Consider the following 57,671-nt stretch of genomic DNA (forward strand, 5'->3'; position numbering starts at 1 on the left):
CTTTTCGTTTAGTCTGATCGGCGTGTATTTGGCCGGCCAGGTCGATAGCTGGTTTGCCGTGCTGGCGCGGGTTGCGCTGGCGACGCTGGTCTTTCTCCCGTTTCTGCGCTGGCGTGGGGTGCGCCCGCGTCAGGCGCTGGCCTATATGCTGGTGGGCGCTTTTCAACTGGGGCTGATGTACCTGTTCTACTATCCCGCGTTTCTGTATCTGACGGTGCCAGAGGTGCTGCTGTTTACCATTCTGACGCCGCTGTATGTCACGCTGATTTACGATCTGCTACAGGGGCGACGCCTGCGCCCAGGCTATTTGGGCAGCGCGCTGCTGGCTGTGCTGGGCGCGCTGATCATCCGCTATAACCCGCTCAGCTCACAGTTTTTACTGGGTTTTGCCCTGATCCAGGGGGCCAATCTCTGCTTTGCGCTGGGGCAGGTGGGATACAAACGTCTGATGGAGGTGATGCCGCTGCCGCAGCATCGCGCCTTCTCCTGGTTTTATCTGGGGGCGCTGATGGTTGCGCTTCCGGCCTGGTGGCTGTATGGCAATCCGCATAGGCTGCCGGCTACGCCGCTACAGTGGGGAATTTTGCTGTGGCTGGGCATCGGTGCCTCTGGCCTGGGGTACTTCATGTGGAACTATGGCGCTACGCAGGTGGATGCCGGTACGCTGGCCATCATGAATAATGCGCTGATCCCGGCGGGGCTGCTGGTGAATCTGGCTATCTGGCAACAGCATCCTGACTGGATCAGGCTGACGCTGGGTGGGACAGTGATCGCCCTGTCGCTTTGGGTACACCGGCGCTGGATCGTACCACATCACGGACAAACGGCAGGCCGTCGCAGGCGTGGCGGCGCGCCAGCTGAATAAAGCCATCCATCACCGACTGGCGCTGCTCTCCCGTGCGCAGCGCCGCATACAGCCGACGCCATAGCCCCTCACCCAGCGGTCGGGTGGTCAGCGCCCCCTGGCGCTCGGCGCTTTCCGCGACCCAGTGCGGCAGCGCGGCGATGCCCATCCCCGCGGCCGCCATCTGCAGCAGCAGCAGCGTATTGTCGACTTGTTTTAGCCGGGGGGCGATGCCGGCGGGCTGGAGAAAGTGGTTCCAGACATCCAGACGCTGCCGGGCCACCGGATAAATTAACAGCGTCTCCTGTGCCAGATCCTGTGGCCGAACCGTGCCTCTGCGGGCCAGCGGGTGCCCGGGGGCCATCACCAAACGCACTTCATAATCGAACAGCGGCGCATAGTACAGCGTGCCGCGCGGCAAAATATCCGAGGTCAGCACCAGATCCAGCTCCCCCTGCTGCAGCGCGGGCTGGGGATCGAAGGTGACGCCGGAGCGAAAATCGAGCGTCACCTGGGGAAACTGGGCTTGAAACTGCGCCAGGGCCGGCGTCAGCCACTGAATACAGCTGTGACACTCAATGGCCAGACGCAGCGTCTGCTGCGGCGGTACCTGACATGCCTGTAGGGCCTGCTGTACCTGGGGCAGCACCTGCTCCGCCAGCGCCAGCAGGATCTCGCCCTGGGGGGTAAAGCGCAGGGGCTGGCTCTTACGGACAAACAGTCGGTATCCCAGGCGCTGTTCCAGTTCACTGAACTGATGAGAGAGGGCCGACTGGGTTTGGTGTAGCCGGGCGGCGGCGGCGGCCAGTGAACTGCCGGCGCGCAGAGCCTGCAGCGTTCTTAGGTGCTTCAGCTCGATCATGAGAAACCCTCAGTTAACAGATGAACAGATTGCGCTTGAGTCCTCTACATTACCCGCTGATTATGGATGTGTAAACATCTGGACATCTAAACATCCATAATCGGCATTGCGAGGTAAAAGAGGATGCAGGTAATCAGTCATACCCTGGGGTTTCCACGTATAGGGTTACAGCGTGAGTTGAAGAAGGCACTGGAGGCCTACTGGTCGGGCAGCGCGCCCCAGAACGCGCTACTGGCCTGCGGCGCCGAGCTGCGCGCCCGCCATTGGCGTCAGCAGCATCAGGCGGGAATCGATCTGCTGCCGGTGGGCGATTTTGCCTGGTATGACCATGTGTTGGCGACCAGTCTGATGCTGGGGAATGTCCCGGCACGCCACCGGCGCGCCGACGGCGTCATCGATCTGGATACGCTGTTTGGGATTGCGCGCGGCCAGGCGCCCGGAGGAAAGCCCGCGGCGGCGGCGGAGATGACAAAATGGTTTAACACCAACTATCACTATATCGTGCCCGAGTTTACCCGCGGGCAGCGCTTTTCCCTTGGCTGGCGCCAGCTGCTGGACGAGGTAGATGAGGCGCTGGCGCAGGGATATCGGGTGAAACCGGTACTGCTGGGGCCGCTGACCTACCTATGGCTCGGCAAGGTAAAAGGGGCGCCTTTCGATCGTCTAAGCCTACTGGAGGAGGTACTGGCGGTATACCGTCAGGTGCTGGCCGCGCTGGCCGAACGCGGGGTCGAATGGGTGCAGGTGGATGAGCCGGCGCTGGTGCTGACGCTGCCGCCGGCGTGGCGCGATGCCTATCAGCATGCGTATCAGGCGCTACAGGGGCCGGTGAAGCTGCTGCTGACCACCTACTTTGGCGACATCGGCCACCACCTGCCGACGATCTGTGCTCTGCCGGTGCAGGGGCTGCACGTCGATCTGGTTCAGGGCGCGGTCGATGCGCTGGCGCTCCACCGTCAGCTGCCCGCCGACTGGGTGCTATCGCTGGGCGCGATCAGCGGTCGTAACGTCTGGCGCGCCGATCTGGCCGATTGGCAGACGCGTCTGCAGCCGCTGGTCGGTCAGCGGCCGATCTGGCTGGGCAGTTCCTGCTCCCTGCTGCATACGCCTATTGATCTGAGTGCGGAAACCCAGCTGGATGAGGAGGTGAAAAGCTGGTTTGCCTTTGCCCTGCAGAAGTGTGACGAGCTGGCGCTGCTGACCCAGGCCCTGAACGATCCTGCGCCGCGGCGGGAGGCGTTGCTGAGCTACAGTGCGCCGCTATACCTGCGTCACCGCTCCGAGCGGGTTCATAACCCGGCGGTAGCCGAGCGTCTGGCCGCGCTGACCGATGCGGATACGCAGCGCCCCAGCGGATACCCCCAGCGCGCTCGGCGTCAGCGCCAGCGCTTTGCACTGCCGCGCTGGCCGACGACGACCATCGGCTCATTCCCGCAGACGCCGGCTATCCGCACCCTGCGCCTCGACTTTCGCCGTGGGCAGCTGACCCCGCCGCACTATCGTCGGGGAATAGCCGATCACATCCGCCAGGCGATTAGCGAGCAGGAGCTACTGGGGCTGGACGTACTGGTGCACGGTGAGGCCGAACGTAATGATATGGTGGAGTATTTCGGTGAGCAGCTGGAGGGGTTTGTGTTTACCCGTAACGGCTGGGTACAGAGCTATGGCTCACGCTGTGTAAAGCCGCCGGTGATCGTCGGGGATATCAGCCGCCCCGCGCCGCTGACCGTCGAATGGACCACCTTTGCCCAGGCTCAGACCTCCCGGCCGGTGAAGGGCATGCTGACCGGTCCGATAACGATGCTGTGTTGGTCGTTTGCCCGTGAAGATGTGCCGCGAGAGGTTATCGCCCGTCAGCTGGCGCTGGCGCTGCGCGACGAGGTAGACGACCTGCAGCGCGCGGGGATCGGCATCATTCAAATCGACGAGCCCGCGCTGCGCGAGGGCCTGCCGCTGCGTCAGGATGAGTGGCAGGCGTACCTGGCGTGGGCCGTGGCGGCGTTTCGTCTGACGGCGGCGGTGGCGTACGATGATACCCAGATCCATACTCATATGTGCTACTGCGAGTTCAATGACATCATGGCGGCGATTGCGGCGTTGGATGCGGACGTGATCACCATTGAGACGGCGCGATCGGATATGGAGCTGTTGGAGGCCTTTTCTCGCTTCGACTATCCCAATGAGATCGGGCCCGGGGTGTACGATATCCACTCACCGAACGTGCCGACGCAGGCGGCGATGGTCGAGCTGCTGCGCCGGGCGGCACAGCATATTCCCGCCGAGAGGCTGTGGGTGAATCCGGACTGCGGTTTAAAGACGCGTGGCTGGGAGGAGACCCGACGTGCGCTGAGCAACATGGTGGCGGCGGCGCGCTTGCTGCGCGCGCAGACGCAGGCATAAAAAAACGGGCGGGAGCGACTGCTCCCGCCCGCAATACCGCGATGATACTTAGTCCTGCAGCAGACGGCGTGCGGCATCGACGACGATTTTTACCGCGTGCGATTCGGTCTGCTTCATGGTCTCCGCGTTGGGGATCTCTTGCTGGGTGCGGTTGACGATGACCCCGGCCACCATCCCGGCGCGCAGCCCCTGGCTGGAGCACATGGTCAGCAGCGTGGCGGACTCCATCTCGAAGTTCATCACGCCCATCTCTTGCCACTCTTTCATCGAGCCGCGGAAGCGGCGGGTTACACGGCCTGAGAAGGTATCATAGCGCTCCTGACCCGGGTAGAAGGTGTCGGAGGAGGCGGTGATCCCGACGTGGGTCGCAGCGCCGACGGCGCGGGCGGCATCGACCAGCGCGGTGGTGCAGGTGAAGTCGGCAACGGCCGGGAACTCCATCGGCGCGAAGTGCAGGCTGGCGCCGTCAAGGCGTACGGAGGCGGTGGTGACCAGCACGTCGCCGACGTTGATGTGCGGCTGAATGGCACCGGTGGTCCCGACGCGCAGGAAGGTACGGATACCCAGCTGTGCCAGCTCTTCCACGGCGATGGAGGTCGACGGACCGCCGATACCGGTGGAGCAGACGATGACAGCCTTACCGTCCAGCTCGGCGCGCCAGCTGGTGAATTCACGATGGGAGGCCAGCTTGACCGGGTTCTCCATCAGTTTGGCAATTTTTTCCACGCGCTCCGGGTCGCCGGGCACGATGGCCAGCGTAGCACCGTGCAGATCGCTTTTGGCCAGTCCGAGGTGGAATACTTCAGGTTTAGACATCGCTGCTGACTCCTGTGTCATCGTTATCCTCCGCTGAGGAACAAGGGATCACTCTACTGAAATTCGTCGGATAAATGCGTGACTCAAGTCACTTGATATGAAGAAACGGTATCATTATCGACAAAAAATTGTGATTATATTCACAATATATGGCGATAACGTCGGAATTTTAGACAGATTCCTGTGATGAGGATGACAGATCTTTCGCTCCTGCGCCGCCCCACGCGCCGCCCTCCCGCGGCTGCCGCTCGGGGGCGTTTTTCGACCGTTTAATTCGCCCGGTTACCGCTGGGCGATCCGCGATGACGCTGGCGGCGCCAAAGTGGTTAGGGTGATCCCTGAAAAATCCTCAGGGGAGATAATAACCATGCAACATGCGATTACCTTCGTGTTGGCAACGCTGTGTATTCTTGCTATTTGCTACCGTCTGTACGGCCTGTTTTTCGTGAGAAAGGTGCTGCGTGCCGACGATAGTGAAGTCACACCCTCACATACCTATGAAGACGGTAAAGACTATGTGCCGACCAAGAAATGGGTCAACTTCGGCAGCCATTTTGCCGCCATTGCTGCCGCGGGGCCGCTGGTCGGGCCGGTACTGGCCGCGCAGTTTGGCTATCTGCCGGGCTTCCTGTGGCTGCTGATCGGCTGCGTCATCGGCGGGGCGGTACACGATACGGTGGTGCTGTTCGCGTCGATGAAGCATCAGGGAAAGTCACTGTCCGAGGTGGCTAAATCGGAGCTGGGCCCCATTGCCGGCTGGTGTACCGGTCTGGCGATGCTGTTCATCATTACCATTACCATGGCCGGGCTGTCCATGGTGGTGGTTCATGCCCTAGAGCGTAACCCGTGGGGAACCTTCGCCGTCTTTATGACCATCCCGATCGCCATCTGCGTCGGGCTGTGGGAGCGCATCACCGGCAGTATGAAAGGGGCGACCTACGCCGGGATTGCCGCGATTATTCTGTGCGTTTTTGCCGGGCCCTACATTCAGCACACGACCTTCGGGGAGTGGCTGACCTGGAAGTCTTCAACCGTAAGCCTGCTGCTGCCGGCCTATGCCTTCTTTGCCACGGCGCTGCCGGTCTGGATGCTGCTGACGCCGCGCGGCTACCTGTCTAGCTTTATGAAGATTGGGGTCTTCGGCGCGCTGGTGGTCGGGGTGGTCTTTATCAACCCCGAAATTCAGTTTCCGGCGATCACCCAATTTATTCACGGCGGTGGTCCGGTACTGTCTGGGCCGGTATGGCCGTTTATCTCCATTACCATCGCCTGTGGCGCTATCTCCGGTTTTCACGCCTTTATCGGCTCTGGCACCACGCCGAAGCAGATCGACAAGTGGAGCGACATTCTGCCGGTGGGCTTTGGCGCTATGCTGGCGGAGTGCGTCGTTGGGGTCATGGCGCTGATCGCTGCCACCTCGCTGCACCCGGCGGATTACTTTGCCATTAACTCCAGCGCTCAGGCCTGGGCCGGGCTGGGGATGGAGGTCGTCCACCTGCCGCAGCTGAGTCAGGAGATCGGTCTGGATCTGTACGGGCGGACCGGCGGGGCGGTGACCCTGGCGGTTGGGATGACGGATATCTTTATCCGGGTGCCGTGGTTTAGTAGCCTGGCCTCCTACTTCTTCCAGTTTGTCATCATGTTCGAAGCGGTCTTTATTCTGACGGCCGTCGATTCCGGCACCCGCGTGGCGCGCTACCTGCTGCAGGACTTCTTGGGGGATCTGTGGGCGCCGCTGAAGCGCACAGACTGGCTGCCCGGTTCGATTTTCTGCTCTATCGTTGCCTGCCTACTGTGGGGGTATCTGCTCAACTCTGGCGACATCAACTCGGTATGGGCACTGTTCGGTGTATCTAACCAGCTGATGGCTTCCGTGGGTCTGATCATCGGTGCCACCATCATTCTGCGTCTGGCGACCAAACGTATTTACATGCTGACCTGTATTATTCCGCTGGTCTATCTGTTTATTACGGTGAACTACGCCGGTTACTGGATGGTGAAGCACGTTTACTTTAATCCGCAGGCGGCGGGCTATAACCTGTTCAACGGGACGATCTCCATCATCATGCTGGTGCTGGGCCTGGTGATCCTGCTATCGGCCCTGCGCAAATGGCGTGAGCTGTGGATGAAGCGCGGCGGTGAGCTGGCCGCCGCGCAGGCGGAGGCAACGGCCTGATCCCGCGTTGCCATACGCTTTCCGATAACAATCGACGGCCGATTTAACGGCCGTTGGTTTTTTATCGGGGTGACTACGGGTAAGCTGGACGCTTGACCGTCGTATGAGGAGTAAGGGCGTGCTAGACAGCCTTATTCAAGGCACCATCGAGTTTGTCCGCCTGCATCAGGGCTGGGCGGTGCCGCTGGTATTTTTCCTGGCCTTTGGTGAATCGCTGGCCTTTATCTCCCTTTTACTGCCGGCGACGGTGATCCTCTTTGCGCTGAGCGCCCTGCTGGGTGAGGGCGGCGTTCCGTTTGTCCCTGTCTGGCTGGCGGCGGCGGTCGGCGCCTTTTTGGGCGACTGGCTTTCCTATTGGCTTGGCTACCATTATCAGCATCAGATCAGCCATATGTGGCCGCTGTCGCGTAGCCCGCAGATACTGCAGCGTGGACACCGTTACTTTGCGCGCTGGGGGTTTTGGGGGGTCTTCTTTGGTCGTTTCCTGGGGCCCCTGCGGGCCGCCGTGCCGCTGGTCGCCGGGATTTGCGCCATGCGGCAGCGCTATTTTCAGTTGGCCAACCTGCTGTCTGCGCTGATCTGGGGTGCGGGGATTCTGGCACCGGGCATGCTGGGCATCCGCTGGCTGGGCCAGTGGATCGGGTAACATTTTGCTGTGCGCCGTTTCGCATTCTGAACGGGTAATCTCTGGACATCCATACAGCTGCTGATTACCGTGTCGGGCAGGGATCTCACGGGGAGAGGCAGGGTGGAGAACGTAACGCTTTGGATACTGGCGGCATCGCTGGCCGGGATGGTTATCGGTTGGTTGGCGGCGGCCCTGCGGGCGCAGCAGGCGCGGGTTGCCCATGAGCAGGCGCTGGGCGCGCTGGATAGCCAGCTCGCCGCCGCCCAGGAGCGGATAGCCCAGCAGCGGCTGTGGCACGAAGAATGTGAGCGTCTAAACCAGGAACTACGCGCTCAGCGTGACGTCAATAGCGCCCAGGAGGCTGAGCTGCGCGAGGTGACGATCCGGCTGGAGGAGACGCGCATGGGCGCAGAAGAGAAGCAGCGTCTGCTGCTGAACGCGGAGCAGCGCCTGAATGTCCAGTTTGAGAATCTGGCTAACCGTATTTTTGAGCACAGCGGTCGGCGGGTCGAGGCGCAAAATCGGCAGAGTCTCGATGCCCTGCTGACGCCGCTGCGCGAACAGCTCGATGGCTTTCGCCGCCAGATCAACGAGAGCTTTGGCCAGGAGGCCCGCGAGCGTCACACCTTGACCCATGAGATTCGCAGCCTGCAGCAGATGAACGCCCAGATGGCGCGCGAGGCGCTTAACCTGACGCGTGCGCTGAAGGGGGACAACAAGATGCAGGGCAACTGGGGCGAGGTGGTGCTGAGCCGGGTGCTGGAGTCCTCCGGCCTGCGTGAGGGGCATGAATATCGCACTCAGGTCAGCGTGCAAACGGAGGAGAGCGGGCGCATGCAGCCGGATGTGGTGGTACACCTACCCCAGGGAAAAGATGTGGTGGTGGATGCCAAAATGTCGCTGGTGGCCTATGAGCGCTTTTTCAACGCGGAGGATGAGCACGAGCGTGAGCTGGCGCTGCAGCAGCATATTCTGTCGCTGCGGGCTCATATTCGCCAGCTGGGGCGTAAGGATTATCAGCGGCTACCCGGTCTGCGCACCCTGGACTATGTGCTGATGTTTATCCCCCTCGAGCCGGCCTTTCTGGCAGCGATCGAGCGCGATCCCGAGCTGATCAGTGAGGCGCTGCGTCACAATATTATGTTGGTAAGCCCGACTACATTGCTGGTGGCTTTGCGCACCATCAATAATTTATGGCGCTACGAGTACCAAAGTCAAAATGCACAAAAAATCGCTGATCGTGCCGCCAAGCTATACGATAAAGTGCGCTTGTTCGTCGATGATATGTCTACACTGGGGCAAAGTCTGGAGCGGGCCCAGTCAAGTTATCGCCAGGCGATGAACAAACTGAGCCACGGGCGTGGTAACCTGATAGGCCAAGTGGAAAGTTTTCGCGGGCTGGGCGTGGAGGTTAAACGTCCGATCAGCCCGGCGCTGGCACAAGAAGCCTGCCAGCCGCCACAGGACGGAGAGCCCGCAGCGGTATCCGGCGAGATGGTGGCGCATCATGGGACTCCCTCTGTGCAGTAAGGGCCCGTGCCGTCCGCGCTCCACCCTATCGTTGACACTGTGTTGCCCGCAGAGGGCGACGTTGAGGCTTCCGCGCCGCATGCGGAGGCCATGCGACCACCAATTTTAGGCTAAGGAAAGAAATGGTAGATCAAACGCCGGAAACCACTCACTTTGGTTACAAGACCGTCGCCGCCGCCGATAAGGCGGGGAAAGTAGCGCAGGTGTTTCACTCCGTGGCGGGCAAGTACGACCTGATGAATGACCTGATGTCATTCGGTATTCACCGCCTGTGGAAACGCTTTACCATTGACTGCAGCGGCGTACGACAGGGGCAGCGCGTTCTCGATCTGGCCGGGGGTACCGGCGATTTGGCCGCCAAGTTCTCGCGTATGGTCGGCGAGCAGGGGGAAGTGGTACTGGCCGATATCAATGATTCGATGCTGAAGATCGGGCGGGAAAAGCTGCGCAACATGGGGATCGCCGGCAACCTGAACTACGTGCAGGCCAACGCGGAGGCGCTGCCGTTCCCTGAGAACTATTTCGACTGCATTACCATCGCCTTTGGCCTACGTAACGTGACGGACAAAGACAAGGCGCTGCGCTCCATGTTCCGGGTGCTGAAGCCGGGGGGACGTCTGCTGGTGCTGGAGTTTTCCAAGCCCCAGCTCGCCGCGTTGAGCAAGGCCTATGACGCCTACTCTTTCCATATTCTGCCGCGTATCGGTGAGATGGTGGCGAACGATGGCGACAGCTACCGCTATCTGGCGGAGTCCATCCGTATGCATCCGGATCAGGAGACCCTGAAGGGAATGATGGCGTCGGCCGGATTTGAAAATACCACCTACGATAACCTGACCGGCGGTATCGTGGCTCTGCACCGTGGCTACAAATTTTAATCTGAAGGAATCGGCATGCTGACCCCTTTGTGCACGGCGCTGCTGGAAACGGCGCTGAATGCTGCGCTGTATCGGGATCGCGCGCTTCAGTCTGCCCGCCAGCGTCTGGCTGGCCGGGTGCTGCAGATTTCGCTGGCGGAGCTGGAGGATCCTTTTTTCCTGATCTTTAGCCAGCGCCAGGTCGATGTGCTGGCCCTCTGGGAGGGCGCCGTCGATTGTCAGGTGACGACGCGGCTGTCCGTGCTGTCCCAGCTGCGCGACCGCCGCCAGCTGGCGGCGCTGATGCAGCGCGGTGAGCTGCGCGTCGATGGCGATATTCAGGTCGTGCAGCAGCTGGTTACTCTGCTGGATTTGGCCGAGTGGGCGCCGGCTGAGCTGCTGGCACCCTATACCGGTGATATTGTGGCACAGGGGCTGTGCTCCGCCGCTCAGCGGGGCGGGCGTGCCCTGCAGGGATCCCTGCGGCGTCAGCGCCACTACGCGCGCGATGCGCTGATTGAGGAGTGGCGTTTAGCGCCCGGTACGCTGGAGTTTACCTGGTTTCAGGAGGAGGTCGCTGCCCTGCAACGCCAGGCGTCGGCGTTTGAACAGCGTCTTGCCCGACTGGAGAAATGTGTATGACGCCCAGCGAACTGCGCCGACTTTGCCTGATTATTCGGGTTTTTCTCGCCTATGGCCTGGATGAACTGATCCCCCCAATGCGGATTACCCTGCCGCTGCGTATCGGGCGTCGCTGCCTATTCTGGATGCGTAACCGTCACAGGGACAAGCCGCTGGGAGAGCGGTTGCGCCTAGCGTTGCAGACACTGGGACCCGTGTGGATCAAGTTTGGCCAGATGTTGTCGACCCGGCGCGATCTGTTTGCGCCGGCCATCGCCGATCAGCTCGCGCTGCTGCAGGATCGAGTTGCTCCGTTTGACGGTGCGCTGGCGCGGCGGCAGATTGAGGCCGCGCTGGGAGGGCCTCTGGAACAGTGGTTTGACGACTTTGACAGCCAGGCGCTGGCGTCGGCCTCCATTGCGCAGGTGCATACCGCGACGCTGCGTGAGAATGGCCGAGAGGTGGTGCTTAAGGTGATCCGCCCCGACATTCAGCCGATTATCCGGGCGGATGTGCGCCTGATGTACCGGCTGGCGGGATGGGTGCCTAAGCTGCTGCCTGACGGGCGCCGACTGCGGCCGCGCGAGGTCGTTCGCGAGTACGAAAAGACCCTGCTGGATGAGCTGAATCTGCTGCGCGAGGCGGCGAATGCGATCCAGCTGCGGCGTAACTTCGATGCCAGTCCGATGCTGTATGTGCCGGAGGTGTTTTCCGACTACTGCCGTGAGTCGGTACTGGTGATGGAGCGGATTTACGGGGTGCCGGTATCCGATATCGCGGCGCTACACGCGCAGAACACCAATATGAAGCTGTTGGCTGAGCGTGGGGTGCAGGTCTTTTTTACCCAGGTGTTTCGCGACAGCTTCTTCCATGCCGATATGCATCCGGGCAATATCTTTGTCAGCTATGAACACCCGCAGGATCCGCAGTATATCGGGATTGACTGCGGCATTGTCGGCAGCCTGAACAAGGCGGACAAGCGCTATTTGGCTGAAAACTTTATTGCCTTCTTCAACCGGGATTACCGTAAGGTTGCAGAGCTGCACGTCGACTCGGGCTGGGTACCGCCGGATACCAATGTTGAAGAGTTCGAGTTTGCTATCCGCACCGTATGTGAGCCGATCTTTGAGAAGCCGCTGGATCAGATTTCGTTTGGCCACGTGCTGCTCAACCTGTTCAATACCGCACGGCGTTTTAATATGGAGGTTCAGCCTCAGCTGGTGCTCCTGCAGAAAACGCTGCTGTACGTCGAGGGGCTGGGGCGTCAGCTGTATCCGCAGCTGGATCTGTGGACCACGGCCAAACCCTTCTTGGAGAACTGGCTGCACGATCAGGTCGGACTGCCGGCGCTGATGCGGGCGCTGAAGGCTAAGGCGCCCTACTGGAGCGAGAAGCTGCCGGAGCTGCCGGAGCTGCTGTATGACAGCCTGCAGCAGCAGCGTCGCCTACAGCACAGCATGGATAGCATGACGCACCGCCTGGGACAGCAGGGCAACAGACAGGGACGCGCGCGCTATCTGTTCGGTATTGGCGCAACCCTGTTGCTCAGTGGTACCATCCTGACCATGGCGAATATTGCGCTCTGGCCGATAGGGCTGTATGTTGCTGGAGTCGTGATCTGGCTCGCAGGCTGGCGTTATACCCGGTGATCCATACCCCGAATTAGGGAGATGTCGAAGGCCGAAAGGCGTTCAAAATGACGATGTGTACCGTATAATGCGGCGTCACGAATATAACCCCTTGCGATAGAGGTGAGTAAAAATGGGCGGTATCAGCATTTGGCAGTTGTTGATTATTGCAGTGATCGTGGTGTTGCTGTTTGGCACCAATAAGCTGCGTACTCTGGGTTCGGATCTGGGCGCATCGATCAAAGGCTTTAAGAAAGCCATTGGCGATGAAGAAAAAACGCCTCCCTCCACCAATGCAAACAGCAGTGCGGCACCTCAGGATGCAGATTTCAAATCGATCGTTGAGCAGCAGCCTGAAGTGAAGAAAGAAGAGTCCAAGAGTCAGAATAAAGAGCAGGTGTAAACCGTGTTTGACATCGGATTTAGTGAACTGCTGCTGGTAATGGTCATCGGCCTGGTGGTGCTTGGGCCGGAACGGTTGCCGGTAGCGGTGCGTACGGTGGCGGGATGGATCAGGGCGCTGCGCTCGTTGGCAACGTCGGTTCAGAACGAACTGTCGCAAGAATTGAAGCTGCAGGAGTTGCAGGACAGTCTCAAGAAGGCCGAATCGGCCGGCTTGCAGAATTTGACGCCGGAGCTGAAGGCCTCCATGGATGAACTGAAGCAGGCGGCCGAATCAATGAAACGCAGTTATCATTCAGAGATCACTGGATCCGATACGGAAAAGGAGCCTTCGGCGGCGGAAACGATCCCTCATGCGGATATGCCCAAGCCGGAGGCTGACGCAGCGCTCGCGCCGCGTCAGAGCGCGGTGCAGGAAGCACCGGCTGCGCAGGCCGCCCCCTCCACCCACGCCGATGCCGTGACTGCCAGCGCGCAGCCCGCATCTTCTCCTTCCACCTCTCACGATAGTGCGCAGCATGGCCGTTGAAGATACCCAGCCGTTGATTAGTCATTTGATCGAGCTGCGTAAGCGGCTGTTGAATGCAATTATTTGTATCCTGGTGGTATTCCTGGCATTGGTCTACTTTGCCAACGATATCTACCATCTGGTTTCTGCCCCGTTGATCAATCAGCTGCCGCACGGTGCCAGCATGATCGCGACCGACGTGGCGTCCCCCTTCTTTACGCCGATTAAGCTGACCATGATTGTGTCAGTTTTTGTCTCCGCGCCGTTTATCCTGTATCAGGTCTGGGCCTTTGTGGCGCCGGCGCTGTACAAGCATGAGCGCCGGATGCTGACGCCGCTGCTGGTCTCCAGTACGCTGCTGTTCTATATCGGCATGGCGTTTGCTTATTTTGTGGTCTTTCCGCTGGCGTTTGGCTTTTTTGCCAAAACCGCGCCAGCCGGGGTGACGATTGCTACCGATATCAATAACTACCTCGACTTTGTCATGGCGCTGTTTATGGCGTTTGGCGTCTCGTTTGAGGTGCCGGTTGCTATCATTCTGCTGTGCTGGACCGGCGTGACCACCCCGGCAGAGCTGAAGAAAAAGCGGCCCTACGTTATCGTCGGCGCCTTCGTCGTTGGTATGCTGCTGACGCCACCGGACGTATTTTCGCAGACGCTGCTGGCGATCCCGATGTGTCTGCTGTTTGAAGTCGGCGTCTTCTTCGCTCGCTTCTATGTCGGCAAGCGCCGTCGCGATCCGGAAGAAGAGGACGAAGACGAAGCGTCACACGATGAAGAGCAGCCCAAAGCGAGCTGATTCTCCCTTCACTTCACAGGCCGCCCTTGGGGCGGCCTGTGTGTTTTGGCGGGGACGCAGGCGATGGCTCTTGTTGTCTCGGTGCCGATGTGCAGCTACGCTGCTGGAATGAGCCGTCGTGGATGCCACCTCCGTGGCGGAGTGGCGCTCTTAGCATTAGGAGGAGTAGACCGATGCTGGATATCGGTGTCAATCTGACCAACGGCCAGTTTAGTGGCGATGTGCCGCAGGTGGTTGCCCGGGCGCGTCAGGCGGGATTAAATGGTATGATAATTACCGGTACTAGCCTGACGGAAAGCGCGCAGGCCCTGCGTCTGGCACAGGCATATCCTGACTTTTGCTGGGCGACGGCCGGCGTGCATCCCCACGATGCCCATTGCTGGAGCGAAAACAGCGCCGCCGATCTTGAGCCGCTGCTGAGTTCGTCGGCGGTCGTTGCCGTCGGCGAGTGCGGGTTGGATTTTGCCCGTAACTTCTCGACGCCGGCGCAGCAGGAGGTGGCCTTTGAGGCGCAGTTAGCGCTGGCAGCCCGGATCGGGAAACCCGTATTCCTGCACTGCCGGGAGGCCCACGCGCGGTTTATCGCGCTATTGCGTCCCTGGCTGAGTCGTCTTCCCGGTGCCGTACTGCACTGTTTTACCGGTACCCGTGACGAGCTGGATGCATGCCTGTCGCTGGGGCTGTATATTGGCATTACCGGCTGGATCTGCGATGAACGGCGAGGCATGCCCCTGCGGGCGCTGCTGCCGCATATTCCCACTGATCGATTGCTGCTGGAGACGGATGCCCCTTATTTATTGCCGCGCGATATACAACCCAAACCGAAGTCGCGGCGTAATGAACCCTGCTTTTTGCCCCACATCGCGGAGCAGGCGGCCCGCTGGCGTCAACAGGATGCCCGCTGGCTGAAGCAGGTGACTGAAAACAATGCCCGCCAACTGTTTAGGCTGGCATAAGTAGAGGAGATTACCGTGAGCTATGCATTTCCAGGCGCCTTTCCGGGGCGCCGCCTGCGCCGTCTGCGCCGGCATGATTTTAGTCGCCGTCTGTGTGCCGAAAACGTGCTGACGGTTGACGATCTGATCTATCCGGTGTTTGTGATGGAGGGGAATAACCATCAGGAGGCGGTATCCTCCATGCCGGGAGTTCAGCGCATGACCATCGATGTCCTGGTTCGTGAGGCCGAGGCCGTCGCTAAGCTGGGCGTGCCGGTGCTGTCGCTGTTCCCGGTGGTCGGTACGGATAAAAAATCCCTGTATGCCGAAGAGGCGTACAGCAGCGATGGTTTGGTGCAGCGCGCGGTGCGGGCCCTGAAGGATGCGGTGCCTGAGCTTGGCATCTTAACCGACGTCGCACTGGATCCGTATACGACCCACGGTCAGGATGGCGTGATCGATGAGGACGGCTACGTCGTCAACGATATCACTAAAGAGATCCTGGTGCGTCAGGCCTTGTCCCATGCCGAGGCCGGCGCCGATATCGTGGCGCCGAGCGATATGATGGATGGCCGCATTGGCGCTATCCGCAGCATGCTGGAGAGCCAAAAGCTGGTCAACACCCAGATCATGGCTTACTCCGCGAAGTATGCCTCCTGCTACTACGGCCCATTCCGTGATGCACTGGGCTCCTCAGGGAACCTGAAGGGCGGCAACAAGAAGACCTATCAGATGGACCCGGCCAACGGTGATGAGGCGCTGCAGGAGGTGGCTCAGGATCTGCAGGAGGGGGCCGATATGGTGATGGTTAAACCGGGTATGCCGTATCTGGACGTATTACGCCGGGTGAAAGATACCTTTGGCGTGCCGACCTTTGCCTATCAGGTCTCCGGTGAGTATGCCATGCATATGGCTGCGATCCAGAACGGTTGGCTGCAGGAGAAGCCGGCGATCATGGAGTCCCTGATCTGCTTCAAGCGTGCGGGCGCCGATGGCGTGCTGACCTATTTTGCCAAGCGTGTGGCGCAGTGGCTGCATGATGCGGAGATGACTCGCTGAGTCTTTCTGACGGCGATAAAGTAAAAAGCCCGCGGATGCGGGCTTTTTGTTGCCGATATATTCGGTCGACTCAAAGGATCTTTTCAAACGCGCTGTTACTCAGCGTATGGCTCACCTCTTGATTCAGCAGATTAAGCAGTAAAATGGCGCGCTTTTCCCCGTCGCTTTCGCGGTAAATCGCTTCCATGCCGCTGAAGGCTCCCTGGGTAATTCGCACCCTATCGCCGGGGATCGGCGTTTGCGGCGCGATCGCCATCGGCGCAGGTGCCATCATCAGCTGCTTAACGATACTAAAGGGCACGGTGGCGGGCAGCTTACCGAAGCGGACAAAGTGGCTAACGCCGCGGGTCGACTGTACCGTAGTGGTATGGATCCGCTCAGGATCCAGCTCAATAAACATGTAGTTGGGGAACATGGGTTCCTGCACCTGCGTGCGTTTGCCCCGTACGACCTTTTCCAGGGTGATCATGGGGATAACACAGGGGATCTCCTGACGCATCAGGTGCTCACGCGCCCGCGTTAACTGGCCCCGTTTGCAATACAACAAATACCAGGATTCCATACGTTCATACTCCTCTCATACCGCGCAGCCTAGCATATTCACGGCTGCCCGCAGAAGCGACGTGCGTCGGCATGTGCACATTTGCTCACCAACTGCGCGTTGTGACCTGCTTTTTTCCCCAGGGCCGGCATAAGATCACATCAATGAGCCGGATGTTTAGTTATAAAGGCCGGGAAAAATGACCGCGTATCGCCGGCGGGCACCATCGGGTGACGTTCGACGGCGGCTACGCACTACCTCGGGGGAGATCATGGAGTTATTTTTACTGAGTAATGGCAAAGTATCCGGTGAGTCTGAGCTGCTGGGCTATGCCAAAGGAATGATCCAGTCGATGCTGCTGGAGAAGAAGATCCGCCGGGCTCTGCTTATCCCATATGCCCTGATCCGCAGCAGCTATGATGCCCGTGCCGCTGAGCTGGAGCATTCGCTGGGAATTACCGTGGAGAGCATTCATCACCACGCCGATCCGGTCAAGGCGCTGGAAGAGGCGGAGTGTATCCTGATCAGCGGCGGTAATACCTGGGTGCTGAACCAGATGCTGCATGAGAATGGGCTGATCGTGCCGATCCAGCGTGCGGTACGTGAGCGCGGTATTCCCTATATTGGCTGGAGCGCCGGCTGTAACGTGGCTACGCCAAGCATCCGTACTACGAATGATATGCCGGTGCGTAACAGCGTGGTATTGCCATCGCTGGGGCTGTTTCCGGTGCAGATTAACCCGCACTATATCGATGCCCATCTCAGCGGACATATGGGGGAAACGCGCGATGAGCGTATCGCCGAATTCTGCGCCGTGAACCCCAGCGAGTCCGTAATCGCCCTGCGCGAAGGCAGCCTGCTGCACGTCAGCGGTGAAACCCTGCAGTATTACAGCGCCAAAGCGCAGGGCTACAAGGTCTTTCGCCACGGCGAGGAGACACGCGAGTACCATGATACGCAGGCTTTAGCTGCGCTGGTGCCGTTCCACTGCCGTTAAACGGGCGCTGCGAGCGACGCATTTCTTGCCGTATGAGTTACTCGATTGTAACAAAAGTACAGCAAGTCGGGTGAAGAACGCTTATAATGGGTTCTTCACCCGAATCGATAAGAATGCTATGAAATACCGTGACTTGCGTGAGTTCATTGCCTTGCTTGAACAGCGGGGTGAATTAAAGCGTATCCAACAGTCCATCGATCCCTATCTGGAAATGACCGAGATTGCCGATCGCACCCTGCGCGCCGGTGGCCCGGCGCTGCTGTTCGAAAATCCCAAAGGCTACGATATTCCCGTGCTGTGTAACCTATTCGGTACGCCACAGCGGGTGGCTCTGGGCATGGGGCAGGAGGAGGTTGGTGCGCTGCGTGATGTCGGTAAGCTGCTGGCTTTTCTGAAGGAACCGGATCCGCCGAAAGGGTTTCGCGACCTGGTGGAGAAGCTGCCGCAGTTTAAGCAGATCTTAAATATGCCGACCAAGCGTCTGTCCAAGGCGCCCTGTCAGGAGCGGGTACTCCAAGGCGACGATGTCGACCTGGCCACGCTGCCGGTGATGCACTGTTGGCCGCAGGATGTTGCCCCGCTGGTCTCCTGGGGGTTAACGGTGACCCGAGGCCCCTGTAAGTCGCGTCAAAACCTGGGGATCTATCGCCAGCAGGTACTGGGTAAAAATAAGCTCATCATGCGTTGGTTGTCCCATCGCGGCGGCGCGCTCGATTTTCAGGAGTGGTGCCAGGCGCATCCCGGTGAGCGCTTTCCTGTGGCGGTGGCGCTCGGCGCCGATCCGGCCACGCTGCTCGCGGCGGTTACGCCGGTGCCGGACTCGCTGTCGGAATACGCTTTCGCCGGGCTGCTGCGTGGTCATAAAAGCGAGGTCGTCAAATGCCTGTCCTGCGATTTAGAGGTTCCGGCCAGCGCCGAGATCGTCTTGGAAGGCTACATTGAACCGGGGGAGACGGCGCCAGAGGGCCCCTATGGCGACCATACCGGATACTATAATGAGGTGGAGCGCTTCCCGGTATTCACCGTGACTCACCTGACGCAGCGCGATCGGCCGATTTATCATTCGACCTATACCGGCCGCCCTCCCGATGAGCCAGCGGTGCTGGGGCTGGCGCTGAATGAGGTGTTCGTCCCTCTGCTGCAGAAGCAGTTTCCGGAGATCGTGGACTTTTATCTGCCGCCTGAGGGGTGCTCCTACCGTATGGCGGTGGTGACGATGAAGAAGCAGTATCCGGGACACGCCAAGCGGGTGATGATGGGGGTGTGGTCATTTCTGCGTCAATTTATGTACACCAAGTTTGTGATTGTCTGTGACGATGATATCAATGCCCGTGATTGGCAGGATGTGATCTGGGCGCTGACGACGCGAATGGACCCCGCGCGTGATACGCTGTTGATCGAGAATACCCCGATAGACTATCTGGACTTTGCCTCGCCGGTGTCTGGCCTGGGCTCGAAGATGGGGCTGGATGCGACGAACAAGTGGCCGGGAGAAACCCAGCGGGAGTGGGGGCATCCCATCGTGATGGATGAAGCCGTACGCGCGCGGGTAGATACCCTGTGGAATGAATTGGACATTTTTGCTAACGACAAGGATGCGCAGTGAGCCTGAGCGCTGCGCTAATGACCCAATAGAGTAATCACATGACAACGTTGAGCTGTAAAGTTACTTCAGTAGATGCCATCACGGATACCGTGTACCGCGTACGTTTGGTGCCGGAGCGTGCCGTCGATTTTCGCGCCGGTCAATACCTGATGGTCGTGATGGATGAGCGGGATAAGCGCCCGTTCTCTATGGCATCCACGCCGCTGCAGAGCGATTGTATTGAACTGCACATCGGCGCTTCGGAGCTTAATCTCTACGCCATGGCCGTCATGGATCGCATTCTGCAGGATCGCACGCTGTGCGTCGATATGCCTCATGGCGATGCCTGGCTGCGCGAAGACAGCCTGCGCCCGCTGGTACTGATCGCCGGCGGCACCGGTTTCTCCTATACCCGCTCGATTCTGCTGATGGCGCTGTCTCAGCAGCCGCAGCGGGAGATCTCTCTCTATTGGGGCGGACGCGAGCTGAAGCATCTGTATGATCTCAATGAGCTGTATGCGCTGAGTGCGCGCTATCCCCAACTGAAGATAATCCCGACCGTAGAGCAACCGGATGCCGATTGGCAAGGGCGGAGCGGCACGGTGATCAGCGCCGTGATGCAGGACTTTGGCTCATTGGCCCAGCACGATATCTATATCGCCGGACGTTTCGAGATGGCTAAGATTGCTCGGGAGCGCTTTTGTGCCGAGCGTGAGGCCAATCCAGAGCATATTTACGGCGATGCCTTTGCCTTTATCTGATGCGTGAGGCGCGGCGTCGTATCGTATGCATGGGGACGGCGCCGCGGCACTTAGCCCCCTGACCGCCTTACCGCCAAGGGGGAGTTTTGTGCAATACCCTGTGCTAAGATGACGCCAATCGACGTCTGTAAAGGGTAATGACATGGACACTCTGGCCTCACTCTATACGAAGCACCTCGCTACGCTGCAGCAGCGCGCGCGTACCATTCTGGAACGCCATCAGCTGGATGGGCTGCTGATTCACTCCGGTGAACCCATCGCGCGTTTCTTGGACGATCAGGATTACCCTTTCAAGATCAACCCGCATTTTAAAGCCTGGGTGCCGGTGACCCAGGTACCGAACTGCTGGCTGTGGATCGATGGCGTCAATAAGCCCAAGCTGTGGTTTTACTCTCCCCTGGATTATTGGCACAGCGTTTCGCCGTTGCCGCAGGCATTTTGGACCGAGCAGGTAGAGATGACGGCGCTGCGTCATGCCGATGATATCGCTGCCCTGCTGCCCGCCGCGCGCGGCAACGTCGCCTATATCGGGCCGAACGCTGAGCGGGCGCGCAGCCTTGGCATCGACGAGGCGCATCAGAACCCGCAGGCAGTGCTGAATTTCCTGCACTATCATCGCGCGTACAAGAGCGAGTATGAGCAGGCCTGTATGCGCGAGGCGCAGAAAATCGCCGTGGATGGCCACCAGGCCGCGTTGGAGGCCTTCCGCGCAGGAATGAGCGAGTTTGATATCAACCTCGCCTATCTGAGCGCGACCGGGCAGGGAGAGAATGACGTACCGTACGACAATATCATCGCCCTGAACCGGCATGCCGCGGTGCTGCACTATACGCACTTAGAGCGGCGTGCACCGTCTGAGATGCACAGTTTTCTGATCGATGCGGGAGCGGAGTTTCATGGCTATGCAGCCGACTTAACGCGTACCTATGCGGCAAACGGACAGAGCGACTTCGCCGCGCTGGTAGCAGAGGTGAACCAGGCTCAGCAGGCGTTAATTGCCACGCTGCAGACCGGCGTGCGTTATACCGACTACAATTTACAGTTCCATCAGCGTTTGGCTGCGATCCTGCGTCATCATCATATTCTGACCGGCATTAGCGATGAGGCGGCCGTCACCCAGGGGCTGACCACGCCGTTCCTGCCGCATGGGCTGGGGCACCCGCTTGGTCTGCAGGTGCATGATGTAGCAGGTTTTATGCAGGACGAGCTGGGGACGCAGATGGCGGCGCCGGATCGGTATCCCTATTTGCGCTGTACCCGAATCATGGAGCCGGGCATGGTAATGACCATTGAACCAGGCCTCTATTTTATCGATACGCTGCTCGCGCCTTGGCTCGAGGGTGAGTTTGGCCAGCACTTTAACCGTGGCCGTATTGACGCCCTGCGCCCCTATGGCGGCATTCGCATTGAGGATAATGTGATCTTCCATGCGCACGGCGTAGAAAATATGACGCGCGATCTGCATCTCGCCTGATGCCGCATCCGTACCCCGTTCCCGCGCAGCCCGTCAGCGTCTGTGAGGAGATCAAGAAAAGCCGCTTCATTACGCTGCTGGCTCACACGCCGGGGGTTGACGCGGCGAAGGCGTTCGTTCAGGAGACCCGACGGGCACACCCTGATGCACGCCATCACTGCTGGGCCTTCGTGGCCGGTGCGCCGGAGGATACCCAACGGCTGGGTTTTTCAGATGACGGTGAACCCTCCGGCACGGCGGGGAAACCCATGCTGGCTCAGCTGATGGGCAGCGGCGTAGGCGAGGTGTGTGCGGTCGTCGTGCGTTACTACGGCGGGATCAAGTTGGGCACCGGCGGATTGGTCAGGGCCTACGGCAGCGGAGTTCAGCAGGCGTTGCAGGCGCTGGTCCGTCGGCAAAAGGTGCCGATGGCAGCGTATACGCTGTGCTGTGACTATGCCCAACTGACGCTGGTGGAGGGGATTGTGGCGCAGGCGGGCGGTAGCGTGCTTGACAGCGCGTTTTCTGCTCAGGTGATGCTGCGGCTGAGCCTGCCACTTGGCCGTCAGGACGATGTGGATGAAAAATTGCGCAACGCCAGTCGTGGAACATTGCAATTACAGGCGACTTCGTAATAATCCGCGCTCTCCCGTTATTTAGTGCTTATTGAGCAAGGAATGTGTCCGGATGCATTTTCGCGCCATCATTCGAATCGTCGGCCTGCTGGTCATCCTGTTTTCCGGCACCATGTTTGTCCCCGGACTGGTGGCGCTGATCTACCGCGATGGCGCCGGGCGTGCGTTTGTCGAAACGTTTTTTGTCGCCCTCGGCATCGGTATGCTGCTGTGGTGGCCCCAGCGTAAACAGAAGCATGAGCTGAAGCCGCGCGAGGGGTTTCTGATCGTCGTGCTGTTTTGGACCGTGTTGGGCAGCGTCGGTGCGCTGCCGTTTCTGTTTTCAGAACGCCCGAATCTTAGCGTCACCGATGCGTTCTTCGAGTCGTTTTCCGGCTTGACCACGACCGGCGCCACAACGCTGGTCGGGCTAGACGCGCTGCCTAAGGCGATACTGTTCTATCGGCAGATGCTACAGTGGCTCGGCGGTATGGGGATCATTGTGCTGGCGGTGGCCATTCTGCCCATTCTTGGCGTCGGTGGCCTGCAGCTATACCGGGCCGAGATGCCGGGCCCCCTTAAAGATAACAAGATGCGCCCGCGTATTGCCGAAACGGCCAAAACGCTGTGGCTTATCTATGTCATGTTGACCATCGCCTGTGCTATCGCCCTGTGGGGGGCGGGAATGGATGTGTTTGACGCGATTTCGCACAGCTTTTCGACGATTGCCATCGGCGGGTTTTCAACCCATGACGCCAGCATCGGCTATTTCAACAGTCCGACCATTAATACCATCATCGCCGTTTTTCTGCTGATTTCCGGGTGTAACTTCAGCCTGCACTTTGCCTTTCTCAGTGGGCGCAGTCCCCGGGTGTATTGGCGCGATCCGGAGTTCAGGATGTTCATCGCCGTGCAGCTGACGCTGGTCAGCGTCTGTACGCTGGTCCTGTGGCTGCATAATGTATACGCCAGCGGATGGCAAACGCTCAATCAGGCCTTTTTCCAGGTGGTCTCGATGGCGACTACCGCCGGTTTCACCACCGACAGCATTGCCAAATGGCCGCTGTTTTTACCCGTGCTGCTGCTGTGCTCTGCGTTTATCGGGGGCTGCGCTGGCTCTACCGGCGGTGGGCTTAAGGTGATCCGTATTCTGCTGCTGTTCCTACAGGGGTCACGTGAGCTCAAGCGGCTGGTGCACCCCAATGCGGTATATACCATCAAGCTGGGAAATCGCGCCCTGCCGGAGCGGATTCTGGAGGCCGTCTGGGGATTCTTTTCAGCCTATGCGCTAGTGTTTATCATCAGCATGCTGGCGATCATTGCGACCGGAGTCGACGATTTCTCTGCCTTTGCGGCGGTGGTCGCAACCTTAAATAACCTTGGCCCCGGGCTGGGGGTCGTGGCGGATAACTTCACCTCAATGAATGATGTCGCTAAATGGATCTTGGTGGTGACCATGCTATTTGGCCGTCTGGAGGTGTTTACATTATTGGTGCTGTTTACGCCAACTTTTTGGCGCAACTGACGGAATAGGGATCAACGATGAAAACGTTAGTGCTGTATTCGAGCCACGATGGACAAACTAAAGCGATCGCTACCGCGATTGCGACGGCGATGTCTGAGACGTTGGACTGTGAGCTGCGGGATTTAGAACAGGCAGGCGATATTGACCTGAACGCCTACCAGGCGGTGGCGATTGGCGCCGCGGTACGCTATGGCCACTTTCCTCGCGCGCTGTACCGCTTTGCCAGTGACCATACCCCGCGGCTGAATACGATGCCGAGCGCATTTTTTGCCATTAACCTGACGGCGCGCAAGCCAGAGAAGCGAACCCCGCAGACGAACGGCTATACGCGTAAGTTTTTGCTGTCGACGCCCTGGAAACCCGCCCAGTGCGTGGTATTTGCCGGTGCGCTGCGCTATCCGCGCTATGGCTGGCTGGATCGCACCATGATTAAGATGATTATGAAGATGACCGGCGGTGAGACCGATACGACAAAAGAGGTCGAGTACACGGACTGGCAACAGGTCGATCGTTTTGCCCGTGATTTTGCTCGCTTCGTGAGCACGTTAGCTAAAAAAACTGCATAAAACCTGGGTTTTGTTGAAAAAAAAACCGAACGATATAAATTTTAAAATTAAGACTTGTCTCGTCGCGAGAAGTCCCTATAATGCGCCTCCACTGACCGGGAACAACGACCAACTCGTCGCCCAGTCAGGCAGAGAAAGCAAAAATAAATGCTTGACTCTGCGGGCGAAAAGCGTAGTATACGCAGCCCACGCCGGTGATAACTCAACGGGTTTTCACGGCGACGCTCTTTAACAAATTATCAGACAATCTGTGTGGGCACTCGCAAGATTCGTATTAAGCATTCCTCGGAATGCCAAAATATTTAAAGTCTTGAAGAGTGACAGCAGTTAATTCATTACGAATAAACAGTTTAATTTCTTTGAGCATCAAGCTTTTAATTGAAGAGTTTGATCATGGCTCAGATTGAACGCTGGCGGCAGGCTTAACACATGCAAGTCGAGCGGTAGCAGGGAGAAAGCTTGCTTTCTCCGCTGACGAGCGGCGGACGGGTGAGTAATGTCTGGGGATCTGCCTGATGGAGGGGGATAACTACTGGAAACGGTAGCTAATACCGCATAACGTCGCAAGACCAAAGTGGGGGACCTTCGGGCCTCATGCCATCAGATGAACCCAGATGGGATTAGCTAGTAGGTGGGGTAATGGCTCACCTAGGCGACGATCCCTAGCTGGTCTGAGAGGATGACCAGCCACACTGGAACTGAGACACGGTCCAGACTCCTACGGGAGGCAGCAGTGGGGAATATTGCACAATGGGCGCAAGCCTGATGCAGCCATGCCGCGTGTATGAAGAAGGCCTTCGGGTTGTAAAGTACTTTCAGTAGGGAGGAAGGTGTGAACGTTAATAGCGCTCACAATTGACGTTACCTACAGAAGAAGCACCGGCTAACTCCGTGCCAGCAGCCGCGGTAATACGGAGGGTGCAAGCGTTAATCGGAATTACTGGGCGTAAAGCGCACGCAGGCGGTTTGTTAAGTTGGATGTGAAATCCCCGGGCTTAACCTGGGAACTGCATCCAAGACTGGCAAGCTAGAGTCTCGTAGAGGGAGGTAGAATTCCAGGTGTAGCGGTGAAATGCGTAGAGATCTGGAGGAATACCGGTGGCGAAGGCGGCCTCCTGGACGAAGACTGACGCTCAGGTGCGAAAGCGTGGGGAGCAAACAGGATTAGATACCCTGGTAGTCCACGCTGTAAACGATGTCGATTTGGAGGTTGTGCCCTTGAGGCGTGGCTTCCGAAGCTAACGCGTTAAATCGACCGCCTGGGGAGTACGGCCGCAAGGTTAAAACTCAAATGAATTGACGGGGGCCCGCACAAGCGGTGGAGCATGTGGTTTAATTCGATGCAACGCGAAGAACCTTACCTACTCTTGACATCCAGCGAATCCTGTAGAGATACGGGAGTGCCTTCGGGAACGCTGAGACAGGTGCTGCATGGCTGTCGTCAGCTCGTGTTGTGAAATGTTGGGTTAAGTCCCGCAACGAGCGCAACCCTTATCCTTTGTTGCCAGCGGTTCGGCCGGGAACTCAAAGGAGACTGCCAGTGATAAACTGGAGGAAGGTGGGGATGACGTCAAGTCATCATGGCCCTTACGAGTAGGGCTACACACGTGCTACAATGGCGTATACAAAGAGAAGCGACCTCGCGAGAGCAAGCGGACCTCATAAAGTACGTCGTAGTCCGGATTGGAGTCTGCAACTCGACTCCATGAAGTCGGAATCGCTAGTAATCGTGGATCAGAATGCCACGGTGAATACGTTCCCGGGCCTTGTACACACCGCCCGTCACACCATGGGAGTGGGTTGCAAAAGAAGTAGGTAGCTTAACCTTCGGGAGGGCGCTTACCACTTTGTGATTCATGACTGGGGTGAAGTCGTAACAAGGTAACCGTAGGGGAACCTGCGGTTGGATCACCTCCTTACCTGAAAATACGAAATTGTGTAGTGCTCACACAGATTGTCTGATAGATGTTCGAGCAAACGCGTCTGCGAAGCCGACCCTTGTGTCCCCTTCGTCTAGAGGCCTAGGACACCGCCCTTTCACGGCGGTAACAGGGGTTCGAATCCCCTAGGGGACGCCATTTGCGGTATCGGGTGAAAGACGGTGCCAACAGTATTGCAAAACGGACTTACGAGTCATGTTTGCAATATTTTGCTCTTTAACAATCTGGAACAAGCTGAAAATTCGAAAACAATCGAATTGCTTTTAATAAGTGATTCGAGAGTCTCTCAAATGCTTACAGCACGAAGTGAAACATCTTCGGGTTGTGAGGTTAAGTGACTAAGCGTACACGGTGGATGCCTAGGCAGTCAGAGGCGATGAAGGACGTGCTAATCTGCGATAAGCGTCGGTGAGCTGATATGAAGCATTATTAGCCGGCGATGTCCGAATGGGGAAACCCAGTGCAATCCGTTGCACTATCGTTAAGTGAATACATAGCTTAACGAGGCGAACCAGGGGAACTGAAACATCTAAGTACCCTGAGGAAAAGAAATCAACCGAGATTCCCCTAGTAGCGGCGAGCGAACGGGGAAGAGCCCAGAACCTGAATCAGTTTGTGCATTAGTGGAAGCGTCTGGAAAGTCGCGCGATACAGGGTGATAGCCCCGTACACGAAGGTGCACAGCTGTGAGTTCGATGAGTAGGGCGGGACACGTGTTATCCTGTCTGAATATGGGGGGACCATCCTCCAAGGCTAAATACTCCTGACTGACCGATAGTGAACCAGTACCGTGAGGGAAAGGCGAAAAGAACCCCGGCGAGGGGAGTGAAATAGAACCTGAAACCGTGTACGTACAAGCAGTGGGAGCATCCTTCGGGGTGTGACTGCGTACCTTTTGTATAATGGGTCAGCGACTTATATTTTGTAGCAAGGTTAACCGAATAGGGGAGCCGTAGGGAAACCGAGTCTTAACTGGGCGTCTAGTTGCAAGGTATAGACCCGAAACCCGGTGATCTAGCCATGGGCAGGTTGAAGGTTGGGTAACACTAACTGGAGGACCGAACCGACTAATGTTGAAAAATTAGCGGATGACTTGTGGCTGGGGGTGAAAGGCCAATCAAACCGGGAGATAGCTGGTTCTCCCCGAAAGCTATTTAGGTAGCGCCTCGTGAACTCATCTTCGGGGGTAGAGCACTGTTTCGGCTAGGGGGTCATCCCGACTTACCAACCCGATGCAAACTACGAATACCGAAGAATGTTATCACGGGAGACACACGGCGGGTGCTAACGTCCGTCGTGAAGAGGGAAACAACCCAGACCGCCAGCTAAGGTCCCAAAGTCATGGTTAAGTGGGAAACGATGTGGGAAGGCATAGACAGCCAGGATGTTGGCTTAGAAGCAGCCATCATTTAAAGAAAGCGTAATAGCTCACTGGTCGAGTCGGCCTGCGCGGAAGATGTAACGGGGCTAAACCATGCACCGAAGCTGCGGCAGCGACGCTTAGGCGTTGTTGGGTAGGGGAGCGTTCTGTAAGCCGTTGAAGGTGGCCTGTGAGGGCTGCTGGAGGTATCAGAAGTGCGAATGCTGACATAAGTAACGATAAAGCGGGTGAAAAGCCCGCTCGCCGGAAGACCAAGGGTTCCTGTCCAACGTTAATCGGGGCAGGGTAAGTCGACCCCTAAGGCGAGGCCGAAAGGCGTAGTCGATGGGAAACAGGTTAATATTCCTGTACTTGGTGTTATTGCGAAGGGGGGACGGAGAAGGCTAGACCGGCCGGGCGACGGTTGTCCCGGTTTAAGCGTGTAGGTGTGATGACCTGGCAAATCCGGTCATCTTTAACACTGAGGCGTGATGACGAGGCACTACGGTGCTGAAGTGGTTAATGCCCTGCTTCCAGGAAAAGCCTCTAAGCTCCAGATAACACTGAATCGTACCCCAAACCGACACAGGTGGTCAGGTAGAGAATACCAAGGCGCTTGAGAGAACTCGGGTGAAGGAACTAGGCAAAATGGTGCCGTAACTTCGGGAGAAGGCACGCTGGCATGTAGGTGAAGTCCCTTGCGGATGGAGCCGAAGCCAGTCGAAGATACCAGCTGGCTGCAACTGTTTAATAAAAACACAGCACTCTGCAAACACGAAAGTGGACGTATAGGGTGTGACGCCTGCCCGGTGCTGGAAGGTTAATTGATGGGGTCAGCCGTAAGGCGAAGCTCTTGATCGAAGCCCCAGTAAACGGCGGCCGTAACTATAACGGTCCTAAGGTAGCGAAATTCCTTGTCGGGTAAGTTCCGACCTGCACGAATGGCGTAATGATGGCCAGGCTGTCTCCACCCGAGACTCAGTGAAATTGAACTCGCTGTGAAGATGCAGTGTACCCGCGGCAAGACGGAAAGACCCCGTGAACCTTTACTATAGCTTGACACTGAACATTGAACCTTGATGTGTAGGATAGGTGGGAGGCTTTGAAGTGTGGACGCCAGTCTGCATGGAGCCGACCTTGAAATACCACCCTTTAATGTTTGATGTTCTAACCTGGCCCCGTGATCCGGGGTAGGGACAGTGTCTGGTGGGTAGTTTGACTGGGGCGGTCTCCTCCCAAAGAGTAACGGAGGAGCACGAAGGTTAGCTAATCCTGGTCGGACATCAGGAGGTTAGTGCAAAGGCATAAGCTAGCTTGACTGCGAGAGTGACGGCTCGAGCAGGTGCGAAAGCAGGTCTTAGTGATCCGGTGGTTCTGAATGGAAGGGCCATCGCTCAACGGATAAAAGGTACTCCGGGGATAACAGGCTGATACCGCCCAAGAGTTCATATCGACGGCGGTGTTTGGCACCTCGATGTCGGCTCATCACATCCTGGGGCTGAAGTAGGTCCCAAGGGTATGGCTGTTCGCCATTTAAAGTGGTACGCGAGCTGGGTTTAGAACGTCGTGAGACAGTTCGGTCCCTATCTGCCGTGGGCGTTGGAAGATTGAGAGGGGCTGCTCCTAGTACGAGAGGACCGGAGTGGACGCACCGCTGGTGTTCGGGTTGTGATGCCAATTGCATTGCCCGGTAGCTACGTGCGGAAAAGATAAGCGCTGAAAGCATCTAAGCGCGAAACTTGCCTCGAGATGAGTCTTCCCTTGGGCCTTGAGCCCACTGAAGGAACGTTTAAGACTAAGACGTTGATAGGCTGGGTGTGTAAGCGTAGCGATACGTTGAGCTAACCAGTACTAATGATCCGTGAGACTTAACCTTACAACACCGAAGGTGTTTTTAGAGAGACGAATTTAGCTTGTTCAAGATTGGAACCGATGGCCAGTGATGGCGGTTGGTAAAACAGAATTTGCCTGGCGGCGATAGCGCGGTGGTCCCACCTGACCCCATGCCGAACTCAGAAGTGAAACGCCGTAGCGCCGATGGTAGTGTGGGGTCTCCCCATGCGAGAGTAGGGAACTGCCAGGCATCAAACAAACGGAAAGACCCCATGCGCAAGCATGGGGTCTTTTTGTTTATCGAGGTTTTGCCGGGCAGTGGGTGACTCCTGAGGCGAACCGCGGCGCCGGCCGTGGAGCAGAACGGAACGTCTAGGAAGCGATGTCTGAAAGCCGGGGGCCTTGGGTTTATCCGCCCGGCGACGCTGGCGCTGCCGCACCGGCGTTAGCGGATCTCCCCCGATGATCCGCCCGCTGAAATTCCTCTCTCTCTACCGATTTATCCACGGTATGGCGCGGATAATCGGGTAGACTAGAGACTGTTTAGTCAGGATGAGATAGCCGTTTCATGTCCAAGCACCTTACATCACTTACCGAATTTACCACCTTCGGTCTTCCCGCCCGGGCCGAGCAGATCCTTACTGCGGACAGCGCTGCGGCGCTTTTGTCTCATTGGCAGGCGGCGACGGCGCGCCGACAGCCGGTTCTGATACTGGGGGGCGGTAGCAATGTCCTGTTCATGGAGGATTTTGCCGGCAGTGTGATCCTTAATCGTATTCCCGGGATCCAGGTTGATGAGGATGAGGCGAACTGGCATTTGCACGTGGGGGCCGGTGAAAACTGGCACGATCTGGTGCGCTATACCCTGGATCGTGGAATGGCGGGTCTAGAGAATTTGGCGCTGATCCCTGGCTGTGTAGGTTCTGCGCCCATTCAGAATATCGGTGCCTACGGCGTAGAGTTACAGCATGTCTGTGACTATGTCGACGCGCTGGATCTGCGCAATGGCACTCTGCAGCGCCTACCTGCTGCCGCGTGTGGCTTTGGCTATCGAGAGAGTATTTTTAAACATCGCTATCGCGATGGGTATGCGATCGTCGCCGTGGGATTACGCCTGGGCAAACGCTGGCAGCCGATGCTTAGCTACGGCGATCTGACTCGCCTTGATGCGATGACCGTGACGCCGAGGGCCGTATTTGACGCGGTCTGCCATATGCGTAGAACCAAGTTGCCCGACCCGGTGCAGCATGGCAACGCGGGAAGCTTCTTTAAGAATCCGGTGGTGAGCGCCGAGGTTGCCGAGGCTATTCGTGCGCGCTATCCACAAGCGCCCTGCTACCCGCAGGATAAGGGGGAGGTGAAGTTAGCGGCAGGCTGGCTCATCGATCGCTGCGAGCTTAAGGGATATCAGATCGGCGGTGCGGCGGTGCACCGTCAGCAGGCGCTGGTGCTGATTAATCAGCATCACGCTAGCGCCCAGGATGTCATCGCGCTGGCGCGCTATGTGCGCCGTCGGGTTGGTGAGGCGTTTGCTGTGTGGCTGGATCCAGAGGTACGCTTTATCGCCGCGCAGGGTGAGGTTAACGCCGTTGAGGTGCTGTCATGAAAGATATTACGGTTCCATTGAAACTGATTTCGCAGCTGGCCGATGGCGATTTTCACTCTGGAGAGCATTTGGGGGAGTCGCTGGGCATGAGCCGTGCGGGGATCAATAAGCATATTCAGACCCTGCGCGACTGGGGCATTGACGTATTTACCGTTCCAGGGAAAGGCTACTGTCTGCCGACGCCCATGCAGCTGCTGAATGCAGAGACGATCGGCACCCTGCTGCCCCAGGGGCGAGTAACGGTGTTGCCGGTGGTGGATTCCACCAATCAGTACCTGCTGGAGCGGATTGGCGCGCTGGCTTCCGGCGATGCCTGCGTCGCCGAGTATCAGCAGGCTGGGCGCGGTCGTCGAGGCCGTCACTGGTTCTCACCCTTCGGTGCCAACCTGTATCTGTCCATGTACTGGAAGCTGGAGCAGGGGCCGGCCGCCGCAATGGGGCTGAGCCTGGTGATCGGGATCGTCATGGCGGAGGTATTACAGGAACTGGGGGCCGCCGGTGTGAAGGTCAAGTGGCCGAATGATCTCTATCTCAACGATCGCAAGCTGGCCGGTATTCTGGTTGAGCTGACGGGAAAAACGGGCGATGCGGCGAATATTGTGGTCGGCGCCGGGATCAACTTGATGATGCGCAATCCCGATACCAGCGTGGTGGATCAGCAGTGGATCAACCTACAGGAGGCCGGGGTCGACATCGATCGCAACCAGCTGGTAGCCTGCCTGCTGAGCCGTTTGCGCAGTACGTTGGCCGATTTTGAGGTGCGTGGTTTATCACCGTTTATCGCCCGTTGGCGCGCGCTGGATAACTTTATTGACCGTCCGGTACGGCTGATCATCGGGGAGCAGGTTATCCACGGCATTGCGCGGGGCATTGATGCGCAGGGTGCGCTGCTGCTGGAGCGTGACGGCATTATCACCCCGTTTATCGGCGGTGAGATCTCCTTACGCGCAGGCTGAGTAGGCATATCGTTCGAAGGCGGGGGAGCGTGGGCTCCCCCCGGCTATTTCTGTCAGCGCGGTGCCGTGAGATACCTATTTACGCAGTCGGACGCTCTCAATGGCGTGGTTGCTGCCCTTGGTCATAATGAGGCTGGCCCGCTCGCGGGTTGGCAGAATATTCTGGCGCAGGTTTAATCCGTTAATTTCATTCCATAGCCCGGTGGCAATCGCGATGGCCTCAGACTCCGGCAGCTGTGAATAATGATGGAAGTAAGAGTCCGGGTTGGAGAAGGCGCCCTCGCGGAACTTGAGAAAGCGGTTGATGTACCAGGCCTGTAGCTGATGCTCATCAGCATCAACATAGATGGAGAAGTCGACGAAGTCGGATACGAATACCCGATGTGGATCGTGCGGATAGTCCATCCCACTTTGCAGTACGTTCAACCCTTCCAGGATCAGAATATCCGGCCGCTCAATCACCTTATGGCTGTCCGGGATCACATCGTAAATCAGGTGAGAGTACTGAGGGGCGGTTACCCGCGGCACGCCTGATTTTATATCTGAGACAAACTTCACCAGACGGTGCATATCGTAGGATTGGGGAAAGCCTTTCTTTTTCATCAGCCCCCGCTCCTGCAGTACTTTATTGGGATGCAGGAATCCGTCGGTGGTGATCAGTTCGACCCGGCGATGCTCCGGCCACCGGCTAAGCAGCGCTTGTAATACGCGGGCCGTCGTGCTCTTGCCGACGGCGACGCTGCCTGCAATGCCGATAATATAGGGGATGCGCGGGCTATGAGTGCCGAGGAACTTCTCCAGCACGGCCTGTCGACTGACGCTGGAGCTGAAATAGAAATTCAGCAAGCGTGAAAGGGGCAAATAGATCTGGGCAACCTCATCCAGCGAGAGATCTTCATTTATCCCTTTGAGACGGGCAATCTCTTCTTCGGTGAGAGTTAACGGGACGGCATTACGCAATGCCGCCCACTGATGGCGATCAAACTGCAGATAGGGGGTCGCCAGGGTTTGCTCTTTCTTCATATGCCTGTGTCTGCCTGTCAGCGCGGGATGGAAACGGCGCGGACGCCAACTCCAGAGAAAACGAGTCGCTTATTATAGACAGCTTCGGTTGGGGCGCAGCGCTTTTTTCCAAAAGTTGCTTCAATCTACGTGATGGTTTGTATGCGATCAAGCCATCTGTCGTCGCGGGGAGCGTTATATAAATCGGCTTGCCCGTTTCCGGGGGATTTACGCGCCGCGGGGAAAAGTTGGCACAATGGACTTTCTTCTGGCGGTGGATTGGATTATTCTTTAGCGCGATGTGCTGCGGCGAACGGGATCGGTCGCTTCTTTATCGAGACGCAGAGGCGTGAATTCGTCTGTTCTGCGCGTTTTATGAGCGAAGAAGCATAAAATCGAATTTTTTTGTTGCATAGCTGACGATCACTACCTAGAATGCGCGCTACTTGATGCCGGCTTAGCTCAGTAGGTAGAGCAACTGACTTGTAATCAGTAGGTCGCCAGTTCGATTCCGGCAGCCGGCACCATCAAGTAATACAATCCGGTGTGGTGGGGTTCCCGAGCGGCCAAAGGGAGCAGACTGTAAATCTGCCGTCTCAGACTTCGAAGGTTCGAATCCTTCCCCCACCACCATTTATTCGGCCTTAGCAATAGGGCTTGGAGTGTAAGCAGTCGGTACATTCCAGAATACAGCGGTACGCGCAGCAACGGCGTCCGGTGTAAACTCTACAGAACAATCAGGTAGCCGGGTTCAGGTGCGGGCATCGTATAATGGCTATTACCTCAGCCTTCCAAGCTGATGATGCGGGTTCGATTCCCGCTGCCCGCTCCAAACATGTGCTGATATGGCTCAGTCGGTAGAGCGCACCCTTGGTAAGGGTGAGGTCCCCAGTTCGATTCTGGGTATCAGCACCATCTCTCTTTTCCCCCTTCTGGTTTCTCTGTAATAAATTTCAGCAAGCATATAAACAGCCCTTTAGCGTTATTTGCTTGGTTGATGTGGTGATATCACCGATTTATCCGTGTATTAGAGGGACAATTAATGTCTAAAGAAAAGTTTGAACGTTCAAAACCGCACGTTAACGTCGGTACTATCGGCCACGTTGACCACGGTAAAACTACCCTGACCGCTGCTATCACCACCGTTCTGGCTAAAACCTACGGCGGTAGCGCTCGCGCATTCGATCAGATCGATAACGCGCCGGAAGAAAAAGCACGTGGTATCACCATCAACACCTCTCACGTTGAATACGATACCCCGACCCGTCACTACGCTCACGTAGACTGCCCGGGGCACGCCGACTATGTTAAAAACATGATCACCGGTGCGGCTCAGATGGACGGCGCAATCCTGGTTGTTGCTGCGACTGACGGCCCGATGCCGCAGACCCGTGAGCACATCCTGCTGGGTCGCCAGGTAGGCGTTCCGTACATCATCGTGTTCCTGAACAAGTGCGACATGGTTGATGACGAAGAGCTGCTGGAGCTGGTTGAGATGGAAGTTCGTGAGCTGCTGTCTCAGTACGACTTCCCGGGCGACGATACCCCGGTAATCCGCGGTTCTGCGCTGAAAGCGCTGGAAGGCGAAGCCGAGTGGGAAGCCAAGATCATCGAACTGGCCGAGACGCTGGACTCCTACATCCCGGAACCTGAGCGTGACATCGACAAGCCGTTCCTGCTGCCGATCGAAGACGTATTCTCTATCTCTGGCCGTGGTACCGTTGTTACCGGTCGTGTAGAGCGCGGTATCATCAAGGTGGGTGACGAAGTTGAAATCGTTGGTATCAAGCCGACCACCAAAACCACCTGTACCGGCGTGGAAATGTTCCGCAAACTGCTGGACGAAGGCCGTGCCGGTGAGAACGTTGGCGTTCTGCTGCGTGGTACCAAGCGTGACGAGATCGAACGTGGTCAGGTACTGGCTAAGCCGGGCTCCATCACTCCGCACACCAAGTTCGAATCCGAAGTGTATATCCTGAGCAAGGATGAAGGCGGCCGTCATACTCCGTTCTTCAAAGGCTACCGTCCGCAGTTCTACTTCCGTACTACTGACGTAACGGGCACCATCGAACTGCCGGAAGGCGTAGAGATGGTAATGCCGGGCGACAACATCAAGATGGTTGTTACCCTGATCCACCCGATCGCCATGGACGATGGTCTGCGCTTCGCAATCCGCGAAGGCGGCCGTACCGTTGGTGCGGGCGTTGTTGCTAAAGTTATCGAATAAGATTTGACGCAGCACGTGATAAAAGGGCATCATTTGATGCCCTTTTTCTACGCGGTTTGACAAGAACCTATCTCATCAGTGGTTTTTTTCTACATAATTACTGGTGAGATGGGCTCTGGCGATACGGCGTATGGTGCCGAACTGTGGATTGCCGCGCAAACACGCGAGCAACATCGCTTTTTGCAGATATAAATGTGCTATCCACATTGGTATCTCGTAAGATTCTCATTCGGTTTGGTTTGCCTCGCATTGCGGGGCAAAGTTGTTTTTCTGGAATCTAGTGACAGGTTGGTTTATGAGTGCGAATACCGATGCTCAAGGGAGCGGGCGTGGCCTGGAAGTCATGAAGTGGCTGGTCGTCGCCGTTCTGCTGATCGTAGCCATCGTCGGTAACTATATTTACCGTGATGTGAGTCTGCCACTGCGTGCTCTGGCCGTTGTGGTTATCATCGCTGCCGCGGGCGGCATCGCCTTGATGACAGTGCAGGGTAAGGCGACCGTGGCATTTGCCCGCGAAGCGCGTACCGAAATGCGTAAAGTGATTTGGCCGACACGCCAGGAAGCGCTGCATACGACTTTGATCGTCGCCGCAGTGACCGCCGTTATGGCACTGATTCTGTGGGGACTGGATGGTATTCTGGTCCGTCTGGTTTCCTTTATTACTGGCCTGAGGTTCTAAAATGTCTGAAGCACCGAAGAAGCGTTGGTACGTCGTTCAGGCGTTTTCCGGTTTTGAGGGTCGCGTAGCGCAGTCGCTGCGTGAGCATATCAAACTGCACAATATGGAAGAGCTGTTTGGTGAAGTCATGGTGCCGACCGAGGAAGTGGTCGAAATCCGTGGCGGCCAGCGCCGCAAGAGCGAGCGTAAGTTCTTCCCGGGCTATGTCCTGGTGCAAATGGTGATGAACGACGCCAGCTGGCATCTGGTGCGCAGTGTACCGCGTGTGATGGGCTTTATCGGTGGAACGTCCGATCGTCCCGCGCCGATCAGCGATAAAGAAGTGGATGCGATTATGAACCGCCTGCAGCAGGTGGGGGATAAGCCGCGTCCGAAGACGCTGTTCGAGCCGGGCGAAATGGTTCGCGTCAACGAAGGGCCGTTTGCCGACTTCAACGGCGTGGTCGAAGAGGTGGATTACGAGAAGAGCCGCCTGAAGGTATCTGTCTCTATCTTTGGTCGTGCGACGCCGGTAGAGCTGGACTTCAGCCAGGTCGAAAAAGCGTAATAACGCACGCGGCAGCAAAATCTGCATTGCCATAGGCGCGAAATTGAACTACAATTTCGCGCCTTTTGTATTTATGGGCTGATGCGTTTTTCAGCACATAAACGTTTTACCATCGCGGGGAGCCTCGCTGAGGCGATATTACCCAACTGAGGAAATTTACATGGCCAAGAAAGTCCAAGCCTACGTGAAGCTGCAGGTTGCAGCTGGTATGGCTAACCCGAGCCCGCCGGTCGGTCCGGCTCTGGGTCAGCAGGGTGTTAACATCATGGAATTCTGTAAGGCGTTCAATGCTAAGACTGACAGCATTGAAAAAGGTCTGCCGATTCCGGTTGTTATTACCGTTTACTCTGACCGTTCCTTCACTTTCGTTACCAAGACCCCGCCGGCTGCCGTTCTGCTGAAGAAAGCTGCTGGTGTCAAGTCTGGTTCCGGTAAGCCGAACAAAGACAAGGTCGGTAAAGTGACCCGTGCTCAGGTACGTGAAATCGCAGAAACTAAAGCTGCGGACATGACTGGTTCTGACGTTGAAGCGATGGCTCGCTCAATCGAAGGTACCGCTCGTTCCATGGGCCTGGTAGTGGAGGACTAAGAGATGGCTAAGCTGACCAAGCGCATGCGCGTGATCCGTGAGAAAGTTGATGCGACTAAACAGTACGACATCAACGAAGCCGTTGCTCTGTTGCAAGAGCTGGCCACCGCTAAATTCGTTGAAAGCGTAGACGTTGCCGTAAACCTGGGCATCGACGCGCGTAAATCTGACCAGAACGTACGTGGTGCTACCGTCCTGCCGCATGGCACCGGCCGCACCGTACGCGTTGCCGTCTTTACCCAGGGTCCGAATGCTGAAGCGGCGAAAGCTGCCGGCGCTGACCTGGTCGGTATGGAAGACCTGGCTGATCAGATCAAAAAAGGCGAGATGAACTTCGACGTTGTCATTGCTTCCCCGGATGCAATGCGCGTTGTTGGTCAACTGGGCCAGATCCTGGGGCCGCGTGGCCTGATGCCGAACCCGAAAGTGGGTACCGTTACTCCGAACGTAGCCGAAGCGGTTAAGAACGCTAAAGCTGGTCAGGTTCGTTATCGTAACGACAAGAACGGTATCATTCACAGCACCATCGGTAAGGCGAGCTTCTCTGCTGAGCAGCTGAAGGAAAACCTGGAAGCCCTGATGGTTGCCCTGAAGAAGGCGAAGCCGGCAACTGCCAAAGGCGTCTACATCAAGAAAGTTTGCCTGTCCACCACCATGGGCGCTGGCGTAACGATTGATCAGGCTACCCTGAGCGCAGTGGCTAACTAATCCTGCGGGATTAGGATTGCCTTTTCGCTTTACGCGGGCGTCGGTTTTGTCTAAAATCTAACGCCCGCGCATTCTCGGAATGTAAAGCGAACGAATTTTCGGTTGGAGTCTGGCCTTTTCCAGACCTCCGTCCAAGACCGCAGGTGTCTCGTCAGAGACTTAATTTCCCTGCGTAGACGGTGACAGATCCCGAAGAAATCTTTTTAGATGTCTGGATTCTGCTCACCGTGTTTCTATGCTCGCCGCGGCCTCGGTCGTAAGCGAGTGAAGTGAGTTCCGGAGTCATTCTCCGGCAAAAATCCAGGAGCACAAGCTAATGGCATTAAATCTTCAAGACAAACAAGCGATTGTTGCTGAAGTCACCGAAGTAGCCAAAGGCGCGCTGTCTGCTGTCGTTGCGGATTCCCGCGGCGTAACCGTAGACAAAATGACCGAACTGCGTAAAGCAGGTCGTGAAGCTGGCGTATACATGCGTGTTGTTCGCAACACCCTGATGCGCCGCGTCGTTGAAGGCTCTCAGTTCGAGTGCCTGAAAGACACGTTTGTTGGTCCGACCCTGATTGCATTTTCTATGGAACACCCGGGCGCTGCCGCTCGTCTGTTCAAGGCTTTTGCCAAAGACAATGCAAAATTTGAGGTCAAAGCTGCAGCCTTTGAAGGTGAGCTGATCCCGGCGGCCCAGATCGACCGTCTGGCAACTCTGCCGACTTACGAAGAAGCAATCGCACGCCTGATGGCGACCATGAAAGAAGCCGCTGCCGGCAAATTGGTCCGCACTCTGGCTGCTCTGCGCGATCAGAAAGAAGCTGCTTAACCGCTGCTTTGCTACTGTCGCACTTGCTAACGTATAAACTATTTCTGATTTTTAGGAACAATTGTCATGTCTATCACTAAAGAGCAAATTCTGGACGCAGTTGCAGAAATGTCCGTAATGGACGTTGTTGAACTGATCTCCATGATGGAAGAAAAATTCGGTGTTTCTGCTGCTGCTGCTGTAGCCGTTGCCGCTGGCGGCGCTGCTGAAGCCGTTGAAGAAAAAACTGAATTCGACGTAGTTCTGACCGCTGCCGGTGGCAACAAAGTTGCTGTCATCAAAGCTGTCCGTGGCGCAACCGGTCTGGGCCTGAAAGAAGCCAAAGACCTGGTAGAATCTGCTCCGGCAGTTCTGAAAGAAGCCATCAGCAAAGACGACGCTGAAGCTCTGAAGAAAGCTCTGGAAGAAGCTGGCGCTTCTGTTGAAGTTAAATAAGTTTAACTTCCTGGAGTACAGTCTGTGCTAACAGACTGATGGCTGGTGACTTTTTGGTCACCAGCCTTTTTGCGCTGTAAAGGATGCCGGTGGTGTTTCACACTGTTTAGCCAGCGGTTATCCCCAATACTTGTTTCTATCGACGCCTTAATATACTGCGTCAGGGCCGTGAGTTACGGCGCCTGTGTAAAGCGCAATGAAATGGTTTAAGAGTGATAGAAACAAGTATTGCGAAGGGGGATTCACCCTTTCGGTCACAAAACGGTGTCGCATGAACTGTCCTATCAGGACGGACAGAATGGGTCGACTATTCAGCGAGCTGAGGAACCCTATGGTTTACTCCTATACCGAGAAAAAACGTATTCGTAAGGACTTTGGTAAGCGTCCCCAAGTGCTGGACGTACCATACCTCCTTTCTATCCAGCTTGACTCGTTTCAGAAGTTTATCGAGCAAGATCCGGAAGGCCAGTACGGTCTGGAAGCGGCTTTCCGCTCTGTGTTCCCGATCCAGAGCTACAGCGGCAACTCCGAGCTGCAGTATGTCAGCTACCGTCTGGGTGAGCCGGTATTTGACGTCAAAGAGTGTCAGATCCGCGGCGTAACCTATTCCGCTCCGCTGCGCGTGAAGCTGCGCCTGGTGATCTACGAGCGTGAGGCGCCGGAAGGCACCGTTAAAGACATCAAAGAACAAGAAGTTTACATGGGTGAAATCCCGCTGATGACCGAAAACGGTACTTTCGTCATCAACGGCACCGAGCGTGTTATCGTCTCTCAGCTGCACCGCAGCCCGGGCGTATTCTTCGACAGCGACAAGGGTAAAACCCACTCTTCAGGTAAGGTGCTGTATAACGCACGCATCATTCCTTACCGCGGTTCCTGGCTGGACTTTGAGTTCGACCCGAAAGACAACCTGTTTGTCCGTATTGACCGCCGCCGCAAGCTGCCGGCCACTATCATCCTGCGCGCGCTGGATTTCACCACCGAGCAGATCCTCGATCTGTTCTTCGATAAGGTGATCTTTGAAATTCGCGACAACAAGCTGCAGATGGAGCTGGTACCGGAGCGTCTGCGCGGTGAGACCGCCTCTTTTGATATCGAGGCTAACGGTAAGGTCTACGTTGAGAAAGGCCGCCGTATTACCGCCCGCCACATCCGTCAGCTGGAAAAAGATGATGTTAAGCTGATCGAAGTCCCGGTTGAGTACATCGTCGGTAAAGTGGCCGCCAAAGATTACATCGACGAAAGCACCGGTGAGCTGATCTGCGCCGCCAACATGGAGCTGTCGCTGGATCTGCTGGCCAAGCTGAGCCAGTCTGGTTACAAGCGTATCGAAACGCTGTTCACCAACGACCTGGATCACGGTCCGTACATGTCCGAGACCCTGCGCGTCGATCCGACCAACGATCGCCTGAGCGCGCTGGTAGAAATCTACCGCATGATGCGCCCAGGCGAGCCGCCGACCCGCGAAGCCGCCGAAAACCTGTTCGAGAACCTGTTCTTCTCTGAAGATCGCTACGATCTCTCTGCGGTCGGCCGCATGAAGTTCAACCGTTCTCTGATGCGTGACGAGATCGAAGGCTCCGGTATCCTGAGCAAAGACGACATCATCGAGGTGATGAAGAAGCTCATCGATATCCGTAACGGTAAAGGCGAAGTCGACGATATCGACCACCTGGGCAACCGTCGTATCCGCTCCGTGGGCGAGATGGCGGAAAACCAATTCCGCGTTGGCCTGGTGCGCGTTGAGCGCGCGGTGAAAGAGCGTCTGTCTTTGGGCGATCTGGATATGCTGATGCCGCAGGACATGATCAACGCCAAGCCGATTTCGGCGGCGGTGAAAGAGTTCTTCGGCTCCAGCCAGCTGTCCCAGTTTATGGACCAGAATAACCCGCTGTCTGAGATCACCCACAAGCGTCGTATCTCTGCGTTGGGCCCGGGCGGTCTGACCCGTGAGCGCGCCGGCTTTGAAGTGCGAGACGTACACCCGACCCACTACGGTCGCGTATGTCCTATCGAAACGCCGGAAGGTCCGAACATCGGTCTGATCAACTCCCTGTCTGTGTACGCACAGACCAACGAGTATGGTTTCCTGGAAACCCCGTATCGCCGCGTGCGTGACGGTATCGTGACCGACGAGATCCATTACCTGTCTGCCATCGAAGAAGGCAACTTCGTTATCGCCCAGGCGAACTCCAACCTGGATGATGAAGGCCGCTTCGTTGAAGATCTGGTGACCTGCCGCAGCAAGGGCGAATCCAGCCTGTTCAGCCGTGATCAGGTTGACTACATGGACGTTTCCACCCAGCAGGTGGTTTCCGTCGGTGCGTCCCTGATCCCGTTCTTGGAACACGATGATGCCAACCGTGCCCTGATGGGTGCGAACATGCAGCGTCAGGCCGTACCGACCCTGCGCGCCGATAAGCCGCTGGTTGGTACCGGTATGGAGCGTGCGGTTGCCGTTGACTCCGGTGTAACCTCCGTCGCCAAGCGCGGTGGTATGGTGCAGTACGTGGATGCGTCCCGTATCGTCATCAAGGTTAACGAAGATGAGATGTTCCCGGGCGAAGCCGGCATCGACATCTACAACCTGACCAAGTACACCCGTTCCAACCAGAACACCTGCATCAGCCAGATGCCGTGTGTCTCACTGGGTGAGCCGATCGAGCGTGGCGACGTGCTGGCCGACGGTCCGTCCACCGATCTGGGCGAACTGGCACTGGGTCAGAACATGCGCGTGGCGTTCATGCCGTGGAACGGTTACAACTTCGAAGACTCCATCTTGGTCTCCGAGCGCGTGGTACAAGAAGATCGCTTCACCTCTATTCATATCCAGGAACTGGCCTGTGTGTCCCGCGACACCAAGCTGGGGCCGGAAGAGATCACCGCCGACATCCCGAACGTCGGTGAGGCCGCACTTTCCAAGCTCGACGAATCCGGCATCGTCTATATCGGCGCCGAAGTTAAGGGTGGCGATATCCTGGTCGGTAAGGTAACGCCGAAAGGTGAAACCCAGCTGACGCCGGAAGAGAAGCTGCTGCGCGCCATCTTCGGTGAGAAGGCGTCTGACGTGAAAGACTCTTCTCTGCGTGTGCCGAACAGCGTTTCCGGTACCGTTATCGACGTACAGGTCTTTACCCGCGATGGCGTGGAAAAAGACAAGCGTGCGCTGGAAATCGAAGAGATGCAGCTGAAGCAGGCCAAGAAAGACCTGACCGAAGAGCTGCAGATCCTGGAAGCCGGTCTGTTTGCCCGTATTCACGACGTGCTGGTTGCCGGCGGTGTGGAAGCGGAAAAACTGGAAAAACTGCCGCGTGACCGTTGGCTTGAGCTGGGCCTGGCCGATGAAGCCAAGCAAAATCAGCTGGAGCAGCTGGCCGAGCAGTATGACGAGCTGAAGGCTGAGTTCGAGAAGAAGCTGGAAGCTAAGCGTCGTAAGATCACCCAGGGCGACGATCTGGCGCCGGGCGTGCTGAAGATCGTTAAGGTGTACCTGGCGGTGAAACGTCAGATCCAGCCGGGCGATAAGATGGCAGGTCGTCACGGTAACAAGGGTGTTATCTCTAAGATCAACCCGATCGAAGATATGCCTTACGATGAGAACGGCACGCCGGTCGACATCGTACTGAACCCGCTGGGCGTACCGTCACGTATGAACATCGGTCAGATCCTGGAAACCCACCTGGGTATGGCGGCGAAAGGCATCGGCGACAAGATCAACGCCATGCTCAAGCAGCAGCAGGAAGTGGCCAAACTGCGTGAGTTCATCCAGAGAGCCTACGATCTGGGTGACAACACCCGTCAGCAGGTGGATCTGAACACCTTTAGCGATGACGAAGTCCTGCGTCTGGCGGAAAACCTGAAGAAGGGTCTGCCGGTTGCAACGCCGGTATTCGACGGTGCTAAAGAGCGCGAAATCAAGGGTCTGCTGGAGCTGGGTGGTATCCCGACCTCCGGTCAGATCACCCTGTATGACGGTCGCACCGGTGAGCGTTTCGAGCGTCAGGTAACCGTGGGTTACATGTACATGCTGAAACTGAACCACCTGGTCGACGACAAGATGCACGCGCGTTCCACCGGCTCCTACAGCCTGGTTACCCAGCAGCCGCTGGGTGGTAAGGCGCAGTTCGGTGGTCAGCGCTTCGGGGAGATGGAAGTGTGGGCGCTGGAAGCCTACGGCGCCGCCTACACCCTGCAGGAAATGCTCACCGTCAAGTCTGATGACGTGAACGGCCGTACCAAGATGTATAAGAACATCGTGGATGGCAGCCATCAGATGGAACCGGGCATGCCGGAATCCTTCAACGTACTGTTGAAAGAAATCCGCTCGCTGGGCATCAACATCGAGCTGGAAGACGAGTAAGCACTCGAATCCGTACCGATCACAGGGCGCCCGTTACGGCGGGCGCCTTAAGAGTTCTCACTCCGACGGGAGCTAATCCGTGAAAGACTTACTGAAGTTTCTGAAAGCGCAAACCAAGACCGAAGAGTTTGACGCGATCAAAATTGCGCTGGCTTCGCCAGATATGATCCGTTCCTGGTCGTTCGGCGAAGTTAAGAAGCCGGAAACCATCAACTACCGTACGTTCAAGCCGGAACGTGACGGTCTTTTCTGCGCCCGTATTTTTGGGCCGGTGAAAGATTACGAGTGCCTGTGCGGTAAGTACAAGCGTTTGAAACACCGTGGCGTCATCTGTGAAAAATGTGGCGTTGAAGTGACCCAGACCAAGGTTCGCCGTGAGCGCATGGGTCACATCGAGCTGGCCTCGCCGACCGCACACATCTGGTTCCTGAAGTCCCTGCCGTCCCGTATTGGTCTGTTGCTGGACATGCCGCTGCGTGATATCGAACGCGTGCTGTACTTCGAATCTTATGTCGTCGTCGAAGGTGGGATGACCAACCTGGAGCGTCGTCAGATCCTGACCGAAGAGCAGTATCTGGACGCACTGGAAGAGTTCGGTGACGAATTCGACGCCAAGATGGGCGCCGAGGCGATCCAGGCCCTGCTGAAAGGGATGGATCTGGAAGCCGAGTGCGAGCAGCTGCGTGAAGAGCTTGGTGAGACCAACTCCGAGACCAAGCGTAAGAAGCTGACCAAGCGCATCAAGCTGCTGGAAGCGTTCATTCTGTCTGGCAACAAGCCGGAGTGGATGATCCTGACCGTGCTGCCGGTATTGCCGCCGGATCTGCGTCCGCTGGTCCCGTTGGATGGCGGTCGTTTCGCGACCTCCGATCTGAACGATCTGTATCGTCGCGTGATCAACCGTAACAACCGTCTGAAGCGCCTATTGGATCTGGCCGCGCCGGATATCATCGTACGCAACGAAAAGCGTATGCTGCAGGAAGCGGTCGATGCGCTGTTAGATAACGGCCGTCGCGGTCGCGCCATCACCGGCTCTAACAAGCGTCCGCTGAAGTCTCTGGCCGACATGATCAAGGGTAAGCAGGGTCGTTTCCGTCAGAACCTGCTGGGTAAACGCGTCGACTACTCTGGTCGTTCCGTTATCACCGTCGGTCCGTACCTGCGTCTGCATCAGTGCGGTCTGCCGAAGAAGATGGCGCTAGAGCTGTTCAAGCCGTTCATCTATGGCAAGCTGGAGCTGCGTGGTCTTGCTACCACCATTAAAGCGGCCAAGAAGATGGTCGAGCGTGAAGAAGCCGTGGTATGGGATATCCTCGATGAGGTGATCCGCGAGCACCCGGTCATGCTGAACCGTGCGCCGACCCTGCACCGTCTGGGTATCCAGGCGTTCGAACCGCTGCTGATCGAAGGTAAGGCCATTCAGCTGCACCCGCTGGTGTGTGCGGCATACAACGCCGACTTCGACGGTGACCAGATGGCGGTACACGTACCGTTGACCCTGGAAGCCCAGTTGGAAGCGCGTGCGTTGATGATGTCCACCAACAACATCCTCTCTCCGGCGAACGGCGATCCGATCATCGTTCCGTCTCAGGACGTGGTATTGGGTCTGTACTACATGACCCGCGACTGCGTGAACGCCAAAGGCGAAGGCATGGTGCTGAGTGGCCCGAAAGAGGCCGAGCGTATTTATCGCGCCGGTCTGGCGTCGCTGCATGCCCGCGTTAAAGTGCGTATCACCCAGTACAGCAAAAGCGCCGATGGCGAGATGGTTCCGAACACCGGACTTATCGACACCACCGTTGGCCGCGCTATCCTGTGGATGATCGTGCCGAAAGGTCTGCCGTACTCTATCGTTAACCAGCCGCTGGGCAAGAAAGCCATCTCTAAGATGCTGAACGCCTGCTACCGCGCGCTGGGTCTGAAGCCGACCGTTATCTTTGCTGACCAGATCATGTATACCGGTTTCGCCTATGCGGCGCGCTCCGGTGCGTCTGTCGGCATCGACGACATGGTGATCCCGGAGAAGAAAGCGGGGATTATCGCCGAGGCCGAAGCCGAAGTAGCCGAGATCCAGGAGCAGTTCCAGTCTGGTCTGGTGACCGCCGGCGAACGTTATAACAAGGTCATCGATATCTGGGCCGCGGCGAACGAGCGCGTGGCCAAGGCGATGATGGAAAACCTGTCTACCGAAACCGTTATCAACCGCGATGGCGAAGAAGAGCGTCAGGTCTCCTTTAACAGCATCTTTATGATGGCCGACTCCGGTGCGCGTGGTTCTGCCGCCCAGATTCGTCAGCTGGCCGGTATGCGTGGCCTGATGGCGAAGCCGGATGGCTCCATCATCGAAACGCCGATCACCGCAAACTTCCGTGAGGGTCTGAACGTACTGCAGTACTTCATCTCAACTCACGGCGCGCGTAAAGGTCTGGCGGATACCGCACTGAAGACGGCGAACTCCGGTTACCTGACCCGTCGTCTGGTCGACGTGGCCCAGGACCTGGTGGTTATCGAGGACGATTGTGGTACCCACAACGGCATCGTGATGACCCCGGTTATCGAAGGTGGCGACGTTAAAGAACCGCTGCGTGACCGCGTTCTGGGTCGTGTGACGGCAGAGGAAGTGCTGAAGCCGGGTACGGCGGATATCCTGGTGCCGCGCAACACCCTGCTGAACGAAAAATGGTGTGACCTGCTGGAAGAGCACTCTGTCGACAGCGTGAAAGTGCGCTCCGTCGTAAGCTGTGAAACTGACTTCGGCGTGTGCGCCCACTGCTACGGTCGCGATCTGGCCCGTGGTCACCTGGTGAACAAGGGCGAAGCCATCGGCGTCATCGCGGCACAGTCCATCGGTGAACCGGGTACCCAGCTGACCATGCGTACCTTCCACATCGGTGGTGCGGCATCGCGTGCGGCGGCAGAGTCCAGCATTCAGGTGAAGAACAAGGGTAACCTGAAGCTGAGCAACGCCAAGTTCGTGGTGAACTCTGACGGTAAGCTGGTTATCACCTCACGTAACACCGAGCTGAAGCTGATCGACGAATTCGGTCGTACCAAGGAAAGCTACAAGGTGCCTTACGGTGCTACGCTGGCCAAGGGCGATAGTGCCGAGGTGAACGGCGGTGAAACGGTCGCCAACTGGGACCCGCATACCATGCCGGTTATCACTGAGGTTAGCGGCTTCATCCGCTTCGCCGATATGATCGACGGCCAGACGGTAACCCGTCAGACCGACGAGCTGACCGGTCTCTCCTCTCAGGTGGTTCTGGACTCCGCAGAGCGTACCGGCAGCGGTAAAGATCTGCGTCCGGCGCTGAAGATCGTTGACGCCAACGGTGATGACGTGCTGCTGCCGGGTACCGATATGCCGGCCCAGTACTTCCTGCCGGGTAAAGCGATCGTGCAGCTGGAGGATGGCATTGCCATCAGCGCCGGTGACACCCTGGCGCGTATTCCACAGGAATCCGGCGGTACTAAGGATATCACCGGTGGTCTGCCGCGCGTTGCCGACCTGTTCGAAGCCCGTCGTCCGAAAGAGCCGGCGATCCTGGCCGAGATCAGCGGCGTGGTTTCCTTCGGTAAAGAGACCAAGGGCAAGCGCCGCCTGGTGATCACGCCGCTGGATGGCAGCGATGCCTACGAAGAGATGATTCCGAAGTGGCGTCAGCTCAACGTGTTCGAAGGCGAACGCGTGGAACGCGGCGACGTGATCTCCGACGGTCCAGAGTCTCCGCACGACATCCTGCGTCTGCGCGGCGTGAACGCGGTAACCCGCTATATCGTTAACGAAGTCCAGGATGTATACCGTCTGCAGGGCGTTAAGATTAACGATAAGCACATCGAAGTTATCGTGCGTCAGATGTTGCGTAAGGCGACCATCGCCAATGCCGGCAGCTCCGAGTTCCTGGAAGGCGAGCAGGTGGAAGTGTCCCGCGTCAAGATTGCCAACCGCCTGTTGGAGTCTGACGGCAAGATTGCCGCGACCTATATGCGCGATCTGCTGGGTATCACCAAGGCGTCTCTGGCGACCGAGTCCTTCATCTCCGCGGCCTCCTTCCAGGAGACCACCCGTGTGCTGACGGAAGCGGCCGTTGCCGGTAAGCGTGATGAGCTGCGCGGCCTGAAAGAGAACGTCATCGTGGGCCGTCTGATCCCGGCGGGTACCGGCTATGCCTACCACCAGGATCGCATGCGCCGTCGCGCTGCCGATACCTCTAGCGCACCGCAGGTGAGCGCGGAAGAAGCCAGCGCCAACCTGGCCGAGCTGCTGAACGCGGGTCTGCTGGGTGGCAATGACGACTAACGAGTCTGTGTGACAGTATGAAAAACCGCTCTTCGGAGCGGTTTTTTTTTGCCGATGAAACCCCTCTGCCAGGCAGGGGGCTATTTTGCCTGTGGGGCGGGGAGAGGCCGCGGAACGTTAGACGTCGTGTGCGCGCCGCCCCCGATCCGCGGTGGCAGAGTATCGGTCGCCGCCAGCCAGCCTGGTGCCCGGGTAATGGCGCTGATCAGCGCGATGTTGCCGGCGCCGCAGCAAAAATAGGCTGGCGTATTACGACCCCTTATGCTGCGGCACGCTGTCGGCGACGTCCGCCAGATAGATTTCGCTGCCCTGCTCCCGGAACTGCTGTGCCATTTGTGCCATGCCGGGGTCGGCCTCCTGCTGGCGCGCGGCGTGCTCGCGTACCTCTCGAGATATCTTCATGGAGCAGAACTTCGGCCCGCACATCGAGCAGAAGTGGGCGAGCTTACCGGATGCCTGCGGCAGGGTGGCATCGTGATAGGCGCGCGCCGTCACCGGATCGAGCGCCAGATTGAACTGATCCTCCCAGCGGAATTCGAAGCGGGCCTTGGACATGGCGTTATCGCGAATTTGCGCGCCGGGATGTCCCTTGGCCAGATCGGCGGCGTGGGCCGCGATCTTATAGGTGATGAGCCCCTGCTTGACGTCATCCTTATCGGGCAGTCCCAGGTGCTCCTTGGGCGTGACATAGCACAGCATCGCGCAGCCGAACCAGCCGATCATGGCGGCACCGATGCCGGAGGTGAAATGGTCGTAGCCGGGCGCGATGTCGGTCGTTAACGGCCCCAGGGTATAGAAGGGGGCCTCGTGGCAGTGGCTGAGCTCTTCTTCCATATTTCGCTGGATCATGTGCATGGGGACATGGCCCGGCCCCTCGATCATCACCTGCACATCGTATTCCCAGGCGATGCGGGTCAGCTCGCCCAGGGTATGCAGCTCGGCGAACTGGGCCGGATCGTTGGCATCCTGGATCGATCCGGGCCGCAGGCCGTCGCCGAGTGAAAGCGCGATGTCATAGGCACTACAGATCTCGCAGATCTCGCGGAAGTGGGTATAGAGGAAGTTCTCCTGATGGTGCGCTAGACACCACTTGGCCATGATGGCGCCGCCGCGCGATACGATACCGGTCAGGCGCTCGGCGGTCATCGGAATGAAGCGCAGCAGCAGGCCCGCGTGCAGAGTGAAATAGTCCACGCCTTGCTCCGCTTGCTCCAACAGGGTATCGCGCAACAGCGGCCAGTCGAGATCCTCGGCGACACCGTTGACCTTCTCCAACGCCTGATAAATCGGCACGGTGCCGATAGGGACTGGGCTGTTACGTAAGATCCATTCACGCGTCTCGTGAATATAGCGGCCGGTAGAGAGATCCATCACGGTATCGGCGCCCCAGCGGGTGGCCCACACCAGCTTTTCGACCTCTTCCTCTATAGAGGAGGTGACAGATGAGCTGCCGATGTTCGCGTTGACCTTCACCAGAAAGTTACGCCCGATAATCATTGGCTCTGACTCGGGGTGGTTAATATTGGCCGGAATGATGGCGCGCCCGGCGGCGACCTCGTCCCGGACAAACGCCGGCGTGATATTGTCCGGCAGGTGGGCGCCGAAGGCGATCCCCGGGTGCTGCTGACGTAAAACGGCACTGCGAATGCGCTCGCGCCCCATATTCTCACGCAGCGCGATAAACTCCATCTCCGGGGTGATGATACCCTGTCTGGCATAGTGCAGCTGCGTGACCCGGTGTCCCGGCCGCGCGCGGCGTGCGGGAGAGCGCTGGTCAAAACGCAGCGTCTCCAGATCCTGATCGGCTTGGCGGCGGCGGGTATAGTCTGAGCTGCGCCCCGGCAGGATCTCGCTGTCGTTGCGCTCCGCAATCCAGGCGCGGCGTATGGCTGGCAGCCCGCGGCGCAGATCGATCTCCGCCTGCGGATCGCCATAGGCGCCGGAGGTGTCGTACACCGCAATCGCCTCATTATCACGCCACTGCGGCTGCTCTGGCGTCCCACCGATCAGGGTGGGGCTCAGGGCAATTTCGCGCAGGGGGACTCGGAGATCCGCGCGTGAGCCCTGTAGGTAGATGCGTTGGGAGCTGGGATAGGCTTGCGCCTGGAGAGTATCGATAAAGGCCTGAGCCTGAGCTCGGCGCTGGCGACGCGGTGCGTCGCGGTGAGTAACGGTAGACATAGCAAATTCCTGCCATCAACGGTGTTACAGGGAAAAATTGCTTGTCTGGAGCTCGGAGAGGAGTAATGAATAGTGGTGAACGTTGCAAAAGGGCCTGAGCCCGGTTCAGCGTGATAATTACTCTTGTTCCCTTCGTGGGTATTAACCCAATCAGGTTCCGCGGATCCCGAATCAACGGTCTCAGCCTGTGATACGGCGTATCAGCTAGGCACTCCGACAAGATAGCGCAGCGCAGGCGGAGCCTATGCTGCGGGAGCCAGTGTAAGGAGCGGCCTGCGAAACTGCAAGCATTGTTAATAATATGTTTAGTAATAACGTAGAATTGATGCGGCGCTGCCTGCGCAGGGGAGGTCAGCGCGTCCATCGAGCGTAAGGGGTGTATACGGTGACAGTGGCACAGCAAGTGAGTGACGGTGATAGCGGTTGGTGGGTGGTCAGCGATCGGGGGCGTATCTGGCTGCCGGAGGGCGAACTGCCATACGGTAGCGCCGCGCAGTGGCATTTGGTTGGCAAGATGGCGTATCGCATCGGCGAGTGGCAGGGCATGCCGGTATGGCTGCTGTGCCTGGCGTATCCGCAGGACATGGTATCGGTGCGCCAGCTGATCGATACCGATCGCGGCCTGTTTCAGCTGGTCGGGCGCGGCGTGCAGCTGGCGGCATTTTTTCAGTCCCACCGTTTCTGCGGCTACTGCGGGCATCCGATGCACGCGAGCCAGCAGGAGTGGGCACGCCTATGCACCCATTGTCAGCAGCGCTATTACCCACAGATCGCACCCTGCATCATCGTTGCCATTCGCCGTGATGATCATATTCTGCTGGCGCGGCATAATCGCCACCGTAACGGAATCTATACCGTACTGGCGGGCTTTGTCGAAGTGGGAGAGACCCTGGAGCAGGCGGCGGCGCGGGAGATTTTTGAGGAGAGCCGGCTGCAGGTGAAGAATCTGCGCTATGTGACCTCACAGCCGTGGCCGTTTCCCCATTCGCTGATGATGGCTTTTCTGGCCGACTACGCCGCCGGCGATCTGTGCCACGATCCCAAAGAGCTGCAGGAAGCCGATTGGTATCGCTATGATCGTTTGCCACAGCTTCCCCCTGCAGGCACCGTGGCCCGCCGCCTGATCGAAGACACCGTCGCGCTGTGCCGGGCGCAGCATGAATAAGCAGCGCGCATGTTACAATGCCATCAAATAATAATGGGAGCCGAAGGATGACCGAACTGAAAAACGATCGCTACCTGCGCGCGCTGCTGCGCCAGCCGGTTGATGTGACCCCGGTATGGATGATGCGTCAGGCGGGGCGCTATCTGCCGGAGTACAACGCCACCCGCGCGCAGGCCGGTAATTTTATCGCCCTGTGCAAAAATGCCGAGCTGGCCTGCGAGGTAACGCTGCAGCCGCTGCGTCGTTTCCCGCTGGATGCGGCTATCCTGTTTTCTGACATACTGACCGTGCCGGATGCCATGGGGCTGGGGCTCTACTTCGAGACCGGCGAGGGGCCGCGCTTTACTCATCCTGTGACCTGTCACGTGGATATCCAACGGCTTCCGATCCCCGATCCTGAACAGGAGCTGGGCTATGTCATGGACGCGGTGCGTACCATTCGTCGCAGTCTGCGCGGTGACGTACCGCTGATCGGCTTCTCCGGCAGCCCCTGGACGCTGGCGACCTATATGGTAGAGGGCGGCAGCAGCAAGGCCTTTACTAAAATTAAGAAGATGATGTACTCCGATCCGGCGGCGCTGCATCTGCTGCTGGATAAGCTGGCGCAAAGCGTCATTCTGTATCTGAATGCGCAGATCCGCGCCGGGGCGCAGGCGGTGATGATCTTTGATACCTGGGGGGGCGTGCTGACCGGGCGCGACTATCGCGAGTTCTCTTTGCGCTATATGCACCAGATCATCGATGGCTTACAGCGTGAGAGCGAAGGTCGTCGGGTGCCGGTGACGCTATTCACCAAGGGCGGCGGTCAGTGGCTGGAGGCGATGGCTGATACGGGCTGTGATGCCTTGGGACTGGACTGGACCTGCGATATCGCGGATGCCCGCCGTCGGGTTGGCGATCGGGTGGCGCTGCAGGGCAATATGGATCCCTCTCTGCTGTATGCGCCGCCGGCGCGCATTGAGCAAGAGGTCGAGACGATCCTGGCCGGCTTCGGGCAGGGCGAGGGACACGTGTGCAACCTGGGGCACGGTATTCATCCGGATGTCCCTCCCGAGCACGCCGGCGTGTTTGTTGATGCGGTGCACCGGCTGTCCGTACCTTATCATCGCTGATGGGACATTAACCGATGGATTTGCAGGCGTTACGCAGTGAGCAGCGGGCCCGGGCGGTACAGGTGGAGCGGGCGGATCGCTGGGAGACCCCGGTATTGATCGCCGGCGCCGACGTTGGGTTTGAGCAGGATGGCGCGGTGACCCGCGCCGCACTGGCCGTACTGCGCTACCCTGAGCTGACGCTGGTGGAGTATCAGGTCGCCCGCATTGAGACCCTGATGCCCTATATTCCCGGCTTTCTCTCGTTTCGTGAGTATCCAGCTCTGCTACAGGCGTGGGGGCAGCTGCGGCACCGCCCCCAGCTAGTGATGGTGGACGGTCATGGGATCGCCCACCCGCGCCGTCTTGGGATTGCCAGCCACTTTGGCCTGCTGGTCGATGTGCCCACTATCGGGGTTGCCAAACGGCGTCTGTGCGGACAGTCGGCGCCGCTGGATGAGACGCCGGGGTCGGTGGTGGCGCTCATGGATGGGACCGAGCAGCTTGGTTGGGTGCTGCGTAGCAAGGCTCGCTGTAACCCGCTGTTCATCTCCGGCGGCCATCGCGTGAGTACGGACAGTGCGCTGGCGTGGGTACAGTGCTGCCTGCGCGGATACCGCCTACCGGAGCCGACTCGCTGGGCCGATGCCATCGCCTCGCGACGCCCGGCCTTTCTACGCTGGCAGGCCGCCCAGCCGCGATCGGCGGTTCAGGTGGAATAAATGTAAACGGATGATGGATAAAGATTCCTATAATCAGGCGCAGTCGTAGGGTTTTTCCCGCAATTCGGTTAGACTGCGCCGCAGATAATCGAGAGAGACTTCAGCATGCTGCGTAATCCCATTCATAAACGTCTGGAAAAGTTGGAAAGCTGGCAACAGCTGACCTTTATGGCTTGTCTTACTGAGCGGATGTACCCCAACTACCAGGCTTTTTGCCAGCAGAGCGCCTTTGGCGAGGCGGCAGTGTATCGCCGTATTCTGGATCTGGTCTGGGAGCTTCTGACGGTGAAAGACGTCAAGATTAACTTCGACAGCCAGCTGGAAAAGCTAGAGGCGGCGATCCCCGATGCCGATGCCTACGATATGTATGGCGTCTATCCGGCGATCGATGCCTGCGTTGCGCTGAGTGAGATCCTGCACGCGCAGCTGGGCGGCGAGATGCTGGCGCATGCCATTGCCGTGAGCGAAACCTCTCTGTATACGGTTGGCATGCTGGAAATGACGCAGTCTGGGCGCGAAATGAGCGACGATGAACTGAAGACATTACCGGCGATCCAGGATGAACTGGACATTCAGTGGGAGATTTATCGCCTGCTGAGCGAAGCGGAAGAGCGCGATCTGGAACTGATAAAAGGGCTGCGCGCAGACCTACGTGAGGCAGGTGTGAGCAATATTGGTATTGAATTAGCGCAATAAGACGGCAAAACGTGATTTAACACCTGATTTGTCGCCCTATAAGGCTTCACATTCGCCCCCCGCTTGTTCTACATTTGGGGGGCGTAAAAGAAGTGGCTATCGGTGCGTGTATGCAGGAGAGTGCTGTCAATCGGCATATCCGTCGCACTCGATGCTTTGCAAACGATAAACACACTGTAAGGATAACTTATGAATAAGACTCAGCTGATTGATGTAATTGCAGACAAGGCCGATCTGTCCAAGACCCAGGCGAAAGCCGCTCTGGAGTCTACCCTGGCTGCTATTACTGAGTCTCTGAAAGCAGGCGATGCCGTACAATTGGTTGGTTTCGGTACTTTTAAAGTGAATCATCGTAACGAGCGCACTGGCCGTAACCCGCAGACCGGCAATGAGATCAAAATTGCCGCCGCCAACGTACCGGCGTTCGTTTCTGGCAAGGCATTGAAAGACGCGGTTAAGTAATAAGTCACGCGTGGTAAGCGCAGAATATGTAGTTGAGGGGGCGATGACGCCCCTTTTGTCTATGTGCCGTCGGGTACGTGGGCTGTTGCCGGTCGCACTGCTGCTGACCGGCTGCCATTCCGCTGCGCCGGTGGCGCCGTTTACCGCGACGGGCTATATCGCGGACGGCGGGATCGTTCGACTCTGGCGCCTGGAGGGGGCGGGACATCAGCCTCAGGCGATGATGCGGGTATTTACCCCGCTGGATGGCACTGAGACACAGATCGATCGCTATACCTACCGCGACGGACATCTGTACCAGATCCTGCAGCAGACGGGACAGGGTAATGACGATGTGCTGCAGCTGCGCTTCGATATGCAGGGCGCGCTGAGCTATATGCAGCGTCTGCGCAATGGGAGCAAGGAGATGCCGGGGAGCGACGAGGTCGCCAAAGCCCAGTATCAGGCCCGCCATGCGCAGGAGATGGCGGCGACGCTGGTGGCCGGTGGGGTAAATCTCATCCAGGGGCGTTGGCAGGGGGGAATATTTACGCGCTGCGATGGTCAGGTCGCGCCGCTGCCGCTCTCCGGCTGGCAGGCGGCACAGCTGGCGCGGCGAGAAGCCAATAGCCGTGGCCCGCTATGGGTGGCCTGGCTGTCGGCTCCGGAGGGCGCGCAGCTACTGCAGGTCGCCAATCATAACATCTGCGCCTGGGCACCGACGGAAAAAACAGTGTAAAAGCCGGCTTAGCGCCGGCTTGATAGTCTGAGCGCTAGCGCTGTAGCGCCCGGTAGCCGATATCGCGGCGGCAGAATCCGCCCTCCCAGCTCAACGTATCGGCCAGACGGTAGGCATTGCGCTGCGCTTCGGCAATGTCCTCGCCCAGCGCTGTCGCGCACAGTACTCGTCCACCGCAGGTTTCGACCTCGCCCTGTGCATTCAGCCGGGTTCCGGCGTGAAACACCTTGGCCTGCGCGCTGCCAGGGGGGAGACCGTGAATGACGTCGCCCTGACGATAGTCGCCCGGGTATCCGCCCGCGGCCAATACGACGCCCAGCGCGGGGCGCGGATCCCATGCCGATGACTGGCGATCCAGGGTGCCGTTGGCACCGGCCAGGCACAGCGCGACCAGATCGGACTGCATGCGCATCATGATGGGCTGGGTCTCCGGATCGCCAAAGCGACAGTTAAACTCAATGACCTTTGGCTCGCCGTCGGCAGAGATCATCAGGCCGGCATACAGGAAACCGGTATAGGGGGCGCCCTCCTGCGCCATACCGCGTACGGTTGGCCAAATCACCTGCTCCATGACCCGCTGATGCACCGCGTCGCTGACCACCGGCGCCGGCGAATAGGCTCCCATACCACCGGTATTGGGGCCGCTGTCACCATCGCCAACTCGCTTATGATCCTGGCTGGTGGCCATCGGCAGCACGTGTTCGCCGTCGACCATCACGATAAAGCTGGCCTCTTCTCCTTCCAAAAACTCCTCGACGACAATGCGGTGCCCTGCATCGCCAAAGGCGTTACCGGCCAGCATATCGTGGACGGCGGCTTCGGCGTCCTCCTGCGTCATCGCGACGATCACCCCTTTACCTGCGGCCAGTCCATCGGCCTTGATCACGATCGGTGCGCCCTGTTCACGCACGTAGGCCAGCGCCGGCTCGATCTCGGTAAAATTACGGTAGGTGGCGGTAGGGATACGTTGACGCGCCAGGAAGTCTTTGCTGAACGCTTTGGAACCTTCGAGGCGGGCGGCGCTTTGGCTCGGGCCGAAGATAGTCAGCCCCGCCGCGCGGAAGGCGTCGACCACCCCGAGCACCAGCGGCGCCTCTGGGCCGACGATAGTGAGCCCGACCTGATGGTGCAAAGCAAACGCAACCAACGCATCGATATCGGTCGCGGCGATATCGATGTTCTCCAGCGCAGGCTCCTGCGCAGTGCCGGCGTTGCCCGGCGCGACAAATACGCGTTCGGCCAGCGGAGACTGGGCTGCTTTCCAAGCCAGGGCATGTTCACGCCCACCGCTGCCGATAATCAAAATATTCATGATGGTCACCTGTGAGCCGCGGGAGGCCCGCGGCGATTAGCTTAGTGGCGGAAGTGGCGCATGCCGGTAAAGATCATGGCGATGCCGTGTTCGTTAGCGGCGGCAATGACCTCGTCATCGCGGATAGAGCCCCCCGGCTGGATGACGCAGCGGATCCCGACGGCGGCGGCGGCATCGATACCGTCACGGAATGGGAAGAAGGCATCGGATGCCATCACGGATCCGGCGACCTGTAGACCCTCGTCCGCGGCTTTGATACCGGCAATTTTGGCTGAATAGACCCTGCTCATCTGTCCGGCCCCGATGCCAACGGTCATGTTATCCCGTGCATAGACGATGGCGTTGGACTTAACAAACTTGGCGACTTTCCAGCAGAACAAGGCATCGCGCAGCTCCTGCTCGCTGGGCTGGCGTTCGGTGACCACGCGCAGATCGGCGACATCCACCATGCCCAGATCGCGATCCTGCACCAATAGCCCCCCATTGACCCGTTTAAAGTCCAGACCGGGGACGCGTGCCTCCCACGCGCCGCAGGCCAGAACACGCACGTTTTGCTTGGCGCTGAGGAGATCCAGGGCGTCCTCTGTCACATGGGGTGCGATGATGACCTCAACGAATTGGCGCGCGATGATGGCCTGAGCGGTCTTGGCATCCAGCGTACGGTTAAAGGCTATGATGCCGCCAAAGGCGGAGGTGGGATCGGTCTGGTAGGCACGCTCATAGGCATCGAACGGATCGTCGCCGAGCGCAACGCCGCAGGGGTTGGCATGTTTGACGATGACGCAGGCCGGCTCGGCAAAGCTCTTGACGCACTCCAGCGCGGCGTCAGTATCGGCAATGTTATTGTAGGACAGCGCCTTCCCCTGAAGCTGCTGGGCAGTAGCGATGCAGGCTTCAACCTGTGGCTCTTCAATATAGAAGGCGGCCTGCTGGTGGCCGTTTTCGCCGTAGCGCATATCCTGTTTTTTTACTAGGTTAAGGTTTAGCGTCCGCGGGAAGCGGCCGCTTGGACTATGGATATCGCCGTGGTAGGGGGCGACCAGCGAACCAAAGTAGTTGGCGATCATACTGTCGTAGGCGGCCGTATGCTCAAAGGCCTTAATGGCTAGGTCGAAGCGGGTGGCCTGCGTCAGGGCTCCGTGGTGGGCATCCATTTCGGCAATAATGTTCTCAAAGTCACCGTTGTTAACCACGATAGCCACATCGTTATGGTTCTTCGCCGCGGAGCGCACCATGGTCGGCCCGCCGATATCGATATTCTCCACCGCGTCCTCCTGCGAACAGTCGGGACGCGCAACGGTTTGAGCAAAGGGATAGAGATTGACGACGACCATATCGATGGGCTGAATACCATGCTGCTGCATAACGGCTGCGTCGCGATCGCGACGTCCGAGGATCCCACCGTGAACCTTGGGATGCAGGGTCTTGACACGTCCATCCATCATCTCAGGAAAGCCCGTGTAGTCGGAAACCTCGGTAACCGGCAGGCCGGCCTGTGACAGGAGGCGGGCGGTACCGCCGGTGGAGAGCAGTTCAACGCCGCGTAGATGTAAGGCCTGGGCGAATTCGACGATACCGGATTTATCGGAGACACTCAGCAGTGCGCGGCGAACAGGACGACTGTGTTGCATGGTGGTTATATCCCTCGGCAATGGATCGCAGTAAATCCTACTTATATATACCCATTAGAATTTGCTGCGAATGAAGCGGAATGTTGATGCGCGATGATTTTAACGAAAACGTTTGCGTAAAGCTCGACAAATTTTTGCCGGCGCCACCTTTGTGGATAACTCTGTGCGTAATGAGGTATAAGCAGTTCAATTGCTGTGTAATGCGCCATTCGGTTCATTTGGGGCAAAAT

Annotated in this window: 43 protein-coding genes, 5 tRNA genes, 3 rRNA genes, 1 pseudogene and 1 riboswitch (1 of these 53 running past the window's edge); of the genes and pseudogenes, 45 read left to right on the plus strand and 7 right to left on the minus strand. The window is 57.9% G+C overall.

What is annotated here, in order from left to right; all coding sequences use genetic code 11:
- Window positions 1–724, plus strand: a pseudogene (locus tag ETEE_RS20045) (carboxylate/amino acid/amine transporter); its annotated part reaches 35 nt to the left of the window's first position; the annotation flags it as partial.
- Window positions 725–743: 19 nt separating this feature from the next.
- On the opposite strand, the gene metR reads toward ETEE_RS20045, so the two are convergent.
- Window positions 744–1,706 carry an HTH-type transcriptional regulator MetR gene (gene metR, locus ETEE_RS08545; protein WP_034164568.1) on the minus strand — a complete coding sequence of 321 codons (963 nt, stop codon included), beginning with the start codon at window positions 1,704–1,706 and terminating at the stop codon, window positions 744–746.
- 123 nt (window positions 1,707–1,829) lie between these two features.
- Here metR and metE point away from each other — a divergent pair, with 123 nt between their 5' ends.
- The gene (gene metE / locus ETEE_RS08550) at window positions 1,830–4,106 is read left to right on the plus strand and encodes a 5-methyltetrahydropteroyltriglutamate--homocysteine S-methyltransferase (protein ID WP_034164569.1); all 2,277 of its coding nucleotides are present in this window, start codon (window positions 1,830–1,832) and stop codon (window positions 4,104–4,106) included.
- A gap of 48 nt (window positions 4,107–4,154) precedes the next feature.
- Here metE and udp read toward each other — a convergent pair whose 3' ends face one another.
- Entirely contained in the window at window positions 4,155–4,922 is a 768-nt protein-coding gene (udp, locus tag ETEE_RS08555) for a uridine phosphorylase (RefSeq protein WP_012847023.1), read from the minus strand.
- A gap of 367 nt (window positions 4,923–5,289) precedes the next feature.
- Here udp and ETEE_RS08560 point away from each other — a divergent pair, with 367 nt between their 5' ends.
- From ETEE_RS08560 to hemB, 11 genes are all read left to right on the plus strand, one after another.
- The gene (locus tag ETEE_RS08560) at window positions 5,290–7,098 is read left to right on the plus strand and encodes a carbon starvation CstA family protein (RefSeq protein WP_034164570.1); all 1,809 of its coding nucleotides are present in this window, start codon (window positions 5,290–5,292) and stop codon (window positions 7,096–7,098) included.
- Between the two features lie 103 nt (window positions 7,099–7,201).
- Complete coding sequence (locus ETEE_RS08565; protein WP_045426466.1) at window positions 7,202–7,744, plus strand: DedA family protein; 543 nt, start codon at window positions 7,202–7,204, stop codon at window positions 7,742–7,744.
- Window positions 7,745–7,891: 147 nt separating this feature from the next.
- The gene (rmuC, locus tag ETEE_RS08570) at window positions 7,892–9,256 is read left to right on the plus strand and encodes a DNA recombination protein RmuC (RefSeq protein WP_071844210.1); all 1,365 of its coding nucleotides are present in this window, start codon (window positions 7,892–7,894) and stop codon (window positions 9,254–9,256) included.
- Between the two features lie 122 nt (window positions 9,257–9,378).
- The gene (gene ubiE / locus ETEE_RS08575; protein ID WP_034164573.1) at window positions 9,379–10,134 is read left to right on the plus strand and encodes a bifunctional demethylmenaquinone methyltransferase/2-methoxy-6-polyprenyl-1,4-benzoquinol methylase UbiE; all 756 of its coding nucleotides are present in this window, start codon (window positions 9,379–9,381) and stop codon (window positions 10,132–10,134) included.
- Window positions 10,135–10,149: 15 nt separating this feature from the next.
- On the plus strand, window positions 10,150–10,755 hold the full coding sequence (ubiJ, locus tag ETEE_RS08580; protein ID WP_034164574.1) for a ubiquinone biosynthesis protein UbiJ: 606 nt from the start codon (window positions 10,150–10,152) through the stop codon (window positions 10,753–10,755).
- The gene (gene ubiB, locus ETEE_RS08585; RefSeq protein ID WP_034164575.1) at window positions 10,752–12,383 is read left to right on the plus strand and encodes a ubiquinone biosynthesis regulatory protein kinase UbiB; all 1,632 of its coding nucleotides are present in this window, start codon (window positions 10,752–10,754) and stop codon (window positions 12,381–12,383) included. Before ubiJ ends, ubiB begins: the two co-directional genes overlap by 4 nt.
- A gap of 112 nt (window positions 12,384–12,495) precedes the next feature.
- Window positions 12,496–12,765, plus strand: a complete 270-nt coding sequence (tatA, locus tag ETEE_RS08590; RefSeq protein WP_012847030.1) for a Sec-independent protein translocase subunit TatA — start codon at window positions 12,496–12,498, stop codon at window positions 12,763–12,765.
- A 3-nt stretch (window positions 12,766–12,768) separates the two neighbouring features.
- Entirely contained in the window at window positions 12,769–13,293 is a 525-nt protein-coding gene (gene tatB / locus ETEE_RS08595; RefSeq protein ID WP_034164576.1) for a Sec-independent protein translocase protein TatB, read from the plus strand.
- Complete coding sequence (gene tatC, locus ETEE_RS08600) at window positions 13,283–14,071, plus strand: Sec-independent protein translocase subunit TatC (protein ID WP_034164577.1); 789 nt, start codon at window positions 13,283–13,285, stop codon at window positions 14,069–14,071. Before tatB ends, tatC begins: the two co-directional genes overlap by 11 nt.
- A gap of 173 nt (window positions 14,072–14,244) precedes the next feature.
- The gene (tatD, locus tag ETEE_RS08605; RefSeq protein ID WP_034164578.1) at window positions 14,245–15,027 is read left to right on the plus strand and encodes a 3'-5' ssDNA/RNA exonuclease TatD; all 783 of its coding nucleotides are present in this window, start codon (window positions 14,245–14,247) and stop codon (window positions 15,025–15,027) included.
- 15 nt (window positions 15,028–15,042) lie between these two features.
- Window positions 15,043–16,065, plus strand: a complete 1,023-nt coding sequence (gene hemB / locus ETEE_RS08610; protein ID WP_012847034.1) for a porphobilinogen synthase — start codon at window positions 15,043–15,045, stop codon at window positions 16,063–16,065.
- 70 nt (window positions 16,066–16,135) lie between these two features.
- Here hemB and rfaH read toward each other — a convergent pair whose 3' ends face one another.
- On the minus strand, window positions 16,136–16,627 hold the full coding sequence (gene rfaH / locus ETEE_RS08615) for a transcription/translation regulatory transformer protein RfaH (RefSeq protein WP_034164579.1): 492 nt from the start codon (window positions 16,625–16,627) through the stop codon (window positions 16,136–16,138).
- A gap of 250 nt (window positions 16,628–16,877) precedes the next feature.
- Between rfaH and pepE the strand changes: the two genes are divergently transcribed.
- The 13 genes from pepE (at window position 16,878) to birA (ending at window position 31,802) form a co-directional block, all read left to right on the plus strand.
- Complete coding sequence (pepE, locus tag ETEE_RS08620) at window positions 16,878–17,603, plus strand: dipeptidase PepE (protein WP_015869620.1); 726 nt, start codon at window positions 16,878–16,880, stop codon at window positions 17,601–17,603.
- A 118-nt stretch (window positions 17,604–17,721) separates the two neighbouring features.
- A complete protein-coding gene (gene ubiD / locus ETEE_RS08625) occupies window positions 17,722–19,209 on the plus strand; it encodes a 4-hydroxy-3-polyprenylbenzoate decarboxylase (protein ID WP_034164580.1) in 1,488 nt (495 codons plus the stop codon).
- 38 nt (window positions 19,210–19,247) lie between these two features.
- Window positions 19,248–19,949, plus strand: coding sequence for an NAD(P)H-flavin reductase (gene fre / locus ETEE_RS08630; protein ID WP_015869622.1), 702 nt, complete (start codon window positions 19,248–19,250; stop codon window positions 19,947–19,949).
- A 142-nt stretch (window positions 19,950–20,091) separates the two neighbouring features.
- Window positions 20,092–21,423 (plus strand): Xaa-Pro dipeptidase, encoded by a 1,332-nt coding sequence (pepQ, locus tag ETEE_RS08635; protein ID WP_034164581.1) that lies wholly within the window; start codon window positions 20,092–20,094, stop codon window positions 21,421–21,423.
- The gene (locus ETEE_RS08640) at window positions 21,423–22,037 is read left to right on the plus strand and encodes an IMPACT family protein (RefSeq protein WP_015869624.1); all 615 of its coding nucleotides are present in this window, start codon (window positions 21,423–21,425) and stop codon (window positions 22,035–22,037) included. The genes pepQ and ETEE_RS08640 overlap by 1 nt, the downstream gene beginning before the upstream one ends.
- Window positions 22,038–22,089: 52 nt before the next feature.
- On the plus strand, window positions 22,090–23,541 hold the full coding sequence (gene trkH, locus ETEE_RS08645; RefSeq protein WP_012847041.1) for a Trk system potassium transporter TrkH: 1,452 nt from the start codon (window positions 22,090–22,092) through the stop codon (window positions 23,539–23,541).
- A 17-nt stretch (window positions 23,542–23,558) separates the two neighbouring features.
- A complete protein-coding gene (gene hemG / locus ETEE_RS08650) occupies window positions 23,559–24,107 on the plus strand; it encodes a menaquinone-dependent protoporphyrinogen IX dehydrogenase (RefSeq protein ID WP_034164582.1) in 549 nt (182 codons plus the stop codon).
- Between the two features lie 375 nt (window positions 24,108–24,482).
- Window positions 24,483–26,026: ribosomal RNA gene (locus tag ETEE_RS08655) — 16S ribosomal RNA — on the plus strand.
- 83 nt (window positions 26,027–26,109) lie between these two features.
- A tRNA-Glu gene (locus tag ETEE_RS08660) sits at window positions 26,110–26,185 on the plus strand.
- A 190-nt stretch (window positions 26,186–26,375) separates the two neighbouring features.
- Window positions 26,376–29,283: ribosomal RNA gene (locus tag ETEE_RS08665) — 23S ribosomal RNA — on the plus strand.
- Between the two features lie 91 nt (window positions 29,284–29,374).
- Window positions 29,375–29,490 (plus strand): 5S ribosomal RNA (gene rrf, locus ETEE_RS08670).
- The 16S, 23S and 5S rRNA genes sit together here with 1 tRNA gene alongside, the layout of an rRNA operon.
- Before the next feature lie 318 nt (window positions 29,491–29,808).
- The gene (murB, locus tag ETEE_RS08675; protein WP_034166040.1) at window positions 29,809–30,846 is read left to right on the plus strand and encodes a UDP-N-acetylmuramate dehydrogenase; all 1,038 of its coding nucleotides are present in this window, start codon (window positions 29,809–29,811) and stop codon (window positions 30,844–30,846) included.
- On the plus strand, window positions 30,843–31,802 hold the full coding sequence (gene birA / locus ETEE_RS08680) for a bifunctional biotin--[acetyl-CoA-carboxylase] ligase/biotin operon repressor BirA (protein WP_034166041.1): 960 nt from the start codon (window positions 30,843–30,845) through the stop codon (window positions 31,800–31,802). The genes murB and birA overlap by 4 nt, the downstream gene beginning before the upstream one ends.
- 75 nt (window positions 31,803–31,877) lie before the next feature.
- Here birA and coaA read toward each other — a convergent pair whose 3' ends face one another.
- Window positions 31,878–32,825, minus strand: a complete 948-nt coding sequence (gene coaA / locus ETEE_RS08685; RefSeq protein WP_034166042.1) for a type I pantothenate kinase — start codon at window positions 32,823–32,825, stop codon at window positions 31,878–31,880.
- 430 nt (window positions 32,826–33,255) lie between these two features.
- Here coaA and ETEE_RS08690 point away from each other — a divergent pair.
- The 13 genes from ETEE_RS08690 (at window position 33,256) to rpoC (ending at window position 47,463) form a co-directional block, all read left to right on the plus strand.
- Window positions 33,256–33,331: transfer RNA gene (locus ETEE_RS08690), tRNA-Thr, on the plus strand.
- 21 nt (window positions 33,332–33,352) lie between these two features.
- Window positions 33,353–33,437 (plus strand) — tRNA-Tyr (locus ETEE_RS08695).
- 124 nt (window positions 33,438–33,561) lie between these two features.
- Window positions 33,562–33,636: transfer RNA gene (locus ETEE_RS08700), tRNA-Gly, on the plus strand.
- 7 nt (window positions 33,637–33,643) lie between these two features.
- Window positions 33,644–33,719 (plus strand) — tRNA-Thr (locus tag ETEE_RS08705).
- A gap of 127 nt (window positions 33,720–33,846) precedes the next feature.
- A complete protein-coding gene (tuf, locus tag ETEE_RS08710; protein WP_038631315.1) occupies window positions 33,847–35,031 on the plus strand; it encodes an elongation factor Tu in 1,185 nt (394 codons plus the stop codon).
- 295 nt (window positions 35,032–35,326) lie between these two features.
- On the plus strand, window positions 35,327–35,710 hold the full coding sequence (gene secE, locus ETEE_RS08715) for a preprotein translocase subunit SecE (protein WP_034165783.1): 384 nt from the start codon (window positions 35,327–35,329) through the stop codon (window positions 35,708–35,710).
- A 1-nt stretch (window position 35,711) separates the two neighbouring features.
- Window positions 35,712–36,257: a transcription termination/antitermination protein NusG gene (gene nusG / locus ETEE_RS08720; protein WP_005280494.1), complete on the plus strand. Its 546-nt coding sequence runs from the start codon at window positions 35,712–35,714 to the stop codon at window positions 36,255–36,257.
- A 160-nt stretch (window positions 36,258–36,417) separates the two neighbouring features.
- Complete coding sequence (rplK, locus tag ETEE_RS08725) at window positions 36,418–36,846, plus strand: 50S ribosomal protein L11 (RefSeq protein ID WP_012847051.1); 429 nt, start codon at window positions 36,418–36,420, stop codon at window positions 36,844–36,846.
- A 3-nt stretch (window positions 36,847–36,849) separates the two neighbouring features.
- The gene (gene rplA / locus ETEE_RS08730; protein ID WP_012847052.1) at window positions 36,850–37,554 is read left to right on the plus strand and encodes a 50S ribosomal protein L1; all 705 of its coding nucleotides are present in this window, start codon (window positions 36,850–36,852) and stop codon (window positions 37,552–37,554) included.
- A 316-nt stretch (window positions 37,555–37,870) separates the two neighbouring features.
- Entirely contained in the window at window positions 37,871–38,368 is a 498-nt protein-coding gene (gene rplJ / locus ETEE_RS08735; protein WP_005280485.1) for a 50S ribosomal protein L10, read from the plus strand.
- A gap of 66 nt (window positions 38,369–38,434) precedes the next feature.
- The gene (rplL, locus tag ETEE_RS08740; protein WP_005280479.1) at window positions 38,435–38,803 is read left to right on the plus strand and encodes a 50S ribosomal protein L7/L12; all 369 of its coding nucleotides are present in this window, start codon (window positions 38,435–38,437) and stop codon (window positions 38,801–38,803) included.
- Window positions 38,804–39,134: 331 nt separating this feature from the next.
- Window positions 39,135–43,163, plus strand: coding sequence for a DNA-directed RNA polymerase subunit beta (gene rpoB / locus ETEE_RS08745; RefSeq protein WP_034165782.1), 4,029 nt, complete (start codon window positions 39,135–39,137; stop codon window positions 43,161–43,163).
- A 79-nt stretch (window positions 43,164–43,242) separates the two neighbouring features.
- The gene (rpoC, locus tag ETEE_RS08750; protein ID WP_034165781.1) at window positions 43,243–47,463 is read left to right on the plus strand and encodes a DNA-directed RNA polymerase subunit beta'; all 4,221 of its coding nucleotides are present in this window, start codon (window positions 43,243–43,245) and stop codon (window positions 47,461–47,463) included.
- 249 nt (window positions 47,464–47,712) lie between these two features.
- Here rpoC and thiC read toward each other — a convergent pair whose 3' ends face one another.
- Window positions 47,713–49,644, minus strand: a complete 1,932-nt coding sequence (gene thiC, locus ETEE_RS08755; RefSeq protein WP_034165780.1) for a phosphomethylpyrimidine synthase ThiC — start codon at window positions 49,642–49,644, stop codon at window positions 47,713–47,715.
- A gap of 110 nt (window positions 49,645–49,754) precedes the next feature.
- Window positions 49,755–49,870, minus strand: a riboswitch (TPP riboswitch).
- Window positions 49,871–50,035: 165 nt separating this feature from the next.
- Here thiC and nudC point away from each other — a divergent pair.
- The 6 genes from nudC to ETEE_RS08785 all read left to right on the plus strand — a co-directional run bounded on the left by nudC (window position 50,036) and on the right by ETEE_RS08785 (window position 54,498).
- Entirely contained in the window at window positions 50,036–50,809 is a 774-nt protein-coding gene (nudC, locus tag ETEE_RS08760) for an NAD(+) diphosphatase (RefSeq protein ID WP_034165784.1), read from the plus strand.
- Window positions 50,810–50,856: 47 nt separating this feature from the next.
- Window positions 50,857–51,921, plus strand: a complete 1,065-nt coding sequence (gene hemE, locus ETEE_RS08765; RefSeq protein ID WP_034165779.1) for a uroporphyrinogen decarboxylase — start codon at window positions 50,857–50,859, stop codon at window positions 51,919–51,921.
- 14 nt (window positions 51,922–51,935) lie between these two features.
- On the plus strand, window positions 51,936–52,622 hold the full coding sequence (gene nfi / locus ETEE_RS08770; protein WP_034165778.1) for a deoxyribonuclease V: 687 nt from the start codon (window positions 51,936–51,938) through the stop codon (window positions 52,620–52,622).
- Window positions 52,623–52,727: 105 nt separating this feature from the next.
- Complete coding sequence (locus ETEE_RS08775) at window positions 52,728–53,318, plus strand: YjaG family protein (RefSeq protein WP_034165777.1); 591 nt, start codon at window positions 52,728–52,730, stop codon at window positions 53,316–53,318.
- A gap of 189 nt (window positions 53,319–53,507) precedes the next feature.
- Complete coding sequence (hupA, locus tag ETEE_RS08780; RefSeq protein ID WP_012847061.1) at window positions 53,508–53,780, plus strand: nucleoid-associated protein HU-alpha; 273 nt, start codon at window positions 53,508–53,510, stop codon at window positions 53,778–53,780.
- A 43-nt stretch (window positions 53,781–53,823) separates the two neighbouring features.
- Window positions 53,824–54,498: a DUF1481 domain-containing protein gene (locus tag ETEE_RS08785; protein WP_225865132.1), complete on the plus strand. Its 675-nt coding sequence runs from the start codon at window positions 53,824–53,826 to the stop codon at window positions 54,496–54,498.
- Between the two features lie 34 nt (window positions 54,499–54,532).
- Here ETEE_RS08785 and purD read toward each other — a convergent pair whose 3' ends face one another.
- Window positions 54,533–55,810, minus strand: a complete 1,278-nt coding sequence (gene purD / locus ETEE_RS08790; RefSeq protein WP_034165775.1) for a phosphoribosylamine--glycine ligase — start codon at window positions 55,808–55,810, stop codon at window positions 54,533–54,535.
- Window positions 55,811–55,851: 41 nt separating this feature from the next.
- Window positions 55,852–57,441 (minus strand): bifunctional phosphoribosylaminoimidazolecarboxamide formyltransferase/IMP cyclohydrolase, encoded by a 1,590-nt coding sequence (gene purH, locus ETEE_RS08795; protein ID WP_034165774.1) that lies wholly within the window; start codon window positions 57,439–57,441, stop codon window positions 55,852–55,854.
- Between the last annotated feature and the right edge of the window lie 230 nt (window positions 57,442–57,671).

The organism is Edwardsiella anguillarum ET080813, assembly GCF_000264765.2.
GTDB lineage: Bacteria > Pseudomonadota > Gammaproteobacteria > Enterobacterales > Enterobacteriaceae > Edwardsiella > Edwardsiella anguillarum.

Excerpts from the sequence above, each read along its gene's own strand:
- metR (WP_034164568.1), bottom strand. The coding sequence starts at position 1,706 with ATGATCGAGCTGAAGCACCTAAGAACGCTGCAGGCTCTGCGCGCCGGC.
- metE (WP_034164569.1), top strand. The coding sequence starts at position 1,830 with ATGCAGGTAATCAGTCATACCCTGGGGTTTCCACGTATAGGGTTACAG.
- udp (WP_012847023.1), bottom strand. The coding sequence starts at position 4,922 with ATGTCTAAACCTGAAGTATTCCACCTCGGACTGGCCAAAAGCGATCTG.
- ETEE_RS08560 (WP_034164570.1), top strand. The coding sequence starts at position 5,290 with ATGCAACATGCGATTACCTTCGTGTTGGCAACGCTGTGTATTCTTGCT.
- ETEE_RS08565 (WP_045426466.1), top strand. The coding sequence starts at position 7,202 with ATGAGGAGTAAGGGCGTGCTAGACAGCCTTATTCAAGGCACCATCGAG.
- rmuC (WP_071844210.1), top strand. The coding sequence starts at position 7,892 with ATGGTTATCGGTTGGTTGGCGGCGGCCCTGCGGGCGCAGCAGGCGCGG.
- ubiE (WP_034164573.1), top strand. The coding sequence starts at position 9,379 with ATGGTAGATCAAACGCCGGAAACCACTCACTTTGGTTACAAGACCGTC.
- ubiJ (WP_034164574.1), top strand. The coding sequence starts at position 10,150 with ATGCTGACCCCTTTGTGCACGGCGCTGCTGGAAACGGCGCTGAATGCT.
- ubiB (WP_034164575.1), top strand. The coding sequence starts at position 10,752 with ATGACGCCCAGCGAACTGCGCCGACTTTGCCTGATTATTCGGGTTTTT.
- tatA (WP_012847030.1), top strand. The coding sequence starts at position 12,496 with ATGGGCGGTATCAGCATTTGGCAGTTGTTGATTATTGCAGTGATCGTG.
- tatC (WP_034164577.1), top strand. The coding sequence starts at position 13,283 with ATGGCCGTTGAAGATACCCAGCCGTTGATTAGTCATTTGATCGAGCTG.
- tatD (WP_034164578.1), top strand. The coding sequence starts at position 14,245 with ATGCTGGATATCGGTGTCAATCTGACCAACGGCCAGTTTAGTGGCGAT.
- rfaH (WP_034164579.1), bottom strand. The coding sequence starts at position 16,627 with ATGGAATCCTGGTATTTGTTGTATTGCAAACGGGGCCAGTTAACGCGG.
- pepE (WP_015869620.1), top strand. The coding sequence starts at position 16,878 with ATGGAGTTATTTTTACTGAGTAATGGCAAAGTATCCGGTGAGTCTGAG.
- ubiD (WP_034164580.1), top strand. The coding sequence starts at position 17,722 with ATGAAATACCGTGACTTGCGTGAGTTCATTGCCTTGCTTGAACAGCGG.
- fre (WP_015869622.1), top strand. The coding sequence starts at position 19,248 with ATGACAACGTTGAGCTGTAAAGTTACTTCAGTAGATGCCATCACGGAT.
- pepQ (WP_034164581.1), top strand. The coding sequence starts at position 20,092 with ATGGACACTCTGGCCTCACTCTATACGAAGCACCTCGCTACGCTGCAG.
- ETEE_RS08640 (WP_015869624.1), top strand. The coding sequence starts at position 21,423 with ATGCCGCATCCGTACCCCGTTCCCGCGCAGCCCGTCAGCGTCTGTGAG.
- trkH (WP_012847041.1), top strand. The coding sequence starts at position 22,090 with ATGCATTTTCGCGCCATCATTCGAATCGTCGGCCTGCTGGTCATCCTG.
- hemG (WP_034164582.1), top strand. The coding sequence starts at position 23,559 with ATGAAAACGTTAGTGCTGTATTCGAGCCACGATGGACAAACTAAAGCG.
- murB (WP_034166040.1), top strand. The coding sequence starts at position 29,809 with ATGTCCAAGCACCTTACATCACTTACCGAATTTACCACCTTCGGTCTT.
- birA (WP_034166041.1), top strand. The coding sequence starts at position 30,843 with ATGAAAGATATTACGGTTCCATTGAAACTGATTTCGCAGCTGGCCGAT.
- coaA (WP_034166042.1), bottom strand. The coding sequence starts at position 32,825 with ATGAAGAAAGAGCAAACCCTGGCGACCCCCTATCTGCAGTTTGATCGC.
- tuf (WP_038631315.1), top strand. The coding sequence starts at position 33,847 with ATGTCTAAAGAAAAGTTTGAACGTTCAAAACCGCACGTTAACGTCGGT.
- secE (WP_034165783.1), top strand. The coding sequence starts at position 35,327 with ATGAGTGCGAATACCGATGCTCAAGGGAGCGGGCGTGGCCTGGAAGTC.
- nusG (WP_005280494.1), top strand. The coding sequence starts at position 35,712 with ATGTCTGAAGCACCGAAGAAGCGTTGGTACGTCGTTCAGGCGTTTTCC.
- rplK (WP_012847051.1), top strand. The coding sequence starts at position 36,418 with ATGGCCAAGAAAGTCCAAGCCTACGTGAAGCTGCAGGTTGCAGCTGGT.
- rplA (WP_012847052.1), top strand. The coding sequence starts at position 36,850 with ATGGCTAAGCTGACCAAGCGCATGCGCGTGATCCGTGAGAAAGTTGAT.
- rplJ (WP_005280485.1), top strand. The coding sequence starts at position 37,871 with ATGGCATTAAATCTTCAAGACAAACAAGCGATTGTTGCTGAAGTCACC.
- rplL (WP_005280479.1), top strand. The coding sequence starts at position 38,435 with ATGTCTATCACTAAAGAGCAAATTCTGGACGCAGTTGCAGAAATGTCC.
- rpoB (WP_034165782.1), top strand. The coding sequence starts at position 39,135 with ATGGTTTACTCCTATACCGAGAAAAAACGTATTCGTAAGGACTTTGGT.
- thiC (WP_034165780.1), bottom strand. The coding sequence starts at position 49,644 with ATGTCTACCGTTACTCACCGCGACGCACCGCGTCGCCAGCGCCGAGCT.
- hemE (WP_034165779.1), top strand. The coding sequence starts at position 50,857 with ATGACCGAACTGAAAAACGATCGCTACCTGCGCGCGCTGCTGCGCCAG.
- nfi (WP_034165778.1), top strand. The coding sequence starts at position 51,936 with ATGGATTTGCAGGCGTTACGCAGTGAGCAGCGGGCCCGGGCGGTACAG.
- ETEE_RS08775 (WP_034165777.1), top strand. The coding sequence starts at position 52,728 with ATGCTGCGTAATCCCATTCATAAACGTCTGGAAAAGTTGGAAAGCTGG.
- hupA (WP_012847061.1), top strand. The coding sequence starts at position 53,508 with ATGAATAAGACTCAGCTGATTGATGTAATTGCAGACAAGGCCGATCTG.
- ETEE_RS08785 (WP_225865132.1), top strand. The coding sequence starts at position 53,824 with ATGACGCCCCTTTTGTCTATGTGCCGTCGGGTACGTGGGCTGTTGCCG.
- purD (WP_034165775.1), bottom strand. The coding sequence starts at position 55,810 with ATGAATATTTTGATTATCGGCAGCGGTGGGCGTGAACATGCCCTGGCT.
- purH (WP_034165774.1), bottom strand. The coding sequence starts at position 57,441 with ATGCAACACAGTCGTCCTGTTCGCCGCGCACTGCTGAGTGTCTCCGAT.